A 57671-nucleotide genomic window follows, 5' to 3' on the forward strand; every position below is an offset into this window, starting at 1 on the left:
GACGAAGGGCGCATCGTCGAGGAAGGCACGCATCTGCAGCTGCTGCAGGCCGGCGGCATCTATGCGGCGCTGTGGGCGCACCAGAGTGGCGGGTTCCTCGGCGAGACGGCGGATGCCGAGGACACGGCGCAGTAACGGCCGCCGAGGCTTCGGGCATTAGCCATGCGCGCGACGATGTCGTCGATGCTCACGTCGGCGAACTCATCCGTCGAGATGTGGCGCCCGTCGCGCAGCACGGTCACGCGATCGACGATCTGCGCCATTTCATCGAGCCGGTGCGAGATGTACAGAATCGCGACGCCGTCGGCGCGCAGCTCCTCGATGAGGCGAAAGAGCTGCACGGTTTCCGACTCCGTCAGCGACGACGTGGGCTCGTCCATGATCAGCACGCGCGCGTCGTACGACAGCGCCTTCGCGATTTCGATCATCTGCTGCTGCGCGATGGACAGCACGCCGACCTTGGTCGTCGGCGCGACGTTCAGGCCGATCCGCGCGACGCAGCGCGCGGCGTCCGCATTGAGCCGCTTCGTGTCGACGAACGGCCCGCGTCGCGGCTCGCGCGCGAGATACTGGTTCTCCGCCACGCTCAGATGCGGCACGAGGTTGAGTTCCTGGTGGATGATCGCGATGCCGGCTGCCTGCGCTTCGGATGCCGAACGAAACCGCACCGGCACGCCGCGATAATGAACGACACCCTCGTCGGGCAGGTACTGATCACTGATGATCTTCATCAGCGTGGATTTGCCGGCGCCGTTTTCGCCGCAGACCGCATGCACCTCGCCGCGGCGCAGGTCGAGACGAATCCCGTCGAGCGCGAGCACGCCCGGGCAGCGCTTGCGAATCCCCTCCAGGCGCAGGATCTCCCGGTCCGCCTCGTCCTGTGCGGCCTGACCGGGCAGATTGCGAGGCATTGCCATTGCGTCTCCTTGGGCAGGGCCGACGTCGATTCCGCCTGGTCAGTCCAATTCAGAAGAAACCCGTCGATTCAACCATCATTGGTCAAGCCAATTTATATATTCTCATCCGATCTTACCAATGGTGAAAACCCGGACATCAGCACGGGCAGGCCGCTCCCCGAGGCGATACAGCGCGCGTGATAGACTTTGTGACGCGCGCTTGCGCTGAAAGCGCATTGACAAAGATCCATCGAATGAAATCGACAGAACCAAAGCGGCTTTACCAATCGGTCGCGGCCCAGATCGTCGCGTTGATTCGTCAGGGGGAATTCAGGGTCGGCGAGCGCCTGCCGCCCGAGCGCGAACTGGCGCTGACGCTCGGCGTATCGCGCCCGTCGCTTCGCGAGGCGTTGATCGCGCTCGAAATTGGTGGCCAGATCGAGATCCGGATGGGCTCCGGCGTCTATGTCCGCGATACGGCGGCCGACGATGTCGGCACGATGGTCACGCTGGGCGACAGTCCGTCGGAGCTGATGCAGGCGCGCGCGGCCATCGAAGGCAGCGTCGCCGCGCTGGCCGCGGCGCGGATGACGGCCGCGATGCTCGACCGGCTGCGCCGCACGGTTCAGCGCATGAAGCGGCTCGCGGAGGCCGGCAAATCGCCCATCGAAGCCGATCGGCAGTTCCATATGCTGATCGCGGAAGCCGCCGGTAATTCCGTGCTGACCCGCTTCGTCGGCGAGCTGTTCGACAGCCGCCACGACCCGATCGCGGCGGCCATGCGTGGGCACGCGGAGAATCCGCAGACCTGGACTGCCGCCGTGCAGGAGCACGAGGACGTGCTCCATGCGTTACAGGCCGGCGACCCGATCGCGGCGCAGACGGCCATCCGCGCACATCTTCGCGCGTCCGAAGCGCGTTGGCTCGACGGCGACCTGAAATCCGACCCGGATTGACCGGCACCGGGGTGCCCCGCGCGCCTTCGCACCCGGGTTGCAATGTCGCGCGGCACCGCGTGCAAACCCCATCTCAATATTAAATTGAATCCCTTATAATGGGATTCAGTGAATTCATTCTGCACTCTGTCGCGAATAATCATTCGGCATGTCCCGCATTCCGGATGTTTATTTCATTCTCCTTGCGATCGACCGCCGCCATCCGCGACGCAACGCTTGCAGGTGACGCGGCCAGCGGCAGGCGCTGGCCGACGCGTTCACTCGACGTTTTATTTCTGGATATGATCGTCGACACCGGCCGGGTGGCAACGATCCCGGCCGGCGTGCGCGGGCTTCGGCCAGCATCGAATTCGAGAAGAGACGCATTAGCCCTACCATGAACCTGCACGCTGAAACCCTGCGCTTCTCCGATGTGTTCCTCCACTCCCAGGCGATCGTGAACTGGTCGCAGCACTACGACCAGATCAGCCCAGGCACTGCCACGACCACGCTGCGCCAGGTCGCAGGCCAGCGCTTTCACGTCTTTCGCGAACGCATCAACCAGCGCGTCATGCAGCACGGGCTGGCACCGCGCAACCGCCTCTGTTTCGCGCTGCCCATCGCAAGCGCGGTAGCGCCGGTGGTCCAGGGGCGCACCGTCGAGCGCCCGAGCCTGTTGACCTTGCGCGGCGGCGAGGAGTTCGTCGCCCATCTTCCGTGCGACACCGAAGTGCTCGCCTTCACGATCGACCGCACGCTCACGGCCGATCGCGAGCTCGACGAACTCGCGAACCTGCCCGCGCGCATCCTGAAGCAGCCGGTGCTGCCGATCTCGCCGGCGCGCTACGGCAATGCGCTGGACGGCCTCGAGCGCGTGCTCTGCCAGGCGCTCGACAGCGGCTCGCTCACGGCTCGCGATGCATTCGACGAACGCGTGCTCGCGCACAGCGTCGTCGGCATCCTGCTCGACCTCGTGCAGTCCGACGAATCGGATGCCGGTGCGCTGCCGTCGGCCTCGACGCAGAGCTACATCGTTCGCCGCAGCCAGGAGATCGCGCTGGAAAGCGACGACGTACCGACCGTCATCGATCTCTGCCATCACCTTCGAATCAGCCGCCGCACGCTGCAATACAGCTTCCAGAACGTCGTCGGCACCACGCCGACGGCCTACCTCCGCTCGATCCGGCTGAACGCCGTCCGACGCTTCCTGATGACGACACCCGAGACGATGCGGATCGGCGATGCGGCGGCACAGTTCGGCTTTTGCCACTTCGGACGCTTCTCCTCCTACTACCAGCAACATTTCCACGAGCTACCGTCGCACACGCCCCGCCTGAGCTGAGGCCGCGCATATGCGGCGCGCCGCATCCGGGTAATCCCCTGCCGCCCGGTGCATGCGGATTGCCGATAGCGGACAACGTCCGGTATTTCCGCGCCGTAAATTTTGTCGTCGGCTTGCTCGCGCGCTCCGCGCGCCTCACCGGGCGGCCGTCGAAGCGCATACCTGTGTCGCCGGCGGACGGCAGCCTCCGCTGCCGGATCGTCAGGATCGGCCCGCGACGCAGGGACTTTGATCAGGCATGCCGCGGTCGATTCCTGACGGACGATCCGGTCAGCGGGACTACTCATGAACGAACTGTCATCCCGGTCCGAAGCAGGGCTCAGCAAAAACGCCGTCGGACTTTCCCACATCGTCTTCTTCGTCGTCGCCGCGGCCGCGCCGCTCACCGCGATGGTCGGTGCAACGCCCGCGGCCTTCTCGCTCGGCAACGGTCCCGGCGTGCCCGGCGTATTCGTGCTGGCGGGCGTCATGTACCTGATCTTCAGCATCGGCTACGCAGCGATGAGCCGGCACATCTCCAACGCGGGCGCCTTCTATGCGTATATCGCGAACGGGCTCGGACGTCCGGCCGGCGTGGGCGGCGCGTTCGTCGCGATCGTCGCGTACAACGCCGTGCAGATCGCGATCTATTGCATGTTCGGCTTCTTCCTGAACGACAGCATCCAGCGGCACTACGGCGTCGACGTGCCGTGGTGGGCGTTCGCACTCGCCTGCGTCGCCGCGGTCCACTTCTGCGGCGCGCGACGCATCGAGTTCAGCGGCCGGCTGCTCGGCATGCTGATGATCGGCGAGATCGCGATCGTGATGCTGCTCGATCTCGCGATCGTCGTGCACGGCGCGAGCGCCGGCGGCTTCAGCGCGAAACCGTTCAGCCCCGCGATGGTGTTTGCACCCGGGCTCGGCACCGCGCTCGTGTTCGTCCTCGGCTCGTACATGGGCTTCGAGGCAACGGCCATCTTCTCCGAGGAGGCCCGCGACCCGAAACGCACGATCCCGCGCGCCACGTACCTGGCCGTGATCCTCATCATGGTGTTCTATGCGCTGTCGTCGTGGGCAATCGTCGAGGCGTGGGGCGAAAGCCGGATCGCCGCGCAGGCGGCCCGCGATCCGGCCAATCTCTGGTTTGCCGTCAGCGGCCGGCTGCTCGGCGGCATCGCGACGGACGCCATGAACGTGCTGCTCGTCACGAGCCTCTTCGCGGCGATCCTGTCGTTCCACAATACGATCACGCGCTATTTCTACGCGATGGGCCGTGAACGTGTGCTGTGGCGCAAGCTCGGCCATACCTGCCCCGTGCATCGCTGCCCGGACGTCGCCGGGAAAGTGCAGACGCTGATCGCACTCGCGGCCATCGTCGGCTCCGCCGCCTTCCGCCTCGATCCGTTCGCGGTCGTGTTCTCGTGGATGAGCGCGCTGGCCACGATCGGCATCATCGCGGTGCAGATCCTCGTGGCGGCCTCGGTCATCGCGTTCTTCGCGCGCGACCATCGGGATGCCGGCCTCGTGCACCGCCTGATCGCGCCGCTCGTCAGCGTGATCGCACTCGGCGCATGCCTCGTGCTGGTCGTGCGCAACCTGTCCGTGCTGAGCGGATCGGATTCGACCTTCGTCGCGATGTTTCCGTATTTCCTGCTCGCCATCGGCGCGCTCGGTATCCGCGCCGCATTGCGATTGAAGCGCAGCGACCCCGACCTGTATCGCGAACTCGGACGCGCCACCCCGTAACCGCCTCCCGGCCGGTGCCGCGCGCGGCACCGGCATCGCCTCGCCCCGCCCCCTGACACTTTCCCGCTGCCGGCACGCGACGCATCGATGCATCGCGCCGGCACGGCCCCGCGCGGGTATTCCCTATCCCGGTCACGCGGCAACGATTGCCGATAGCGGACAAGGTCCGCCATTTGATCGACATACAGTGGACCCGACGTCGAAGCCGTGCCGTGGCAGCCCTCATCGCCTCGACCGGCGCGGCCCGACGGCCCGCCCCTGTGAAATACGGACACCATGATGAAAATTCAGAACCTGATCGGCGGCCGGCATTGCGATGCATCTGCCGGCCGTACCTTCGAAAAGCTGGCGCCGGCGACCGGCGACCACGTCGCCGCCGTGCCGGCGTCGACCGCCGAAGACGTCGATCGCGCCGTGCGCGCCGCACACGACGCGCTGCACGACGACGCATGGGCGCGCGCGGGCGGGTCGGCCCGGGCGCGCTGGCTGCTGCGGCTGGCCGACCTGATCGAGCGCGATCGCGACGCGCTGGCGGAATGCCTGGCCGTCGAACAAGGCCGCCCGCTTGCCGAGATGCGCATGATGGACATCCCGATGAGCATCGACACGCTGCGCTACTTCGCCGGCTGGGCCGACAAGCTCGAGGGCCGCACGATTCCGACCGACGGCTTCATGGGCCGCCCGACACTCAACTACACGCGGCGCGCGCCGGTCGGCGTCGCCGGGCAGATCATCCCGTGGAACGCGCCGCTCATGATCGCCGTGTGGAAACTCGCACCGGCGCTCGCGGCCGGCTGCCCGGTGGTCATCAAGCCGTCCGAGGACACGCCGCTCGCGCTGTCGCGGCTCGGCGAACTCGTCTGCGAAGCCGGCCTTCCCGCCGGTGTCGTCAACATCGTCCACGGCGTCGGTTCGGAAGTCGGCGCCGCGCTGGTCGCGCACCCGCTCGTGAGCAAGATCAGCTTCACCGGCAGCACCGAAGTCGGTCGTGCGATCGCAGGCGTCGCGGCCAGGACCTTCAAGCGCGTCACGCTCGAACTCGGCGGCAAGGCCGCGCAGATCGTCTTCGCGGATGCCGATCTCGACCGTGCGATCCCGTCGCTGATGGCCGGCATGTTCGCGAATCAGGGGCAGACGTGCGCGGCCGGCTCGCGCGTGCTCGCGCATCGTTCGATCGCGCGCGCACTCGAAGCGCGGCTCGCCGACGCCGCCCGCGCCATCCGCGTCGGCCCGCCGTCGGAGCCCGGCGTGCAGATGGGCGCGCTCATCAACCCGCGTCACCTCGCGCGCGTGCGCGCGCACGTCGAAGGCGCGCTCGCCGAAGGTGCGGTCATGCTCGCGGGCGACGAACAGGTGCCGCCGCGCGGCTGCTTCATGCGCCCGACGATTCTGGGCGGCGTGCATCCGGGCATGCGGATCGCCCGCGACGAAGTGTTCGGCCCGGTCGGCATGGTCATGCCGTTCGACAGCGAGGACGAGGCCATTCGCATCGCCAACGATACGCCGTTCGGCCTGTCCGCTTCGGTCTGGACGCAGGACGTCGGCACCGCGCACCGCGTCGCCGAGCGGCTCGACGTCGGCGCGGTCGCCATCAATGCCTGGAGCCCGATCGACGCGCGCCTGCCGTGGGGCGGCACCAAGCAGAGCGGGATCGGGCGCGACCTGTCGAAGGCCGCGCTCGACGCGTACCTCGAGGAAAAGATCATCAGCGCAGCCCTGTGATCCCGCGGCGCACGCGGCGCCGCAATGTGTTCAAGCACTTCGTGAGAGAAAGACCATGGACTATCAAAAGCGACAAAAGCGATTCTGGCACCCGATGAGCTCGGCAGCCGCCGGGCACACGACCCCCACCGTGATCATCGAGCGCGGCGACGGCAACTACGTGTACGACGTCGAGGGCCACCGCATGCTCGACGGCGTCGGCGGACTCTGGAACGTCAACGTCGGCCACAATCGACCGGAAGTGAAGGCCGCGATCGCTCGCCAGATGGACGAGCTGTCCTACTACCAGACCTTCGACGGCGTCGCCCATCCGCGCGTGTACGACCTGGCCGACCGCCTGTGCGCGATGTTCGCGCAGGAGGACATGCAGCGGGTGATGTTCGGCAGCGGCGGTTCCGACGCGGTCGAGACCGCGCTCAAGATGGCGCGCCAGTACTGGGTCGCCGCAGGCGAGCCGTCGCGCACGAAATTCCTGTCGCTGCGCAACGGTTATCACGGCGTGCACGTCGGCGGCACGTCGATCGGCGGCAACGGCGTCTACCATTACAATCACGGTCCGCTGCTGCCCGGCTGCGTGCTGCTCGACACGCCGTGGCTCTATCGCAACCCGTGGAACTGCGACGATCCGCAGCAACTCGTCGAGCATTGCATCCGGCAGCTCGAGGAAACGATCGCGTTCCATGGCCCGCAGACCATCGCCGCGTTCGTCGCGGAGCCGGTACAGGGCGCGGGCGGCCTGATCGTCCCGCCCGCCGACTACTGGGCGCGCGTGCGCGCCGTGTGCGACCGGAACGGCATCCTGCTGATCGCCGACGAGGTGGTCACCGGTTTCGGCCGCACCGGCAGCATGCTCGGCAGCCGCGGATGGGGCGTCGCGGCCGATATCCTGTGCGTCGCCAAAGGCATCTCCGCCGGCTACGTACCGCTCGGCGCGACGCTGTACAACGGGCGCATCGCGCAGGCGATCGAGCATGGCGCAGGCTTCTCGCACGTGATCATGCACGGCTATACGTACAGCGGGCATCCGCTCGCGTGCGCCGCGTCGCTCGCGGTGCTCGACATCGTCGAAGCGGAGGACCTGCCGGGCAATGCGGCACGGGTCGGCCGGCGCCTGCTCGAGCAACTGCTGCCGCTGAAGGCCGACTTCGAGACCGTCGGCGACGTTCGCGGCAAAGGGCTGATGCTGGCACTCGATCTCGTGACCGACAAGGCCAGCCGCACCCCGCTCGATCCGGGCAAGGGGTTCGCGGCGCGCGTGGCCGACGCCGCGCGCAGGCGCGGGGTCCTGGTCCGGGCGATCGCCAACAAGGTCGTGATGTCGCCGCCGTTGACGCTGCTGCAGGACGAGGCCGACTTCATCGCGCTGACGCTGCGCGAGGCGCTGCAGGAGTGCTGCGCGGATTCGCGATCGATCGCCTGACCGCACGGACCGCCGGGCGCACGGCTCTTTCGTCGAAGGGTCGTGCGCATCGCCCTCCGGCCCGGGTTCGATGAAGCGCGTCGCGGGACGTCGAAGTCGACGATCGGCGTCCCGCCCGGTGCAATTTCGCTTTCAAGGAAGACAAGTCAAATGGAAAACCAGGCCATTGCATTCACGGTCGAGAAATATCCGCTCGTGCTTCGGCTGCTGCACTGGGTCAGGGCGATCCTGATCGGCGCGCAGCTCTGGACCGGATGGACGATGGTCCGGCTCGACGACAACCTGCCGGCCAAGTTCGACTGGTACTACCCGACCCACAAGGAGTTCGGCGTGCTTACGCTGCTGGTGGTCGTGACGCAGCTGGCGATTCGCTCGATGAAGCCGTTGCCGCCGCTGCCGTCGAGCCTGCCGAAGCTGGACCGCACGCTCGCCAGGATCGGGCATTACCTGCTGTATGCGCTCGCGATCATCGTGCCGCTGATGGGCTATTCGATGTCGAGCACGTTTACGCAGAGCGACGGCGTGCCGTTCTTCTTCTTCCGCGTGCCCGAGCTGCTGCCGAAGAACGACCACTGGTTCGAGGCATTCCAGTGGCTGCACCGGACACTGGCCTACACGCTGCTCGCGCTCGTCGTGCTGCATGTTCTCGCCGCGCTGAAACACCGGTTCTTCGACCCGAACCGCGAAAACGACGTACTGCGGCGCATGCTGTAACGCCGCACCGACACGTTGCCGGGATCCCGGCAACGTCCAGCACCCGGGCCGCCCGATCGCGGCGCCCGGTCTCTTTCGATCCATATATTTCGTCTTACTAACTATAAGCGGGCCACCCCGGGCGTCCGGCGCACCGGCACGCCATCGGGAACGGTACCGCCTCGCCATACCGGCACTCACCTGGAGATCGACGATGAAGAAGATGATTGCGGTCGTTTCGACCGCCGGCGCCATGGGATTCGGCCTGACGGCACACGCGCAGAGTACCGTGACGCTCTATGGATTGATCGACGAAGGCGTCAATTTCACGAGCAACGCGGGCGGCAGCAAGGCCTACCAGATGGTCAGCGGGGACACCGTCGGCAGCAACTGGGGGCTGAAAGGCACGGAAGACCTCGGCGGCGGACTGAGGGCACTCTTCCAGCTCGAGAACGGTTTCAACGCGAGCACGGGGGCGCTCGGCGTGACGTCGCGGATGTTCGGCAGGCAGGCTTACGTCGGGCTCGATTCCGACCGGTTCGGCACGCTCACGTTCGGCCGCCAGTATGATCCCACGCTCGACATGTGGAGCCCGTTCACGGCCACCGGCAACTGGCTCGGTGACTTCGGCGCCCACCCGTACGACAACGACAATGCCGACTGGGACTACCGCATCCAGAACAGCGTCAAGTACGTGTCGCCCGCGTACGCCGGCTTCAAGGGCGAGGTGCTCTACGGCCTCGCGAACCAGGCGGGCGGCTTTGCCCGGAACCGGGTCTACAGTGCCGCGGTGCAGTACCAGATGGGCGCGTTCTCCGCGGCCATCGCGTACCTGAAGGCCAACAACGGCGGCGCGACCGCGGGCGGCGCGTTGTCGAGCGACGATACGGTCTTCAGCGGCCGCGCGCAGCAGAACATCGATGCCGGCGCGTCGTACAAGTTCAGCGACAAGCTGACGCTGTCCGCCGCGTATTCGCACGTCGACGTATACAACCCCGAGTCGAATCTCTACTTCGCGAACCAGCCGGCAGCCGGCTCGCAGAACGCGTGGAAATTCGACAACTTCGAGGTCAACGGCCAGTATTTCTTCCGGCCGGACGTCTGGCTCGGCGCTGCGTATACCTACACGCGCGCGCATGTCGCGACGGCGGCGGGCGATGCATCGCCGAACTGGCACCAGGTATCGATGATGCTCGACTACGACCTCAGCAAGCGGACCTCGACGTACATCCAGGGTGCGTACCAGCATGCGACCGGCAACACCGGCACCGACTTCGACTACGCACACGTGCTCGGCACCGCCGGGCAGTCGTCCGGCCGCAACCAGCTGGCCCTGCGCGTGGGGATGATGCATCGCTTCTGAACCCGGCGGGCGGCGAACGGGCGCGCGCGGCCGACGCGGCAGCCCGTGCCGCTCCGGGCTGTCAGAACTGATGCCGCACCCCGACGCGAACCGCGGTCTGCGTCGAGCCGGCCGCCGCGCCGCCGAGCGCGGCCTCGACCTGGGCGCCGTAAGCGCTATCGTGCCCCCGTGCGAACACCGCATACAGGCCGGTACGCTTCGACAGCGAATAATCGGCGCTCAGCGTGACCTGATTGGCCGAGCCGACGTCGCCGCCGCGCTGCTGGAACTGGAAACCGCCGCCCAGTTGCAACGACGGCGTGACCGCATAGGTCAGCCCGGCGTCGTAGGTCGTGGCACGTAGCAGCGCGGCGGCGCTGATCCGCACGTCCGACACCATGCCGAAGACGCGAAACCGGTCGAAGTTGTAGCCGGCCCCGCCCGAGAAGTTGCGAAGATTGCCGCCGGCGGTCACGTCATGCTGGCCGAAATAGGCAAGCGCGGCGCTGAACGCGCCCTGCGTGTAGGACAGCATCGCGCTCTGCACACTGCTGCGCGCGACCGTGCCGGGCACGTTGCCGAAGCCCCACATGCCGCCAAACGCGATACCGCCGAACGTCGGACTCACGTACTTCACCGCATTGTTCACCTGGACGCCCCACACGCGGTTGTCGAGCGCGCCGCCTGCCGATGCATTCACCGGCAACCCCCAGGCGAGCAGGCCGGCCGGCGTGTTCGCGCCAACCGCGAAGGCCGGCATGAGATCGCCGACGAAATCGAACTGGCGCCCGAGCGTCACGGTGCCCCAGTCGCCGCCCAGCCCGACGTATGCTTGCGAACTGAACGCGGAGCCCGGCACGGTCAGCGTACCGTCCGACGTCTGGAACTGGCTTTCGAGCCGGAACACGGCGAAGTTGGCACCGCCGAAATCCTCCCTGCCCGTCAGGCCCCACACGTCGTTGCGCGATACGCCCGCCTGCAACGCGAGCTGACGCCCGCCGCGCGGGGCGGACGCCACGTCGCTCGTATACGTGACGCCCGTGTCCAGCGTACCGTAGAGCGTCACGCTCGATTGTGCGAACGTCGGCGCAACGGCGCCGCAACCGCACAATGCCACCATCCGGAACAACGCTTTCATCTGCTTCTCCTCATCAAATTTTTCCGGTCAACGCGCCCATGAACCGACCGGCAAGGTAGCGGCGTTGATCCGGCATGACATCGTCGATTAAAATAGGAATACGTATCAATTTACGGAGACCGTCCCGTGCCGCAGGCTGGCCTGCTCCATGCACAATCGCTCACGCGGCTCCGGTTGCCGCCTGAGCGACTTAAGTTAGACTACGGCCCTGTCGCCACCGGTGCCGCATTCCATGCCGCAGCCCGGCAGCCCGAACCGAATTCGCCCTTCCCGTTCCATTGCCGCAAGCCGTCTGAATCCCGGGTCACGTCATGTCGAGCCTCACCAAAATGCTGTCCATCCTCGACGTCTTCTCTTCGTCCGCGACATCGATGACGGCCGAAGAGATCGCCGAACACATGGGTTTTTCGCGAACCACGTGTTACCGCTACGTGAAGGAACTGGCCTCCGTCGGCCTGCTCGTCGGCAGCAACGGCCGCTACACGCTGGGCCCGCGCATCATCCATCTCGACTACAACATGCGGCAGTCGGACCCGACGCTCACTGCCGCAAAACCCATCATCCAGAAGCTGGTTCAGGTCACCGGCGGCGATGCGCTCGTGTCGACGCTGTTCGACGAGCAGATCATCAACGTCATGCACGAAACCGGCGCGGAGAACCTGCAACTGGGCTTCGGCCGCGGCCGCATCATGCCGCTGTTCCTCGGTGCGTCGTCGAAAGTGATCGTGGCCGCGATGTCGCGCGCGCGCCTGAAACGCCTGCACGAACGGCACAACGCCGAGCTCGGCGCGTTCGCGGCCGACTGGACGCAGTTCTGGCGCGTCTGCCAGCAGATCGCCGACGCGGGATACTGGATCTCACGCGGCGAGCTCGACGAAGGGTTCGTCGGCATCGCCGCGCCGATTCGCACCGCCAGCAGCGGCGAAATCAACAGCAGCCTGTCGCTGGTCTTTCGCGCCGAGCACTTCGCGCTGTTCGACGAGCATGTGCTCGGCAAACTCCTGATCGACGCCACCGCACGGATCGGCGCAGCCACCTGAGCATTCGCACGGCATCGCGCGCGGCGCCACGCGTGATCGTCGAGGTGCGCGCCGTCAATTCATCTGCGTGATGAATTTGGTGACCAGGTAGCCGTCGAACGTCTCCGTTCCTCCCTCGCTCCCGAAACCGCTGTCCTTCACGCCGCCGAACGGGATCTCCGCGGGCCCCATCCCGAAGTGATTGATGTTGACCATGCCGGCTTCCAGCAAGCGGCCGATCCGGTGCGCGTTGCGCGCCGAATCCGTGAACGCATACGACGCGAGGCCGAACGGCAAGCGGTTGGCCTCGGCGAGCGCGTCGTCGAGCGCGTCGAACGGCACGATTCCCACGATCGGGCCGAACGGCTCTTCGTTCATCAGGCGCGTGTCGCGCGCCGGGCCCAGCACGACCGTTGGCGCGAAATAGTGCCCCGGCCCCGGCAGGACCGTCCCGCCCGCGGCAATATCCGCCCCTTTCGCCTTTGCGTCGGCAACGAAGGCGCCGATCTCGGACACGCGTCGCTCGTGGGCAAGCGGCCCCATCGTGGTTCCCTCTTCCAGTCCGTGGCCGACGCGAATCCTGCCAACCGCGTCGAGATACGTGGCGACGAATCGTTCGAACACCGGGCGTTGTACGAAAAACCGCGTCGGCGACACGCAGACCTGCCCGGCATTGCGAAACTTGTACGCCGCCAGCATCGTCGCGGCGCGCTCGATGTCCGCATCCGCGCAGACGAGCACCGGCGCGTGCCCGCCCAGTTCCATGGTCATGCGCTTCATGTGCGACGCGGCGAGCGCGGCCAGTTGCTTGCCGACCGGCACCGAACCGGTGAACGAAATCTTGCGCACCAGCGGCGACTCGATCAGTTGCGTCGACACGTCGCCCGGCACGCCCCAGACGATGTTCAGGCAGCCCGCGGGCAATCCGGCATCGTGAAAGATGCGGGCGAGCGCGACGATCGCGCTCGGCGATTCCTCGGGCCCTTTCAACACCAGCGTGCACCCTGACGCAAGCGCGGCCGCGATCTTGTGCATCGCCTGGCTGAACGGGAAATTCCACGGCGAGAACGCCGCGCACACGCCGATCGGTTCCCGCAATACCGTCTGCGCGACGTCGGGAGAACGCGACGGTACGACGCGGCCGTAGGTGCGACGCCCCTCCTCCGCATGCCATTCGAGCTGTTCGGCGGACGACATGACCTCGGCGATCGCCTCGCGAAGCGGCTTGCCCTGGTCCATCGTGATGTGGCGGCCGATGGTCGCGGCGCGCTCGCGCACGAGCGCAGCGGCGCGGCGCAGGATGTCCGAGCGCACGAGCGGCGACTCGCGCCGCCACGCCGCGAACGCGCGATGCGCGGCGTGCACCGCGGCGTCGATATCGTCCGGTGTCGCATGCGGCAGTTCGCCGAGCACGCGGCCGGTTCCCGGATCGAGCACAGGCTGCGTGCGCCGGCCGTCGGCCTGCAGGAACCGGCCATCGACATACAGATGGAGCGGAGCGTAATCGCGTTGCGCGTCAGGCGTCATGCGCGAAGTCAGCGGTGTATACGGAATCAAGACGGGTACCTCGGTAGAGACTGCACGATGGGCGCGGACGGCGCGACGATCGCATCACGCGGCCTGGCTCGGCGCACGCAACAGGCCGCCGATTTCCTGCCGGAGAATCTGGTTTTCCTGCCTGACGAGCAGATGCCGGACCTTGCCGCGAAACGTCCTGAACGCGGGATCGGCCATCAGCACGGCGCGACGCCGGGCGCGATCGTCCAGCGAATCGAATGCCCACAGATAGACGAGCTGGTTCAGCGGCCCGACTTCCGTCGCAAAACAGCCGACCATCGTGCCGAGCGCCTGCTCCTGCGCCGTGCGCCCGCACTCCGCGTACAGGCGCAGATATTCGGCGACGCCACCCGGCACCAGCGTATAGGTGCGTTGCTCAACAAACATGGGCTTCCTCCCGTTGTCGCGGCGCGAACGCCTGAAAGGCCGCGGTCACGCGGGCCATCCCCACCGCATCCGTCTGCGCCGCCACGTAGCGATCGGGGCGCACCACCACGAGCGGGCCGGCATGCCGGTCGAACCAGTCAGCCAGTGCGTTGTCGACGTCCTCGACGCACGTGCTGCCGTGAGCACTGGTCACCCGCCGCGCGCGGCCGGTGCCGCTGCGCGAACGGTTGACCTGAACGAATGTCGCGCCCAGCGCCGCCCAGTACGCGCGATCGTCGTCGCTCAGGCATGCCTGCGGATCGCACTGCCAGCCGACGATCGCGAACCACGGGCCCAGCACGTCGTCGAGCTTGCGGCGCATGCCGTCGGCCGTCTCGACGTCGGGCTGCGCGATCATCCTGCCGACCGCGGTGTCCGGCGCCCCCGGCAGCACGACGCCCCGCGTGTAGCTCGGCATCGGCTTGAAACGCATCTGCACGATGTAGTCCTTCAGGCCCGGCGCATACCGCACGAGCCCGAGGAAACGATCGCGCAGGAAGGCGACGAGCCGGTTGGTCGGCATCAGCATCGCGCCGAACGTGTCCGCCAGGTCGATCATCGCCTTCGCGTGATCGCGCCGCTCCGATTCGTAGGTGCGGATCACGTCGGGATGCAATGCGCCGTTGACCACGCCCGCCAGCTTCCACGCCAGATTGCCCACGTCGCGCAACCCCGCATTCAGGCCCTGCCCGACCCATGGCGGCGTCAGGTGCGCCGCATCGCCGACGAGCGCCACGCGGCCGACGACGAACCTTTCGGCCACGCGCGAATGGTGCGTGTAGGTCCGGGCGCGTACGATCTCGAGGCGGTCGACATCGTCGACGTACGGCGCGATCAGCGCGCGTATCGATTCCGGTTTCGCGATCGCCTCCTCGTCCTCGTGCGGGAACACGAGAAACTCCCAGCGCCGGAAATTGAACGGCAGATAGATACAGACGTTCGGGCGCCGCGGGTCGCAGTTCAGCGCCGTGCACGGCTGGTCGAGCCCGGCGTTCTTCACGTCGACCACGACCCACTTCATCGGATGGGTGGCGCCGGCCAGCTTGACGCCCAGCCACTCGCGCATCGGGCTGCGGCCGCCGTCGGCCGCCACCACGTAGTCAGCCTCGAGCGCGTAGTGCTGCCCGTCGGCACGGCGCACCTGCAGCGTGGCGCCTTCGTCGTCCTGGTCGATACCGACCACTTCGTCGCCGGTCCGCAGCGAGACGTGCGGATAGCGTGCCAGCCCGTCGCGCAGCGTTCGCTCGGCCAGTTGCTGCATGAAGATGTTGCGCCGCCACCAGCCGAACTCGCGCATCGACGGGCGGATGTCGGCGAAGCATTCGCCGTTCGCCTTGAACATGCGCAGCGGCACGTTCTGGATGATGTCGCGGCTCAGTTCGTCGGCGAGGCCCGCAGTCTGGAACAGCCGCAGCGCCTCGTCGTCGATGCCGACCGCGCGCGGAAACTCGACGATCTGCGGCGCCTTCTCGATGACCACCGTCGCGACGCCATAGAGGCCGAGCAGGTTCGCCATCGCCGCACCGTTCGGTCCCGCGCCGACGATCGCGACCGACGTCCGGTTCGCATGGTTCATTTTCATTCGTCAGACTCCCGCCCGCCACGCCGGATCGTCCAGACGATCGAGCCAGGTACGCAATGCATGATTGAACGCGGCCGGCTGATCGTCATGGACGTAATGCGTCGCACCGGGAATATCGATCCGCTCGATTCCCGCGTTGGCGGCCGTCATTTCGGCCGCCACGTCCGCGGACAGGAAATCTGAATCGCCGCCGCGCAACAACAGCGTCGGCACGTGCAGGTTGAGGATCGGCGGCCACAGATGGACGAGTTGCTCCGGCGTCGCGGCCAGCCGCGCCGCCGCAATCCCGTCGGCGTCGTGACGCCATACGATCCGCCCTTGCCCGGCCTCTTTCAGCGAGTGCGCGATGCGCGAATCGAGCGCGGTTTCCGTGATGTTCGGCCGCTGGCGTCGCCAGAATGCGCGCGCATCGCCCCACGACGCGAACGCGGCCGGCGTTTCCCTCAGCTCACGCTTGATGCGCGCCGAGCCCGGCGAACCGGCCGACGCGCCCGGGCCCATGTCCTCGATCACGAGACCGGCGAGCCGTTCCGGTTGCGCCGCTGCGTAGACGAACGCATTGGCCCCGCCCATCGAATGCCCGACCAGCACGAATCGTTGCAGGCCGAGCGCGCGCACCAATGCGTCGAGATCGCGCACGTAGGCCGCCGCGTAATAGTCCCGCCGCGGATCCCAGTCGCTCCGTCCGCGTCCGCGCTGATCGAGCGCGACGACCCGGTAGCGGTCGACCAGCGCATCGGCGACGGGCTCCCACGTATGCGCGTAACTGCGCAAGCCGTGCAGCATCACCACGGCCGGCGCATCGTCGCGCCCCCAGCTCACGTAGTGCAGCCGCAGCCCATCGCTGTCGACCCACCCATCCTTGACGGATGCCGTATTCATCATGTGCTCCCCGGCCCGCATCCGCTCAGACCAGACCGTCGCGACCGACGATCTCGCTCGCCTTCAGCCCGCCGAGCCGTGCATGCAGGCGGCCGCGCGTCGCGAATGCGAAGATCACCAGCACTTCGTCGTCGTTGGGCGCATCGGGGAACAGGCACGTCACCGTGTCGTAGTGCGAGCGCACATAGAGCGCATCCTTGTGCGCGAGCGGCACGTCGATCACCGTGTTGACCGGGCCGCGCTTGCCGCTCGACGGCACCCACGACTTCCCGCCGCCCAGCGCCGCACGGATCGGCTCCGCGAAGATCGACGTCAGGAACGCGTTGCCGTGTTCGTACTCGCCGGCCGAGCCGACCAGGCAAGCCTTGCCATAGCTCTCGATCGCGCGGCCCGCGGCCAGCGACTCGATGCGCCGCGCGAACTCCTTGCCGAGCGCGGGCGACGGGCGCACGAGGTCGTCGAGGTTTTCGCTGAAGCGCCCCGCATACGGGTTGTGAACGGCCGCGGCGATCACGATCTTGCGCAACGGCTCGCCATCCGCGAGCTGGCCGGATTCGTTCGCGAGCGAATCCTCGATCTGCGTGTACCACTTGCGGATATGAAAGCCTTCGAAATTGGCGATCTTGCTCATCAGGAATCCTCTATAAAATGTTCGGTTATGCGGAAATGAAGGACCGGCGCGTCAGTCGAACAGCGGCTCGAGCTGCACGGGATCGCTCGGTGCGTTGTACCGGTGCAGCACGCGCTTGCCCTCTTCGTCGTCCGTGACGGTTTCGCAGAAGAATTCGAGGCGGTTGCCGTCCGGATCCGGGAAATACACGCCGATCCCGACCTTGTGATCGGTGATCTTGACGATCGGCACGTTGCGGCGGATCAGCATGCCGTACAGGCGACGCAGCTCGGTCAGGCCGCCGGCGATCTCGAGCCCGTAGTGCTGCAGGCCGATCGTGCCGAGCTCCGCGTCGGACGCCGCGCGAATCAGCGCGATGTCATGGTGCTTCTGGCCGAAGGACATGAACACCCATTGCTCGCCGCGCGCGGTTTCCGTCATGCCAAGCACCTCGGCGTACCAGGTGCTCGAGCGCACCGGGTCACGCACGAACAGCGACAGGTGGGTGCGCTGGACGCACGGCGTCGGCAGCGGCAGCCCGCTCGCGTTCGCGTGCTCGGCGTGTCGCTGGATGTCGGACGGTGTCATCGTTCGCTCCGCTCAATGGGTGGACTGCGCGTGGGCGACGAGCGGCGCCTCGAACGGCGTCCACGCGACGGCCGTGATCTCGCTGAAATCGCGCCATGCCTTGGTCCAGTTCCGGCCGCCGTCGCGCGAGCAGAACAGGTGCCCGTACTTGGTGCCCGCATAGACGAGTTCCGGCCGGGCCGGATGGACGCCGAACGCCCAGAAGGTGGAATTCGGCGGCACCTGCAGATCCGTCTCGTGCCACGCGTAGCCGCGATCGGTCGAGCGATAGATGCGGCTTCGGGTGCCCGGCGTGCCGTCGCCGATCGCCATCAGCAGGTCGCCGTCCGGCTTCGGCAACTGCACGACCGTGCGTGTGTAGTACAACCCGTCGAAACGATCGCGCGACAGCTTGCCGTCCCAGGTCTGGCCATCGTCCTCGCTCACATGCACCGCGTTCACCGTCAGCAGCACCGTCGTCTTGGGCCGCTCCGCCGTGGCGGACAGCACGGCGATCGCATGAATGTCGCTGTTGCGGATCGCCGTGCCGGGGCCGTCCACGCGCGTCCAGCTCGCCCCGGCATCGCGGCTGCGCCACGCGCCGCCCTCCTCCACGCCATACCAGACGTTGCGGCCGTCGTCCGGATCCACGCAGATGGTCAGCAGCCGCGGGCGATTGACGCCCGCGCAAAACTCGGGGAACTCGGGCGCCGTTCTCTCCCACGTCAGGCCCGCGTCGCTCGACTTGTACAGCGCGGCGCGCGACGGGGCGCCGGTGCCCGCATAGAGCACCGCGGGATTCGACGGATCGATCGCGATGGACCAGACCGTCTGCCCGTTCAGCAGGTTCTCGGGCCGAAACCAGTGCGCGCCGCCATCCTCGCTGATGCATAGCCCGGCATCGGCGCCGGCATAGACGCGCGACGGCGTCGCGGAATCCACCGCGAGCGCGCGCACGATGCCGTCGAACTCGATCGGCTCGGTGAGCCCGAGGCGATGCCAGGTCTTGCCGTCGTCGTTCGAGCGCAGGATGCCTTGGCCGGCCGTGGCGACCAGTACGGTTGCGGTCATGAAATGCTCCTTGTGTCAGAGAAAAATGCCGCGTGTGAGCCCGCCGTCGCAGCCGATCGACTCGCCGGTGATCGAGCCGGATTTCGGCGACGCGAGAAACGCGACGATCCACCCCATTTCCTCGGGCTGCAGCACGCGCCGGATCGGCGTGACCTTGACATAGTTCGCCTCGACCTCCGCGGCCGTGAGCCCCTGCTTCTGCGCCTCTTTCTCGTAGAGTTCGTGGATGTGCGGCGTCTCGACAACGCCAGGGTGAATCGTGTTGACCGTAATGCCGAACGGGCCGAGCTGGTCGGACAGCGTCTTGGTCAGGTGCACGATCGCCACGTTGCGCATGCCGGACAGCTGCTTGCTGCCGCGGCCCGTCAGGCCGCCGATATTGACGATCCGGCCGAAGCCGTTGCGCCGCATGTAGGGTGCGGCCGCCTTCGCGCAACGCAGGTAGCCGACCACCTTGATGTCGATGTCCTGGAGCAGCCCCTGCGGGTCGGCGTTTTCCAGTTCCGCCCGCACCAGGCCGCCCGGATGCGCGGCGCCGTTCAGCAGGATGTCCAGCCGGCCGAAGCGCTCGACGCTCGCGGCCATCGCCGTTTCGACGGACGCCATGTCGGTCGTGTCCACCGTGACGGGCAGGATGGCACCCGCCGTGTCGCCCAGCGGCGCGAGTTCCGCGCGAATCTCGGCGGCGGCCGCTTCGAGGTGTGCCATGCGTCGCGCGGCGATCGTGACGTTGACGCCTTCGCGGGCCAGCTCGAGCGCGACGGCCTTGCCGATGCCCATGCTGCCGCCGGTGATGAACGCGGCTTTTCCGTGGAGTTGCAGATCCATAGCGATGAAAGGTGAGAGTCGGGATTGAAGGGGAATGCGGATTGCGCGATCAGGACAGGCACATTTCGATGAGCCTCGGCCCGTCGGCATGCGCGAGCGCGTCGTCGAGCGCCTGTATCAGCGCTTGCGCCGTGCTCGCACGCTCGGCCGGCACGCCGTAGCCGCGCGACAGCGCGAGCCAGTCGATCGGCGGATCGTCCAGCAGCGTCAGGCGGCTGGCGTGCGGCGTGTCGGCCGGCAAGCCGCTGCGCGCGAGTTCGGTCTGCAGGATGCCGTAGCGCCGGTTCGACGCGATCAGCATCACGATCGGCAAACGCTCGCGCGCCATCGTCCACAGCGCCTGGATCGTGTACTGCGCGCTGCCGTCGGACTGCAGCGCGAACACGCGGCGTTCCGGGCACGCGACGGCGGCGCCGAGCGCCACCGGCAAACCCTGGCCGATCGCGCCGCCCGTATTCGTGAGGATCGTGTGGCGACGTGCGCGTGCCGACGCGGTCACGAACGGATAGCCGCACGTGCCGCCCTCGATCGACACGATCGCGTCGTCGGGCAAGGCATTCGCCAGCACGCGGCCGACGGCCTGCGGGGTCAGCGGCCCCTCTTCCACTTGCCAGCGCTCGACTGGCACGCCGTCGGCGTTCCCTGGCGCGCCAATGCGGTCCGCCAACGCTTCGAGCGCGTCGTCGGCCGCGTCGCCCGGCGCGGCCAGCGTCACGATGTCCTCAGGCCGCGCGAGTTCACCCGGAATGCCTTCGTAGCCGAAGTAGGTGACGGGCGCGAGCGCGCCCGCCAGCACCACGCGCCGGCAGGCCAGCGCGGCCAGCGCCGGCTCGGGAAAGTAAGGCAGGCGGTCGATGTCCGGCAGGCCGCCGCCGCGCTCGGCGCGCGCCGGAAAGGTCTCGCTGAAGCAGGTCGCGCCGGTCGCCGCCGCGATGCGCGCCGCCGCGCGCTGCCCGCGGGCCGACAGCGCGCGACCGCCCATCAGCAGCACGGCGCGATGGCCGCTGAGCAGCAGATCCGCGACCCGCTCGACCTGCGCAGGATCGAACGACACCTCGGCCGGGCGAACGACGGCGGGCGACGCCGCCTCGCGCATCTGGGCCGACTGGAGATCGACCGGCAGCACGAGCGTCGCGACGCCGCGCTGCGCGCCCGTCGCGGCCGAGATCGCATCGGCCGTATCCGTCGCGAGATCCGTGTCGCGCGCGACGCTGCGGTACCACACCGACACGGGGCGGGCGAGCGACTCGATGTCCGACGTGAGCGGTGCGTCGTACTTCAGATGGTCGCGCGTGTGATCGCCGACGATGTTCAGGATCGGCGTGCGGGCGCGGCGCGCGTTGTGCAGGTTGGCGATGCCGTTTGCGTGCCCCGGCCCGAGATGCAGCAGCGTCATCGCCGGCTTGCCGGCCATGCGGCCATAGCCGTCCGCGGCGCCGGTGCAGACCCCCTCGAACAGGCCGAGGATCGAGCGCACCCCCGCCACGGTGTCGAGCGCGCCGACGAACGGCATCTCGGTGGTGCCGGGATTGGCAAAACAGACGTCGACGCCCGCATCACGCGCCGTCTCGAGCACGACGCTCGCTCCGCTTCGTGTTCCGGTATCGATCTCCAACTGTGGGATGTTCATGCGGCAGCTCGACGGTTTGAATGAGATGGCTTTTACTTTAATCCCGACATACGGGATTTGTCAAACAACAAAGACGCTGACACCGCCCCGGCGCGGTCCACGTTTACCCCATCAATTCCGGGCATTTACGGGAAAAACCACCAATCTCCAGTTCGCCACGCGTCATCCATGCTTAACCAGATTCCCGCCATTCGGAATTTGATGATCAGGACGGTCGAACAAGCGCCGGCGACCGCCGCGCCGTTGCCGGGCGCTTCGTATTGCACGCGGGCCATCAACTTACGATTGCAAATGCCTCTCATTTCCATTAAATTTCGGCGCGAATGTACTGTTTGGAACACAAATGCCGGCGCGAGACGGTCCGCCGTGCCCGAACGCCAACCACATCAAGGGACGGGGTATGAGCAGGAAGAACTGGGCGGCCGCACCGATGGCCATCGTCGTCGGCACGGCCGGCCTGAGCGCCGCCGATGCGCAGGAGTTGTCGCTGCCCGCCATCGAGGTCTCGGGGCAACGCGCGACCGCCCCGTTTCGCGCGCCCGAATCGACGAGCGCGACACGCACCGAGACAGACGTGATGGAGATCCCGTTCGCGGTCAGCAGCGTCGACGCGAAACTGGCCCAGACCGTCGCCGCGACGCGCGGCGAAGACCTGTACGACTGGGTCGCCGGCGTCGCGCGGCAGAACAACTTCGGCGGCCTCTGGGACAACTACGCGGTGCGCGGCTTCGCCGGTGACGGCAACACATCGGGCACCGACTACCTCGTCAACGGCTTCTCGTGGAATCGCGGGATCAGCGTCCCGCGCGACACCGCCAACCTCGAGCGCATGGAAGTGCTCAAGGGGCCCGCGTCCGCGCTGTACGGCCGCGGCGATCCGGGCGGGCTCATCAGCTACACGACGAAACAGCCGCAGTTCGCGCGCTCGAACACCGTCGGCGTGTCGGCCGGCAGCTACGGCGCGTTGCGCCAGACGCTCGATTCGACCGGGCCCGTCACGAAATCGCTCGCATACCGCTTCGTCGCGATGAACGAGAACAACGGCAGTTTCCGCGATACGGTGTCGAGCAAACGCTACCTGTTCGCCCCCTCGTTCACGTGGGACATCGGCGCGGACACGACGCTCCACTACGAGTTCGAGAGCGTGCGCCAGCGCGCGCCGCTCGATCGCGGCGTGGTGGCGGTCAACGGCCAGCTCGGCGCGATTCCGGCATCGCGCTTCCTCGGCGAGCCGCGCGACGGCGACTACGACGTGCGCAACACGGGCCACCAGTTCACGCTCGAGCATCGCATCGATGCCCGCTGGTCGATCAACGCCGGCTTCGCTCAGCGCGACACCGACCTGTCCGGACGCTCGTCCGAAGCGTTCGCGCTGCAGCCGGACGGCCGCACGCTGTGGCGCCGCTATCGGCAGGTCGCGTTTCACTCGAACGACCTGCAAGGCCGGCTCGAGACGACCGGCAAGTTCCGCACCGGCGGCATCGGCCACACGCTCGTGATGGGCGTCGATGCGTATCGCTTCAACTACGACCAGTTCGTTGCGCGCTCGACGCCGACCGCCGCCGCGCCGTACGCGATCGACATCTTCGCTCCGGTCTACGGCCAGCCGGCGCCCGCGCCGCGCACCGCGACCAACCTGCTCGAGCGCGACGACGGGCAAGGCCTCTACGCGCAGGACACGCTGGCGTTCGGGCCGCACTGGAAAGTCCTCGCCGGGCTGCGCTGGGATCGCTTCCACCAGTCGGTCGAGAATCGCCTGAAAGGCGTGACGACCAGCCAGCTGCAGACGGCGGTGAGCCCGCGCCTCGGCGTCGTGTACGAAATGAGCCCCGCGCTGTCGCTGTATGCGAACACGGCGTACTCGTTCCGGCCGAACAACGGCGCCGATGCCGACGGCCGCGCGTTCGACCCGGAGAAGGGGCATGGCTATGAAGCCGGCGCGAAATGGGCCGGCACGCGCTGGCTCGCCACCATCGCGGCGTTCCACGTCAACAAGCGCAACGTGCTGACCGCCGATCCGGCGAATGCCGGCTTTTCGCGCGCGGCCGGCGAAGTGCGTAGCCGCGGCGTCGAATTCGAATGGAACGGCGACCTGGGCCACGGCCTGCGCGGTATCGTCAACCTCGCGTACGTCGACGCCGAAATCACGCGCGATACGGTGCTGACGCCCGGCGCGCGGCTCGTCGACATACCGCGTCTGAGCGGCAGTGCGCTGCTGATGTACGAAACCGCGCTGCCGTTCGCGGACAAGGCCGGTGTCGGCACGGGCGTGATCTATGTCGGCCGCCGCGCCGGCAACACCGCGAACACGCAGGACGGCTTCGCGCTGCCCGCCTACGCGACCGTGCAGCTCAACGGCTACGTGCAGGTCGACAAGCACCTGCGTGCGTCAGTCGTCCTGAACAACCTGTTCAACCGCACGACCTACGTCAGCTCGTACAACAGCCTGTGGGTCACGCCGGGCGCGCCGCGCAGCCTGTTCGCGTCGCTGGCCTATTCGTTCTAGGTCGAATCGGTCGCCTGACGTGGGTCATGCGTCACGCGTCAGGCGACGAGCGCGAGCAGCAAGGCCGGCAACATCACGCATGCACCGACCGCGAGAAATTCCCCGAAGCCGATCCGCTACCCTTCGCGCCGGATCGCGGCGAGCCACAGAATCGTTGCGAGCGATCCGGTGACGGGCAGATTCGGGCCCAGGTCGACGCCGATGAGCATCGCGTCGATCACCGCGTGCGGGCTTTGCGCGGCACCGATCGTCGAACTCGCGATCAGTCCGGCGGGCAAGAACAGAAACGCCTGACTCCGGGCATCGTGTGTCAGGCGTCTTCGCCGCAGGTGCCCCTGGCGCACCTGCACGGTGCGCAGGCACTCGAGCACGAGTGCGGCGCCAGTGACCGAGCCCTCGCTGGCATACCGCTCGTGCGCGTCATGCGTTTCGAGGTGCTGCTCGGCCGCGACTCGCGGGACCTGGACGGCGTACTCGCGAACGAAGGCGCTCATTGCAGGCGGCCCGCCGCGTCGCGCGCGAGGCAGGCTGCTTCCCGAACCAATCAAACATGGCAGGTCGCAGTTGCGCCGCGATCCTGCATCCGGGCGCCGTCTACCGTCAAACGACGCGCCGTCGCGCGATGGCGCGCCTTGCAACTCCATTACACAACCATTCCTCATGGCGGAATTTTCACTATATTTCGTCTAAATATTTGGCCAAATTACTTACGCTAAATTCCAAATTACGGGATTTAATGGAAAACACCGAGAGCATGATGCCTCGTCGTCGACCTAAAATTTGCCGCAGGATCAAGCGTGATGGCAGCAAACCGTACGGGTTTGTGTGCGTCGGTCCAATAGACCATTTCCGTCGTGCCGGCGCCTGCCGTTGCGGTCGACGACTCTGACGGATGTGTGCCCCGAGATCCGCTCACTGTGCCAACTGGCGCGCGCACGGCAAGGATCGAGTCGTTATCCAGCCCCGACGAAGAGGAATGTCAATGTCCCTGTTTCGGTCCTCACGGCTCTACCAAAAGATCGCGCTGCGCATCTTGCCGTTCCTGTTTCTGTGTTACGTCCTGAACTTCGTCGACCGGGTGAACATCAGCTTCGCCAAGCTGCAGTTCCTGACGGATCTCGGTTTGAGCGAGACTGTCTTTGGTGTCGCGACGGGCGTGTTCTACGTGAGCTATGCCGCGTTCGAGCTGCCTAGCAATCTGTTGCTCGCACGCATTGGCGCGAAGCGGACGCTGCTGCGGATCATGGTGCTGTGGGGTTTGTGTACGGTTGCGCAGATGTTCGTGAGCGGCGCAGCGTCGCTTTACTTCGTGCGCTTCCTGCTGGGGGCGGCAGAGGCCGGATTTTTTCCAGGCTTGATGTTGTATCTCTCGTACTGGTTCCCCGATGCCGTGCGTGCGCGCGTCAACAGCATCCTTCTGCTCGCCGTGCCAATCGCCGGTATCACCGGCGGCCCGCTATCGGGCTGGATCATGAACCAGATGCAAGGCAGCTGGGGGCTCCGCGGATGGCAGTGGCTGTTCCTGCTCGAGGGCCTGCCGGCAATTGCACTTGGGGTACTCGCGCCATTCCTGTTGAGCGATCGTCCTGAAGGCGTGACCTGGCTTTCCAATACAGAACGAGAAATGCTCGCGCGCGATCTCCAGGCCACGCACGACAAGGCGGTGGTTCCAGCGGGCCGGGCAACGTTGCTTTCGATCCTGTTCGACAGGCGCGTGATCGGATTGACCGTCGTCTACTTCAGCGTTCATCTGGGCCTGAGCACCGTCACGTTCTGGACGCCCACCATCCTGAAGGCGGCCGGCGTCTCCAGTATTGCAACCATCGGCTCGCTGTCTGGCTTGATCTCCGCATTCACCATGGCTGGCAACGTGCTGATTGCGTACAGTTCCGATCGCTGCCTGGAGCGACGCTGGCATCTGGCCGGTTGCTTCCTTGCCACCGCGCTGTGCCTGTTGCTGCTACGGATCGCGGCAGGCGATATCCGTGCCACCGTCGTGCTGGTTGGCATTGCGCAGCTATCCATGTTCACGGTGCCGATCCTGTTCTGGACGATTCCGTCCGCGCAGCTCGACAAGCGTAGCGCGCCGGCCGGCATCGCAATGATCAGCGCGTTGGGATCGCTCGGCGGCGCGTTCGGCTCGGGACTGATGGGCATGCTCACAAGCCGCTATGGCACGCCGTATGTCGCCCTCTCGGTGGTGGCGAGCCTGCTGTTGATGGGGATGCTTCTCCTGGTACGCCTGGTACCCGCGCGCGCCGCCACGGTTTCGCCCAGTCATGCCACCTAGCGAAAGGTCTCGACGGTGGAGCCGCTGACCGGATTGTGATTCGCCGCCATGCGACATTCAGGCAACGTCGCAAGGGTATGCGCCAAAGGCCGGTTCATACCAGCCAGCAGCACTACGCCGCAAGCATGCTGGTCTGAACGCGAACATACGGCGGCTCAATGCCGCCGCATGCCGCCGAATCCGTGGCCGCCGCCGACGAAGGCCGGGCCACGATGAAAGCCCGCCCCCATCGGAACGCCGACTCGGCCGCGCATCCCCCCGTCGAAGTGACCGAAGTGACCGAAGTGACCGAAATGACCGAAGTGGTCGAAGTGATGGCGATGATGGAAGCGGTCGATGAAGACGAAACTCACGCCCGTGCCGACGAACACCGCCGGCCCCCAGTACCACGGGTCGGTGTACGGATAGGCGGTATCCGGATACCACACGATGCTGCCGTCCGGGCTTGACACCATCTGCCAGGTGCCGTCGCTCTGCCGGCACGCCCGCCCGACGATCTGCTGTTCCGTGCCGTCGATTTCCGCTTGCGCGACGACCGCACGGCAGCGAGCGCCGTCTTCCGACGAGTCGTCGTACGTTTGCGCCAGGACGCATACCGAACACCCGAGACAGACGATGCCCATCCCGAACCGAAACAAGTTGTACATGATCGGCTCCTGCATGATTGCCCCCGGCCACTCGACCCTTGGCGTCACGGACGGCGCCCGGCTTCGTATAGGGTCACCCGACCATTAAACGACAGGGCACGCCGGATTATTCCAGGGGTCGTGATGCGCAAGCGCGACGCGGCAACCGCGGGCGATCATGCTCGCGGCGGGCGCCGGACGATGCAGTAGACGCCCGCCGCGGTCACCCCGAAGACCAGATGGGCGAGCAGCGTGATCGCGCCGCGCACCGGAACGAACCACGGAAAGATCGCGGTGAACGCGTGCAGGTTGATGCCGTAGAGAACGAGTCCGAACACGCCGCCGGCGAGCAGCGCGGCGCCGGCCGACAGGTGGCGGACCACCATCGCCAGCACGGCCGCATAGGCGAGCGACAGCGCGGCATGCACCAGCGTCGCCACGCCCATGATCGCCGGATCGAACCCCGCGGACGGGCCGAGCACGGACTGCCCCATCACGATGGCGGCCGTGAGGCGTGCGTCGCGAAGCAGGTTGTGGATCGCATCCTCGCCGACGATCGGCCAGAGCAGCAGCTCGATGACGGTCGAGCTGACCGCCGCGCCGAACGCTGCCCAGAGAATCGGGACGGGACCGTTGTGTTTCAATTGCCCTCCGCGATGGCCGCGCGCCGTGCGGCCTTACAACGGACGTTCGCAGTCCGTCCAGTACGCGAACGGATCGCGATGCTTCGGATAGTGCTCGTCGAGCCATTTCAGCAACGTCGCGCGCGCATCGTCCATGTCGGCTTTCGACGACGACGTCGTCAGCTCGTGCACTTCGACGGACTTCTCCCGATCCATCACGTAGCAGTTCCAGTCGGGGCCGTCGAGATCCGGATCGTCGGACGCCTTCGACGACTTGCGCCAGCCGAACCCCTTGCGCGCATCGATGTAGTAGCGCGGATGCACTTTCAGATACGACATCTCGCCGCCCTGCAGGCTGCTTTCCGCACGCAGCACGTCGCGCTCGTCGACGATCTGCGTGACTTCCGGCAGCCGGCGCGAGCGCCAGCCGGACGGCAGCGTCGCCGTCGCCCGCACGGCGTCGTACGGGCCCCACGTCAGACCCCAGGCTTCGGCCATGCGCTTCATGAACGCATCCGCGCCCGGATAGCCGCGCAACTGGATTCTGGTCGACAGCGTGACTTCGACGCGGCCGTCGGCGCCGGCGGGGTCGCCTGCCGCCTCGAACGGATTGCCCGGGCGCGACGCGCGCTGCTGCGCGTCCGCGGGCGCCATGCCCGAAAACAGCTGGTCGAGCGCCGCACGCGCTTTCGACGACTTGTCAGGTCTATTCATTCCTCATTCCCTCTGCATTCGAACGGTTCAACACGTTCGATTCTCGTTTATCTATCGGATCCCGCGATTTTCCGCGGTCGCATTGTCGACGATCCGGTATCCCGGGTCGAGCGGCGGCAGCATCCGCGCCGCCTTCGTCGCGCCCCTCGACGCCGCTGCCGCCTATCCCAGCGCGGCCCGCATCCGCTCCATCAGCGCGAGCACCTCCGGACGATTCTCGCCCTTCGCATGCACGAAGTGATACCTGAGCAGCGAGTCGACCTCATGCCGGCTCACGCGGACGAGCGCGCTGCGCTTGAAATACGCATCCGCGAGCGGCATCCGCGCCAACGCCACGCCGAGCCCCGCTTCGGCCGCCGCGAGCACCAGGTTGTAGTCCTCGAAACGGCGATCCTGCGCGCGCGGCTTGAACGGAATGCCGAGCGCGTCGAACCAGGTACGCCAGCCGGTCACGTCGGAGTCGTGCAGGAGCGGCATCTCGAGCAGCGCGGCGTCACCGTTTCGACGGCGCAGCGCGGCCAGCTGCGTGGCCAGCCGCGGATGCGCGACCGGATAGAGCGTCTCCGGCATGAACGCGCGGGTCTCGAGCTGACGCCAGTTGCCGCGCCCGTACCGGATCGACAGATCCGCTTCGCCGGCGGCGATATCCACATTGCGAAGCTCGATGCCGAGTTCGATGCGCAACGCCGGCGCTTCGCTCTCCAGCGCATGCTGGCGCTCGAGCAGCCAGAGCTGCGCGAACGCCGGCACCACGCTCATTCTGACCAGTCGCGGCGTGCGCGGCGTGCGCCACTGATCGGCCGCGCCGTCGATGATGGCGAACGCATGTTCGATCCGGCCGACGAAGCGCTGGCCGTCCGGCGTCAACCGCACGCCGCGCGCATGACGTTCGAACAACGCCATGCCCAACCAGTTCTCGACGGCCGCCACGCGCCGGCTGATCGCGCCGTGCGTGACGCCGGAGACGTCGGCGGCCGCCAGAAACGAACCCTGACGCGCCACCGTGCAGACGGTCTCCAGGCTCGCCAGCGGCGGCCGCGGGCCGGGTGCCGACATGACGGCCGGCAGCGCGTCCGCCACACGCTGCCGAGTGTGCGCCGAGCCATCGGCCCGGCGTCGCACCGAGCTGTGAGCCATGGTCATATCCGCAGGTTGATCTGTGCGCTAGCTTAACATCTCGCCACGCCGCACCATTGCCGCATGAATACGCTTTCCTCCTCGTCGCGCGGCGCGCGACTGCCGCTCGTCGCGGCCGGCGCGGTGGCGTTCACGATCGTCTCGTGGGCCTCCGCCTTCCCGTTCATCCGGATCGGCCTGCACGGGCTGGCCCCGCTGCAACTCGCGGCCGCACGCTTCGCGACCGCGGCGGTGCTCGTGATCGCATGGCTCGCGTGGCGGCGGCCTCGAATGCCGGCCAAAGGCGACGCGTTGCGCTTTCTCGTCTGCGGCTTTCTCGGCATCGCACTCTACAACGCGCTGCTCAATACCGGCGAGCAAACCGTGTCGGCCGGCGCGGCGAGCTTCATCGTGAACACGCTGCCGATCTTCACGGCGCTGCTGGCCGCTGTGTTTCTGCGCGAACACTTCAATCGCTGGGGATGGCTCGGTTCGCTGGTCAGCCTGGCCGGCATCGCCGTGATCGCGCACGGCCAGCCGGGCGGCCTCGTCCTCGGCTCCGGAAGCACGCTGATCCTCGGCGCGGCACTGTGTTCGGCCAGCTATTTCGTGCTGCAGCGGCGGCTGATTCCCGTGTACGGCGCGCTGCCCTGCGCCGCGTATACGCTGCTGGCCGGTGCGCTGCTGCTCACGCCGTGGTTGCCCGGCGCGCTCGTGTCGCTCGGCGGCGGCGCGTCACACGACACGGCGCTCGCCGTCCTGGTGCTCGGCGTCTTTCCCGCCGCGCTGGGTTACGCAACCTGGACCTTCGCACTCGGCTACTTCGGCACGGCGCGCGCCGCCAATTTCCTCTACCTGACACCGGCGGTCGCGACCGTGCTGTCGATGGCGCTGACGGGCGAGCGGCCCGGCATCGAGACGCTGTGCGGCGGCCTGCTGGCGGTCGCAGGCGTGATCTTCGTGGCCTTGCGCGGACGGACGTAGGCTCTCGGCTTCGTCGAACGGCAGGACCGGTTCAAGCGAACTGGGAGCCGGCAGCAGTCCGGTCAAGCCTGGCCCCGTCATCTGCGAAGCGAAATACATGCGCTGCTCGTGTGAGTCGATACCAATTCGTCAACGCCATCAGGCTTGACCGTTAGTTGCATCAACCAGATGGCGGCCTCGGCGCGGCCTTGCGATGAGCGCGATTGCGCATTCCCGAGCAGCGCCAAAAAGTGTGCAGACAAATCGACCGAACAGTTCGTGATTGATTGCATCGCACTGTTCATGGCCATCGGTATCGGCCAAGCCGAATAATCGGAACATTCGATGGCGCGAGACGGCCACACCCTCGCACGGCAGGCCGACGAAACAGCCGCGCGATCGCCTCACATTTGCGCAGGATTGCGCAATTCGCAGAAGCGAGCGCACATGCGTTCGGATATATTCATACGGATTTCATTTGGTCAGACGAAATCGTCGGCTCGCCCGGGCACTGCGTGGCGCCGGCGTCGTTCATCGACATCGACTGCCCGGCGGCATGCAAACCCTCACGGGTCACGAAGACTCGTCCGGCACACCGACCGCCTCACAAGGGCGCGCGGACGACCGGACGGCAACAGAAACATCAATCAACGGAGATGGCAGATGGAACGAAGCACTGTCGGCATGCGCTGCAAACCCCTGATCACCGTCGCACTGGCAGCCGCCGCATTCGCGGCCGCGTCGGGCGCGATGGCCGACCAGGTCGTGAAGATCGGCAGCGTCGAACCGACGACGGGCGGCATTTCGCATCTCGGCAAGGACAACGAGAACGGTGCGCGCCTCGCGGTCGAGGAGATCAATGCGAAGGGCCTGACGATCGGCGGCAAGAAGATCACGCTGCAGCTCGACGCGCAGGATGACGCGGCCGACCCGCGCCAGGCCACGCAGGTCGCGCAGAAGCTCGTCGACGACAAGGTCGTCGCCGTCATCGGCCACCTGAACTCGGGCACATCGATCCCGGCGTCGAAGATCTACAGCGACGCGGGCATCGTGCAGATCTCGCCGTCGGCCACGAACCCGACCTATACGCAACAGGGCTTCAAGACGACCTACCGCGTGGTCGCGACCGACGCGCAGCAAGGTCCGGCACTCGCGAGCTATGCGCAGTCGAAGGGCGTGAAGAGCGTCGCGGTGATCGACGATTCGACCGCCTACGGGCAGGGTCTCGCGAACGAATTCGAGAAGAAGGCGAAGGCGCTCGGCCTGAAGGTGCTGTCGCACGACGCGACCAACGACAAGGCGGTCGACTTCCGCGCGATTCTCACGAAGGTCAAGGGCGAGAACCCCGACGCGATCATGTACGGCGGCATGGACGCCACCGGCGGCCCGCTCGCGAAGCAGGCGAAGCAGCTCGGCCTGCGCGCGAAGATCCTGTCCGGCGACGGCGTGTGCACCGACTCGCTCGCCGAGCTGGCCGGCCCGGCGGCCGACAACGTGCTGTGCTCGCAGGCCGGTGCGGCGCTCGAGAAGATGCCGGGCGGCGCGGCGTTCCTCGCGAAGTACCAGAAGCGCTTCAACCAGGGCATCAAGTTCGATGCACCGTTCGCATACGACGCGGTCTACATCGCGGTCGACGCGATGAAGCGCGCGAACTCGACGGACCCGGCGAAGATCCTCGCCGCGATGCCGTCGACGAAGTATGAAGGCGTGATCGGCACGACGACGTTCGACACGAAGGGCGACCTGACGCACGGGATCATCTCGATCTACGGCTACAAGACCGGCAAGAAGACCTTCCTCGACCAGGTGAAGATGTAACGCCCCGCGACGCCGGCACGACGGGAACGCCACCCGTCGGTGCCGGCGCCTCGCGGGCCAATTCAGGTTTTGCGGAGATGAAGCGACATGTGTGCAATGGCGTATGCGGAGTTTCAACAGGAGTTGAAGAAAGCGCAGTTGACGGCGCGCGAGTTCGCCCGCCTGATCCGGATGAACGAAAGTTCCATCACCAACTATTCGAGCAAGGGCACCGTCCCTTCCCACCTCGCGGTCATCGCGACCCTGATCGGCGCGCTCGCCGCGCACGAGATCGATTTCCGGCACGTGATCGGCAAGACGGGCATCGAGCCGAAACGGCCGCGCGGCGTCGGCGCGTTTCCGGCGGCGGGCAAGCCGCGTTCCCTGAAGCTGAAGCGCCGAAGCGGCGATTCATGAACGGCCGCGGCCGATCGGCCGCCGCACCATCCCGCATCGCGCGTCGCGCGAATCCGCCCGCATGACGCATGACGACGAGCCCGGCCTGACAGTAAGCCGCCCCGCCGCCGATGAACGTCACGCACTGGCGGCCGATCGCATCGGCATCCGGTACGCCGCCAGCAACCGCTCCCGCTTCTGCTCCGCTGCCGCCATGTTGCGCGCCTTCACGTGGCCGAAGCCGCGAATGTCGTCGGGAAGGTTCGCGAGTTGCAACGCGACCGGAAGACGCTCCGCGTCGAGCGTCGCGCAAAACTCGTCGACGAGCGCGATGTAGTCGGCAATCAACCGGCGCTCGTCGCGCCGTTCGGCCGTGTGCCCGAATACGTCGAACGGCGTGCCGCGCAGCCCCTTCAGTTTCGCCAGCACACGGAAGGCCGGCAGCACCCATGCGCCGAAGCGCTTCTTCCGCAGGTGCCCGTGTTCATCGCGCTTCACCAGCAGCGGCGGCGCCAGATAGAAGTTCAGCGTGTAGTCCCGCCCCGGGACGCCGTCGAACTGCTGACGCAGCTTCTCCAGATACGCGGGATCGGCATACAGGCGCGCGACTTCGTATTCGTCCTTGTACGCCATGAGCTTCGCCAGATTCGCGGCGACGGCGCGCGTCAGCGGCAGCCCCGACGCGCCGCCGATCCCCGCCTCCCTGGCCCGGATGCGGTCGACCACGTCGCGATAGCGCCGCGCATACGCGTCGTTCTGGTACGCGGTCAGCAACGCTTGCCGCGCGCCGATCAGCGTGTCGAGCGATTCGGGCATCTGCACCACGGTTCGCCGCGGCGCGGCAACGGGCTCGACGATCGGCTGGACCGCGGCAGCGCCATGATGCGCGATATAGCGCCCCAGCGTGAATGCGTGCTGATTCTTCTCGACCGACACGCCGTTGAGTTCGATCGCACGCAGCAGGCTCGTCCGTTCCAGCGGCAGCCAGCCCTTCTGCCACGCGAAGCCGAGCAGCAGCGGATTGCTGTAAATCGAATCGCCCAGCAGCGCAAGCGCGAGCGTGTTGGCGTCGATGAACGCGCACCCGTCGCCGATGCTCTCGCGCAGCTCGGCCTCGGTCTGCGTGCCCGGGAAAGTCCATTTCGGATTCTTGACGAACTCCGCGGTCGGGGTCGCGCCGCTGTTGATCGCGGCGACCGTCACGCCATGCCGGGTACGCGACAGCACGTCGTTCGATGCCGACACGATCGCGTCGCACCCGATGACGAGCCGCGCTTCGCCCGTGGCAATGCGCGTCGCGTGCAGCGCGTCGGGTGTCGCCGCGATCTGCACATGGCTGAGGACCGCGCCGCCCTTTTGCGCAAGACCGGCCATGTCGAGCACCGTGACGCCCTTGCGTTCGAGATGCGCGGCCATGCCGATCAGCCCGCCGATCGTCACGACGCCCGTGCCGCCGACGCCCGTCACGAGAATCCCGTACGCGCCCGCGAGCGCAGGCAACGTCGGCATCGGCAACGCATCGAAGTCGACGGTGTCCAAGCTGCCGCCGCGCGCCGCCGCTGGCTTGCGCAGCTGCGCGCCCTCGGCCATCACGAAGCTCGGACAAAAGCCCTTCACGCAGGAGAAATCCTTGTTGCACGACGACTGGTTGATCTTGCGTTTCGTGCCAAGCGGCGTATCGAGCGGTTCGACGGACAGGCAGTTCGACTGCACCGAACAGTCGCCGCAGCCTTCGCACACGGCGTCGTTGATGAACGCGCGGCGGGCAGGATCGGGGTAGGCGCCGCGCTTGCGGCGCCGCCGCTTTTCGGTCGCACAGGTCTGGTCGTAGATCAGCACCGTCGTCCCCGCGATGTCGCGCAGCACGCGCTGGATCGAATCCAGCCGGTCACGATGATGGACGTCGACGCCGGCGGGCAGCGCGACACCGGCGTCGTACTTCTCCGGCTCGTCCGTCACGATCACGATGCGCTTCGCGCCTTCCGCGCTCACCTGATGCGCGATCTGCGGCACGGTCAGCACGCCGTCGACCGGCTGACCACCCGTCATCGCGACCGCGTCGTTGTAGAGAATCTTGTACGTGATGTTCGCGTTCGACGCGATCGCCGCGCGAATCGCGAGGAGGCCCGAATGGAAGTAGGTGCCGTCGCCGAGATTCACGAACACATGCTTGTCGCCGGAAAAATGCATCTGGCCGAGCCATGCGACGCCTTCTCCCCCCATCTGGCTGAACGTTTCCGTCTTGCGGTCCATCCACATCGACATGTAGTGGCAGCCGATCCCCGCCAGCGCGCGCGAGCCTTCCGGCACGTTCGTCGACGTATTGTGCGGACAGCCCGAGCAGAACCACGGCTTGCGCTCGACCGACACGCGCGGCTTCGCCGCGTCGCGCTCCTTCGCATCGATGATCGCGACGCGCGCGAGCATGCGCGCGCGCACGTCGTCGGGCAGGTCCGCACGCGACAGACGCCGCGCAATCGCCTTCGCGATGAGTGCCGGCGACAACTCGTAGTGCGCGGGCAGCAGCCAGTCGCCACGCGGCACCGACCATTCGCCGCCTTCGTTGTCGCGTTCGTCGAATTTTCCGTAGATCTTCGGACGCACGTCCTCGCGCCAGTTGTACAGCTCTTCCTTCAGCGCGTATTCGAGAATCTGGCGCTTTTCCTCGACGACGAGGATCTCCTCCAGGCCCGTGGCGAATGCACGCGCGTCCTGTGCATCGAGCGGCCACACGCAGCCGACCTTGAGCACGCGCAGGCCGATCTTCGCGCAGGTTTCGTCGTCGAGGCCGAGGTCGCTCAGCGCCTGGCGCACGTCGAGATACGCCTTGCCCGCCGTGATGATGCCGATGCGCGGCGTCGGCGAATCGATCACGATGCGGTTCAGCCGGTTCGCGCGGACATAGGCGAGTGCCGCGTACCACTTCTCGTCGAGCAGCCGCGCCTCCTGCGCGAGCGGCGAATCGGGCCAGCGGATATTGAGGCCGCCGTCCGGCATCGTATAGTCGGTCGGCGTGACGATTTCCACGCGGTCCGGATCGAGGTCGATCGATGCCGTGGATTCGATTACGTCGGTCACGCACTTCATCGCCACCCACAGGCCCGAGTAGCGGCTCATCGCCCAGCCGTGCAGCCCGTAGTCCAGGTATTCCTGCACGTTGGCCGGATAGAGCACCGGAATGCCCGCCGCGATGAACGCGTGCTCCGACTGATGCGCGACCGACGACGACTTCGCCGCGTGGTCGTCGCCCGCGAGCACGAGCACGCCGCCGCGCGCATCGCTGCCGGCGGAGTTCGCGTGCTTGAACACGTCGCCGGTCCGGTCCACGCCCGGGCCCTTGCCGTACCACATGCCGAACACGCCGTCGCGCGTCGCGCCCGGCCACAGATTGATCTGCTGCGTGCCCCATACGGCCGTCGCGGCGAGATCCTCGTTTACCCCGGGCTGGAACACGATGTCGTTCGCCTGCAGGTGCCGTTTCGCTTTCCACAGCGATTGATCGAGCGCGCCGAGCGGCGAGCCGCGATAGCCGGAGACGAAGCCGGCCGTGTTCAACCCGGCCTTCAGGTCGCGCGCCTTCTGCAGCATCGGCAGACGCACCAGCGCCTGCGTGCCGCTGATGTAGACGCGGCCCTTTTCGAGCGTGTACTTGTCGTCGAGCGACACGGAAGCGGCGGGCGTGGCGGCCGTTTCGGCCGGCTGGAGCGACGCAACGGCGGGATCTGGCGCGTTCATGGCGGGACTGTCTCCGGGGTAAGCGTGATTTTTCAGCGCAGTATAGGAAGCCGAATTGGTATCGTAAAATCACAAATAGACAATCCTGGTATCCGAAAATCAGATGGCATTCGATCTCACGCTCCGGCAGTTGCGCTACTTCGCGGCGGCCGCCCGGACCGGCCAGTTCTCGATGGCGGCGGCGAACGAACACGTGTCACAATCGGCGATCACCAATGCGGTGCTGGCGCTGGAACACGGGCTCGGCACGCGGCTCTTCGAGCGGTTGCCGCAGGGTGTCGCGCTCACGCCCGACGGCCAGGACTTCTACAACCACGCACGCCGCGTGCTCGACGCCGCGCGCGATGCCGTGCACAAGCCGCCGTTCCGCTCGCACGACATGCGCGGCACCGTGCGCATCGCCGCGTCATACACGGTGCTCGGCTATTTCCTGCCGGAACTGCTCGCCCGCTTCCGCACGACCTATCCGTTCATCGAGTTCGACCTGCGCGACATGGAGCGGGCCGATAGCGAACGAGCGGTCCTCGACGGCGACGTCGACATCGGCGTGGTGCTGCTGTCGAACGTCGACAGGCTGAGCCGGTTCGGCAGCCAGGTCCTGATCCGCTCGCGGCGACAGCTGTGGGTCGCGCCGACGCATCCGCTCGCGCAGCTCGACGCGCCGTCGCTGAAGGACATCGCCGCGCATCCGTACATCCTGATCACGGTGGACGAGGGCGAGCAGTCGACGCTGCGCTACTGGAAAAAGAAAGGGATCGTGCCGAACATCGCGTTTCGCACCAGCTCGATGGAGGCGCTGCGCGGACTGGTGGCGCACGGCTTTGGGGTCACCGTGCTGTCCGACATGGTGTTCCGGCCGTGGTCGCTCGAAGGCAAGCGGATCGAAGCGCGGCCGATTCTGGACGCCGTCCCGCAAATGGACGCCGGCATGATCTGGGCAAAGGGCGCGCAGCTGAGCGCGCCGGCCGCCGCGCTGCAGCAGTTCCTGATTCACGCATGCGGCACGTGACCCGCATCGCGCGCAGCAGCACGCGACACCGGCCACCGCGCGCGCGGCGTGCCGCTCAGTGAGAAATACGCTCGAGCGACTGGCCGAGCGTTTTCGGGCCCATCAGCCCGATCGCAAGCATGACGAGCGCCATCGCACCGGCAATGCACACGAATACGCCCGTGACGCCGAATTCCTTCAGCGTGAACGCAATGACGAACGAGCTGAACACCGCCGACAGGCGGCTCCACGAATAGACGAAGCCGACGGCACGCGCGCGAATGGCTGTCGGATAAAGCTCCTGCTGGTACGCGTGATACGTAAACGAAATGATGTTGCCGGCCAGCGTCAGCAGCACGCCCAGCGTCACGATCGCCACTGCCGCTGACGCCTGGCTGAACAGCAACCCGCTCACGATATTGAGCGCAGCCATGCACACGATCACGTGCTTGCGTTCGAAGCGGTCGGCAATCCAGTAGCCGAACAGCGGCCCGAGCGGCGCGGCAAGCCCGATGATCGTCGTGTACAGCAGGCTCGACGTCACGGTGATCCCCTGCTTGACGAGCAGCGTCGGCACCCAGTTCGCGAAACCGTAGAAACCGACGGTCTGGAAGATGTGAAAGATGACCAGCATCAGCGTGCGCTTGCGGTACGGCGGCCTCAGCATGTCGGCGAATCCCGCGTTGCGCGGGACGGGGTCGGCCGGGCCGGGCTCGGGCAGCGGCCGCCCGTACTGCCGCGTGACTTGCGCCTCGAGGCGCGAGAGCACTTCATCGGCTTCCCGGATGCGGCCCTTGCCCGCGAGCCAGCGCGGGCTTTCCGGCAGATTGCGGCGGAAGTACCAGACGAACAGCGCACTGATCCCGCCGAGCAGCACGACCCAGCGCCAGCCGTCGACGCCGAACGGTGCCGCGGGCACCAGCAGATACGACAGGAACGCGACGACGGGCACGGCCGAGAAGCCGATCGCCTGGCAGATCGCGAACGCGCGGCCGCGCAGATGCTTCGGCGCGATTTCCGACATGTACGTGCCGATGGTGATCAGCTCGACACCGATGCCCATTCCCGACACGAAGCGCCAGAAGTTCAGGCCGCTCGCGGTGTCCTGGAACGCCATCGCCGTGTTGGCCGCGACGTACCACAGCAACGACCACGTGAAGATCGACCGGCGGCCGAAGCGGTCGGCGAGGAAGCCGCAGGCGGCCGTGCCGAGAAACAGTCCGCAGAACAGCGCGGCGATGAAGCTCGCCACGCCCGCCGTGCCGAACAGGCCGGCCGTCGTCGGCGTGAGAATGTGGCTCTTCACGAGACCGGGCGCGATGTAGCCGGTAAAGAGCAGATCGTAGAGCTCGAAAAAGAAGCCGAGGCTGAGCAGCAGGATCAGTTTCCAGACCGCACGCGTCGCCGGAAGCCTGTCGAGGCGTGCCGAAATCGCGCCCATGTCGGCCGCCGACGCGGCCGATGCGGTCGCTGCGGCTCCGGTGTGTTCGGCGACGCGCAGGTTCGATGCGCGCTCCAGAATGGCCATGTCTGTCTCCTTATCTCTTCATTGGAATGTGCGACCGCCGCGCGTGCGGCACCGCGCCGCTTACGGGTACTGCGCCTGCAATTCGGCAAAGGAAGCGATGCGGCCCGCCAGTGCGCTCGCGACGACGGTCGGCGGGCTCGCGAGCCATACCTGGCCCGGCCCCGACCGGCCCGGAAAATTCCGGTTGATCGCGCTGATCGTCACTTGCCCCGCAGCCGTCGACGCGCCCGGCCCGCAGTTCGCGCACGCGCCGCACGACGGTTGCAGCAGGATCGCGCCGACCCGTTCGAAGGTGTCGAGGTAGCCGCGCCGCGCGCAGTAGTCGCGGACGTCCGACGTGCCGAACTGCAGATAGAGATGGACGCCGACCGGTACGCGCAGCCCGCGCGCCGCCGCCCACGCCAGCACTTCGTGATAGTGGTCGAAGTCTTCGCGCTTGCCTGCCGTGCACGAGCCGCCATACGCGATATCGATACGCGGACGTTCCGGAAGATCGCGCAACGCGACGCCGTTGCCCGGATCGCCGGGTGCCGCGAGCATCGGCGTGATGCGCGCGCAGTCGATCTCGATCACGTCCGCATAGGGTGCGCCGGCGTCGCTGCACATCCACGGCTCGATCACGAAGTCGATGCCGCGTCGCGCCTTGAGGAAGCGCACCGTCTCCGCATCGGGTGCGACGATGCCCGTGAAGCCGCCGAGCTCGGCCGTCATGTTCGTGAGCGTCGTGCGCTCGTCGGTCGTCAGTCGCGCGATGGCGGTGCCGGCAAACTCGAACACCTTGCCGACCCCTGCGCCGGCGCGGATCTTCGGATCGGCAAGCAGACGCAGCACGAGATCCTTCGCCGTCACGCCGCGCGAAAGCGCCCCGTTGCACTCGATCCGCAGCGACGGCGGCACGGTCATCCGCACCGCGCCCGTGACGAACGCGTTCGCCATGTCCGTGGTCCCGACGCCGAACGCGATGCAACCGAGGGCGCCGCTGTGCGGCGTGTGCGAATCGGTGCCGACGACGACCTGGCCCGGCAACGCATGGCGCTCGGCCATCATCGCGTGCGAAATGCCTTCGGAGCCCTCGCCGATGCCGCCGTTGCCGGATTCGATTTCAGCGAGGTAGCCGTGATTCGTCAGCCCGTAGTCCTTCGCGAATTGCCGGTGCGCGTCCGACAGCTCGCGCACATCGGGAAGCAGCCCGTTGCGCACGTGCAGCGCGCTGCGATGCGCATACGACAGGTGATCCTCGAACGCGAGAATCGTCGCGGGTTCATGCAGCGACAGCGGCTTGCCGAATGCGGCATGCAGCATGTGCGTGGCCATCCCCGTGTAGTACTCGTGGATGAAGCGCCAGTCGGCGCGAACGAACACGCCCGCGCCGGGCGCACGCGAGGTTCCGGTTCCTTCCGTGCGCAACGCGTGGCGCTCGAGAATTTTCTGTGCGAGCGTGCGCGGCGCGGCATCCGCGGCATCCGCGCCATCCGTCGCATCGGCCGTCTCGCCGGCGAACTCGATCTCGCGCATGTGTTGCGCACCGTAGCGCAGCAGGCCGCCGCAGCGCAGGATCGACGCGGCCAGGCTGTCGCGCGACGCGACGAGTTCCTCGATGTCGATGGATTCGCCGCGCCGGATGCGTTCGATCAATCCGAAATCCGTCGACGTGAACAGTCCCAGGTTGTCCGCGTTCTGCCGGTAAATCCGCTCGAAGCTCTTCGCGATCACGAGCCGGATGCCCGCGCGGTATTCCGCGAGCGGACTGTGCTCGCGCGACGATCCCTTACCGTAGCGATTCCCCGCGACCGTCACGCGAAAGCCGCCGGCGAGCACGGCACCGGACCCGACCGGATTGCGGCCGCCGGTTCGAAAGCCGAGATACGGGAAGCGGCCAAGGCGCTCGTCGAAGCGCGTCAGCACGCTCATCGGCGTGATTTCATCGGTCGATATGTCGTCCCGCAGCGGCCCCGCCGCGGCCTCCGTCAGGTCGGTGCCGCCGAGCTGCCGTTCGACCCGCTCCGGATCGTCGCAAAGAAACAATATCCGGCCCGCCAGATCCACTGTCGCCATCTGATTTCTCCTTGAACGGAAATCTAGACGGCTGCGCTGCCGGAAACGAAGTGCTCGATCGGCAAGCGGGGCATCGCAGATCGCGATGTCCGCGTAAACCCGTGGCGTCAGACGGCCGCGAGCGCGTCGATCAACGCCTGGACGGCCTTCAGGCGCGACGATTTGCGGAGCGCGTGGACATGCAGCGCGCGTTCGCGCGCCCACGGCTCGTCGAGCGGCCGGCGCACGAAGCCGTTCGACCCGGCGAACGCCGACGCCGCGCTGGTCGGCACGATGCCGATGCCGAGCCCGGCTTCGACCATCCGGCATTGCGCGTCGAAACTGTTGACCGTCACCGACAGATTCAGCGGCATGCGCATCGCATCGGCGCGTTCCTTCAGGGTCTGGTCGAGCGAGCCGCCTGCCTGCAATGCAACGAGCGGAAAGCGGAGCACGTCGCCGAACGTCGGCGCGGGGAGCGCGGCGAGTTCATGATCGAGCGGCAGCACGACCATCAACGGATCGTCGGCGAAGTGCCACGACTCCAGCCCACCGGGGATCTTGCCGCACGCCGAGATGCCGACGTCGGCGCGGTCGTCCAGGCATGCGCGAACCACCTCGTCGCTGATCTTTTCGGTCAGCGCGATCTGCACCAGCGGGTAGCGTGCCTGAAATGCCTTCAGCCGCTCCGGCAGGAAGCCGACGATCGCCGACGCGTTCGCATGGAGACGCACGATGCCGGCGACCTGACCGCTCAGCGACTGGACCTCGCGCGCGAGCGACTGCAACTGGCCGTGAACCGACACCGCACGGGAAAACGCGTGACGACCGGCTTCGGTCAACTCGACACCGGACGGCGAGCGGATCAGCAACGGCGTGCCCATCGCCGCTTCGAGGTCGGCGATCCGCCGGCTGAGCGCCGACGGCGCGATATGGTTGCGGCTGGCGGCCCGGGCGATGGAACCTTCCTGAACGACGGAAATGAACAGTTCCAGGCTGTACGGATCGATACGCATGCGGCGGGATCCTTGGAGACGTGTGGCTTGCGGACCGGCAGGGCCGTCCGTCTCCAGCCATATTAGCAGCGGGGATGCGTCACGCTGTCCGGTGCGGCCACTGCAGGCGTTGCAGTGCCGATGCGCTCATCCGGCGGCGCCATCGCGAGCGCGACCTGCCCGCGCCGCGTCAATCCCCCGTCACCCCGCCGCACGCACGTGCTCGAGCAGCGCCTGCAGCGGATGACGCACCTGCCGCGCGGACATCCGCTTCACCTGGCTGCGGCACGAATACCCGGTCGCCAGCGCTTCGCCTTCCAGCTCCGGCGCGTCGACATGCGCGGCCCACGATTGCGCATAGATCGTCTTCGACGTCTGCAGGTTGCGCGCCTCGTGCCCGTAGGTCCCCGACATCCCGCAGCATCCGGTCGCCTGAACCGCCAGGCGCAGCCCGCGCCGCGCGAACACCTGCGCCCATTGCTTGCCGCTGTCCGGCGCGTTGGTCTTCTCGGTGCAATGTGGCAGCAGCCGGTACGCCGCCGATCCGTCGCCCACGCCCGCCCCGGCCTCCGGCATCGCATCCAGCAACCACTCCTGCGGCAGCGCGACCTTCGGCACGTCGGCGAGCCCCGTCACCTTCAGGTATTCCTGCCGATACGTGAGCGTCATCGCCGGATCGAGGCCGACGAGCGCGACACCCGAGCGCGCGAGCGCGGCCAGCTGCGTCGCGTTGCGAATCGCGGCCTTCCCGAACGCGCGAAGAAAGCCCTGCACGTGCAACGCCTTGCCGTTCGGCGCGAGCGGCGCCAGCCACACCTGGAAGCCGACGCGCGCGGCCAGCTCGATCAGCGTCGCCAGCTGCTCGGTGTCGAAATAGCGCGTGAACGTGTCCTGCACGATGACGACGCTGCGCGCGCGCTGCGCGTCGCTCAGCGCGGCGAGCGCCTGCGGATCGGCCGGCCGCACGTGCCACTGCCGGATCACGGCCGCGAGATCGAAGCGGCTCAAGAGCGGGCTGTCGACCATCCCGACGTGCCGCTCGAGCAGCGTGCGCACCCAGCCGGCGCGCATCAGCCCGTTGTACAGTGCCGGCACGCGCGCCATCCACGGCATCGTGAATTCGAGCGAGCCGATCAGGTAGTCGCGCACCGGCCGCAGGTAGCGCTGGTGATACAGCTCGAGAAAGCGTGAGCGGAACTCGGGCACGTTGACCTTGACCGGGCACTGCCCCGCGCACGATTTGCACGCGAGGCAGCCGGCCATCGCGTCGTATACCTCGTGCGAGAAATCCGCTTCACCGTTGCGTGCCGCGCGGCTGTTGCGCCAGCGGGCCGCGAGACCGCGCAGAAACGGCTGCCGCGCACGCGCCGCCGCGACGACGTCGACGCCGGCCTGCCCTTGCAGACGCAACCATTCGCGCATCAGCGACGCGCGCCCCTTCGGCGACTGCACGCGCTCGCGCGTCGCCTTCCACGACGGGCACATCGCGTCGTCCGGATCGAAGTTGTAGCACGCGCCGTTGCCGTTGCAGTGCATCGCCGTGCCGTAGCTCTGCCAGACGCGCTCGTCGATCTGCCGGTCATGGTCGCCGCGCGTGGGCACCTCGTCGATCTTCAGCAGCCGCAGCGTGTTGTCCGGCGGCGTCGCGATCTTGCCCGGGTTGAACTGGTTGTGCGGATCGAACGCGGCCTTCAGCTGCTGCAGCGACGGATACAGCTCGCCGAAGAACGCCGGCGCATATTCCGAGCGAACGCCCTTGCCGTGCTCGCCCCATAACAGGCCACCATGCCGCTGCGTGAGTTCAGCCACCGCGTCCGACACCGGCCGCACCAGCGCGGCCTGCTTCGGGTCCTTCATGTCGAGCGCCGGACGCACGTGCAGCACGCCCGCGTCGACGTGGCCGAACATCCCGTACTGCAGCCCGTGGCCGTCCAGCAGCGCGCGGAATTCGGCGATGTATGCAGCCAGGTTCTCGGGCGGCACCGCGGTGTCCTCGACGAACGGCTGCGGGCGCGCCTCGCCCTGCACGTTGCCGAGCAGGCCGACCGCGCGCTTGCGCATCGCATAGACGCGCTTCACCGCATCGTCGCCGGTCGCGAGCGTGTGGCCCAGCCGCTCGACGCTCGTGTCGGTGCGAAGATGGTCGACGAACGCGCGCACGCGCACATCGACGTCCTGCGCATCGTCGCCGCTGAATTCGATCAGGTTGATGCCGAGCGTCGGACGCGCGTCGTCCTGCGGGAAATACTCGGCCACGCTGCTCCACACGAAATCCTTCATCGCGAGCATCAGCACCTTCGAGTCGACCGTCTCGATCGACAGCGGCTTGAGCTCGAGCAGCGCGCGCGCATCGCGCAGCGCGTCCATGAAGCCGGCGTAGCGCACGTTGACGAGCACCGAATACTTCGGGATCGGCAGCACGTTCAGCTTCGCTTCGACGATGAAGCCGAGCGAGCCTTCGGCGCCGCACAGCACGCTGTTCAGGTTGAAGCGGCCGTCCGGTTCGCGCAGGTGCGCGAGATCGTAGCCGGTCAGGCAGCGATTGAGCTTCGGAAACTTCGCGTCGATCAGCGCGGCCTTTTCGTCGCTGATGCGGCGGGCGGTGCGATAGACCTTGCCGACCCGGTCCCGCCGCGCGCAGCGGCGCGCCAGTTCGTCGTCCGCGAGCGCGTCGCTGTGCAGTTGCTCGCCGCCCATCAGCACGAAGTCGAGCGCGAGCACGTGGTCGCGCGTCTTGCCGTACGTGCAGCTGCCCTGCCCGCTCGCATCGGTGTTGATCATCCCGCCGACCGTCGCGCGGTTCGACGTCGACAGTTCCGGCGCGAAAAAGAGGCCATGCGGCTTCAGCGCGGCATTGAGCTGGTCCTTGACGACGCCTGCCTGCACGCGCACCCAGCGCTCGTCGGCGTTGATTTCCAGGATCCGGTTCATGTTGCGCGACAGGTCCACGACCACGCCGTCGGTCAGCGACTGCCCGTTGGTGCCGGTGCCGCCGCCGCGCGCCGCCACCGCGACGTCGCGGTGCGCGGGTTCGGCCAGCAGCCGCGCGACGAGCCGCACGTCGTCCGCCTGCGCGGGACAGATCACCGCCTGCGGCAGACGCTGGTAGATCGAGTTGTCGGTGGCCTGCACGGTCCGGTTCGCATGGTCCGCGCGGATTTCGCCGGCGAATCCGGCGGCCCGAAGGGCGGCGAGAAAGTCGCGGTAACGGCCCTCGGGCGGGCTGGCGGGACGGGGCAACGGAGCGATCGGCATGGGATGAAAGCGCGAGGTGGGGGGAGCCGGTGCGCTGCCTCGGTCAGAAACATGAGTTTTGAGCAAGATTCCACGCGACCCGGAAATCCAGTATCTTGCGAATCAGCACGAGAAACAAACGAATTCTCCCCCGGCAAAACTTGCATAAAACTCATGAATTACCGCCGCCTCACCCCGTCCATGTCGCTGCTGCTGGTGTTCGAGGCCGCCGCGCGGCACGAAAGCTACACGCGTGCGGCCGACGAGCTGTCGCTGAGCCAGAGCGCGATCAGCCGGCAGGTTCAGACGCTCGAGGATCAGCTCGGCGTGCCGCTGTTCCGGCGTGAGGGCCGTTCCGTGAAGCTGACGGAAGTCGGGCGGCGCTACTTCGTCGAGCTGAGCGGCGCGCTCGGGCGCATCCGCGGCGCGACGCTGCAGGCGATGTCGCACCAGGCCGGCGCCGGCACGCTGCGGCTCGCGACCTTGCCGACCTTCGGCTCGAAATGGCTGCTGCCGCACCTGCACGACTTCTATGCCGCGCATCCGGGCGTGACCGTGCACCTGCATTCGCGCATCGGCGGCATCGACTTCCATACCGACGATCTCGATGCGGCCATCACCGTCGGCACGGGCGACTGGCCCGGCCTGCACGCGCATCGGCTGTACAACGAGTTCCTGATCGCGATCGCGCGCCCCGACGCGGCCGGGCGCCGCAAGGCCGCCCCGCGCGCGCCGGCATGGGCGGTCGGGCAGACGCTGCTGGGCGTGACGAGCAATCAGCAAGCCTGGGCGGAATGGTTCTCGCATTTCGGGCTCGATCATCGCGAGATGCGGATCGGCCCGAGCTTCGAGCTGACGTCGCACCTGATCCAGGCCGTGCGGGCCGGAATGGGGATCGGCCTCGTGCCGAAGGTGCTGGTGGAAGACGAGCTGAGCCGCAACGAGCTCGTGTCGATCGGCGACGCGATCACCAGCCGGCGCAGCTACTACCTCGTGTATCCGCCGGAAAACGACACGCTGCCGTCGCTAGTGGCGTTTCGGGAATGGCTGCTGAAATCGTGCTGACGTTCGGGCGGACGGACAGCGCGATCACGCACGCCATTCATCGAGAATCTGTTCGGCGAGGTAGTCGCATGGCGGGCGGGCCGACTGCGCGCTGCGCGCCAGCACGACCTCGATCTCGCCCAACGGCGGCAACCCTTCGTTCGGCGACAGCTGCACGAGGTGCGCGGGGATGCTGCAGCGCGCGAGCGGCGCCACCGCGAGGCCGGCCTCGACCACGCTGAGCAGCCCGAGGAAACTCGGGCTTTCATACGACATCCGGAACGGAATCTTCTGCCGCTTCAGCGCCTTGATCGCGTGATCGCGCGCCATGCTGCCGTGCGCGAACAACGCGACCGGCAGCGGCCGCTCTTCCCACACGTTGCGCTTCGCCGATCCGGTCCACACGATCGGCTCGAGCCGCACCCGTTCGCCGGTCACGCCCTTGATGCGCGTGAGGCACGCGAGGTCGACGGTGTTGTCCTTCAGCATCGGCACGAGCGCGCTGCTCGGCTGGCCGATCACGCGCACTTCGACGCGCGGATGCATCGCGGCGAACTTGCCGAGCACCTGCGGCAGCAGCGATGAGATGTAGTCGTCCGGCACGCCGATCGTCACGCGGCCGCGAATCTCCGGGCGCACGACCGACGCCCACGCCTCGTCGCGCATCGCCAGCATCCGGCGGCCGTATTCGGCGAGCATGCGGCCGTCGTCGGTGGCCGTGACGTTGCGCGTGTCGCGGATGAACAGCGGCTTGCCGAACGCATCCTCCAGCGCCTTGATCTGCATGCTCACCGCCGACGGTGACCGATGCACCGCTTGCGCGCCCTGCGCGAACGAGCCGGACTCCGTCACGGCCACCACCATCGCCAGCACATCGAGATCGAGCTTTTTCATGGCATTCAGAAAATCTGATCAATCGGTTCAGTTTATCCCGTTTTACTGTCTTCCTCCACGGTCGGACAATGGATGCCGTTGACGTTCATTGCGGGAAGCAACCATGCACACCTCCGGCTCGCTCTACGGATTCCTGGTCATCGGCGGCATGCTCGCGGTCACGCCGGGGCCGAACATGGTCTACGTGATGTCGCGCTCGATCGCGCAGGGGCGCGCCGCCGGGCTGATTTCGCTGGCGGGCGTGATGCTGGGTTACCTGTTCTACATGTTCGCCGCCGCGTTCGGGATCACGACGCTGTTCCTGCGCGTGCCGTACGCGGGTACCGTGCTCGGCGTGGTGGGCGCCGCGTATCTGCTCTACCTCGCGTGGCAGGCCGTCCGGCCCGGCGGCCGTTCGCCGTTCGAGGTGCAGGCGCTGCCGAACGCGCAGCCGCTGCGGCTGCTCGCGATGGGCGCGACCACCAGCGTGCTGAATCCGAAGCTCGCGATGCTGTTCGTGTCGCTGCTGCCGCAGTTCATCGATTACCGGCAAGGCAGCGTGTTCGGCCAGTCGCTGTTTCTCGGTTCATTGCTGATCGCGGCGTTCGCGTCGGCCAACGGGCTGGTCGCGATCTGCTCGAGCGGCATCGCGAAACTCCTGCGCGGACGTCCGGCGCTGCTGCTTGCGCAGCGCTGGGCGATGGGGGCGGTGCTCGGCGGCCTCGGCGTGCAGATGCTCGTCGAGGCGTCGAGAATGGCAGGGGTCGCGTGATGCGTACGGCAGGTCGTGTTTCGGGTGAAGCACCGGCCCGCACGCGCCGCCCGTCGTGAAGCAGCGATCGTTGACGGCCGGCGATACGCATCGCCGGCCATGACGTTCACACGATCGCGCGGTCCCTGGCGACCGCAACCGGCCGCGGCACACCCGTGCGCATCACGCGGCAACCGCCTGACGCTGCGCTTCGAGCTCGCGCACGAGCGGCAGCACGCGCTGGCCGAAGTACTCGACTTCCTCGATGAAATGCAGGAACCCGGCGAGCACGAGATCGACGCCGATCGCCTTCAATGCGACGATCCGCTCGGCGATCTGCTGTGGCGTGCCGATCAGGTTCGTGCGGAAGCCGTCGTTGTACTGCACGAGATCCTCGAACGTCGATTTTGCCCAGTTGCCCTCGCCTTCCGGCGACGCGCGGCCGGCTTCCTTCACCGCATCGCCGAACGCATGCACGGCTTCGACGTGCGCGTGCCGGATGATGTCGTCGAGCACGGCCCGCGCCTCTTCCTCGGTGTCGCGCGCGATCACGAACGCGTTGACGCCAATCCGCACACGATGGTGGTTCGCGGCGGCCTTCGCGCGGATGTCGTCGATCTGCGCCTTCAGGTTCTCCGGCGTGTTGCCGTTCGTGAAGTACCAGTCCGACACACTGGCTGCGTTGTCGCGCGCCGCGCGCGAGCTGCCGCCCTGGAAGATCTCCGGATGCGGCTTCTGCACGGGTTTCGGGCTCAGCGTGTAATCGTTGAAGCGGTAGAAGTCGCCCTTGAACGTGAAGTTGTCCTGCGTCCAGATGCCCTTCAGCGCCTGGATGAATTCCTTCGAGCGCCGATAGCGTTCGTCATGCTCGAGCCACGGCTCGCCGATCGCGGTGAACTCGCCCTTGAACCAGCCGCTGACCACGTTGATCGCGATGCGTCCGTTCGAAATATGGTCGATCGTCGCGAGCTGCTTGGCGACCACGGCCGGATGCCATGGCCCCGGCAGGATCGCGGCGAGCACCTTGAGCTTCGTCGTCGCGTGCAGCAGCGCCTGGCTGAACGAGACCGATTCGTGCTGGTATTCGGCGCCGTAGCCGGCCGTGAAGCGGATCTGGCTCAGCGCGTAGTCGAAGCCGGCCGCCTCGGCCGTGCGCGCGAGCGTCTGGTTGTATTCGAGGCTCCAGTCGGTACGCTGCTCGATCGTGCTGACGACGAGGCCGCCGCTGACGTTCGGCACCCAGTACGCGAATTTGACGCCGTCGGCCGAAGGTTCGTGAATGCTCATGAAAGGTCCTGATCGAAGGGGAAAACGAAAGACGGGCTACGCAGCCACGGCGGCCGGCGCACGCGGCTGCAACTGCGGCACCGCACGGTCGACCGCGAGTGCGATGCGTGCGCGCAGCGCGGGGTTCGCGATCTCGTAGCGATCGAAATCGCTTTCGGCCGCGTACACGCCGATCGGCAACGTGCGCGCCTGGAAGAAGCTGAACAGCGGCCGCAGTTGATGGTCGATCACGAGCGCGTGGCGCTCGCTGCCGCCGGTGGCCGCCAGCAGCACCGGCACATCGACCAGCGACTCGTGATGCACGAGGTCGAACAGGTGCTTGAAGAGGCCCGTGTACGACGCGCGATACACGGGGCTCGCGACCACCAGCGCATCGGCCGTCTCGATCGCGCGGATCAGCGCGTCGAGATCGGGCGGGACCTGCGCGCGCTTCAGCGCGCCGGCCAGCCGGTTGCCGATCTCGCCGAGTTCGATCAGCCGCGTGTCGATCGGCAAGGCGTCGCCGAGCGCGGCGACGATCGCGTTGGTCAGCGCCAGCGTGCGTGACGGCCGTTGCAGGCCGCCCGATAGGGCGACGACGTTGAGGATGTTGCTCATGCCATGCGATCCGGTTGTCGAGCCGCGCGTTATCGCGCCGATACGGTGTCGGGTTCGCAAGGAGCGTGCCATGGTCGACGGATGTGCGATCGTTCGATCATCTGCATCACGAAGTTTGCCTCGATCCCCTGCCGTGCACGGCTTCCGCGGCCAAATGGCCAGCCGTGGCAAGCGTTCCGGGAATCGCATCACATCGATATTCCACAGTGAGATGAACCGGCGGAAGCAGCGTTGCTGATGCACTGCTGCTCAATCAGCAGTGTCGCGCGCGCCGTTCGCCCGATCGCGGCGGTGACGCACCGTCGCATCGATCGCGACGACGTCGAATCCGCTGTCGCAACAGCGCACGTCCCCGCAACTGCATCCTGCGCAGCAATCCCGCTTTCGTTATCAGAAATCGATGTTTCCCGTGCGGCGCAAAACACGGAACACTCTGCTGACCAGGCAGCAACCGGACCACGGCGGGACCACGGCGCCCGTCGGCGCGGGTCCGGTCCGTTCGATCGACTCACGCCGTCACCGCCATGACCACTCTTCTTGCAGCGCCGCGTCCGGTCAATCTTCGTGTCGTCACCACGCAGCCGGACGAATCGCTCGCGCGGTCGCGCGGCGCGCCGCTTTCCGCACGCTCCATATACTCCGCGCACCACGCACCGGGCCGCGCCCGTGCGCACGTGTTCGTCGATCCGCGTTCGCTCGCGCTGCTCGAACGCGTGCGGCTCGTCGCGCCGAGCGATGCGAACGTGCTGATCGTCGGCGAGACCGGCACCGGCAAGGAGTTGATCGCGCGCCACGTGCACGACGTCAGCCGTCGCGGCGACGGGCCGTTCGTTGCCGTGAACTGCGGCGCGCTATCCGACACGCTCGTCGACAGCGAACTGTTCGGTCATGAGAAAGGGGCATTCACGGGTGCGGTCGGCGCGAAGCCCGGCTGGTTCGAGGCCGCGAACGGCGGCACACTGTTTCTCGACGAGATCGGCGACCTGCCGCTGTCGATGCAGGTCAAGCTGCTGCGCGTGCTGCAGGAGCGCGAGGTCGTGCGGGTCGGCTCGCGCACCGGCATCCCGGTCGACGTGCGCGTGGTGGCCGCGACCAACGTCGACCTGCGGCAGGCGGTGGCGGCCGGACGGTTTCGCGGCGACCTGTTCTACCGGCTCAACGTCGTGCGGCTCGACGTGCCGACGTTGCGCGAACGGCCCGGCGACATCCTGCCGCTCGCGCGCCACTTCCTCGACGCATACCGCAGCCGCCTCGGCCACGGGCCGCGCGGTATCGATCCGCGCGCGGCGCGCCGGCTCGAAGCGCATTCGTGGCCCGGCAATATCCGCGAACTGGAGAACGTGATGCATCACGCGCTGCTGGTGAGCCGCCACGATGCGCTGCTGGACACCGACCTTGACCTGTCGTCGTCAGGCGTTTCGGTCACGGCCGTGGGCGCACGAGAAGCGCGTAGCTGCGCGCCCGCCCAGGAAGCGCTCGAACTGGCGCTGTGCGCGCTGTTCGACGAGGCGCACGAGCACCTGTTCGAGCACATCGAGGACACCGTGATGCGCGTCGCCTTCGACTTCAGTCACCGCAACCAGATCCAGGCCGCGCGACTGCTCGGCATCAGCCGCAATGTGCTGCGTGCGCGGCTGATTCGCGCGAAGGCGATCGCGGCGGTCAAGTAGGCGCAAGCGCGCGGCGGCGCGCTTCTGCGATGCGGACAGCGGTCGGGCCGGCTCACCGCGATTCGTTGGCGGTGGCGCCGGTGAAACCGCTGCGAAGCGCGCCACGGCCGGCGCGAACGGCAAGCAGCGAGCCTGCTCGCCGCATCGTGCGCAACTACTTCCCGACGCCGCCCGGCACGCCGCCGAGCAGCGACGTCACCGGCGCCAGCGGATTCGCCGCGAAACCGGCGCTCGATCCCGCGCCGCCCGCTGCACGCCCGAGCGTGCCGGTGACCGTCGATACGAGACTCGTCACCGGTGCCAGCGGACTTGCCGCACCGGCGCCGGTCGAGCCGCCGAGCGCGCCGGTCACCGAACCGAGCGGTGTCGATCCGAGTCCCGGCAGCAAGCCGCCGAGCGGCCCCGCCCCGCTCGTCGTGCCGCTCGTCGTGCCGCTCGTCGCGCCGTTCGTCGGCCCGTTCTGCACGGTCGTGACCGAAGCACCGGCGAGACTCACGATGAGCCCGGGAATCGGCGCGATGCCGTTCGGGCCGTTGTAGTCGACGAGCCCGCCCGCGTTCGTCACGGTGTTACCGACCGCACCGGCGAGCCCGCCTGCCGCGCCGACGATCTCACTCGCCGGGCCGACGGCCGGCTGCGCCGGGATCCCCAGCCGCCAGCCTGCCGTCGACACCGCGCCGCCGACCTGACCGAGCAGGCCGGCCACCGGTTGCCCGAGCCCCGTCGTCGCGCCGACCTGCTGCGTGGCCTGGCCGGCCGCGATGACGAGCGGCGTGACGGCCGAGCCGAGCGGTTGCGTGACCTGTTGCACGGCGCCCGACGCCAGCGTCGCGCCGATCGTGTTGCCCGCCGTGCCGAGGCCGCCCGCCACGGTATCGAGCACCGCGTCGACGGGTGTCGTCACGGGCGCGAGTGGTGCCAGCGGCCCTGAACCGAGCGCGCGCATCGTCTGCGCGAGGCCCGCTATCGGATTGCCCGTGGTGGCGACGACTTCGCCGAGCCCGGCGACCGTCGTGCCGACCGGGTCGGCAGTCGAGCCGATCCGCCCGAGGCCGTCACTCAACGCATTGCTCGCCGCGCGGGAGATCGTGCTGACGCTCGCAATGGTGTCGCCGGCGCTGCGCGTCACGTTGTTGCCGAGTACCGGCAATGACGTGCCGGCGACGGTGTTGCCGACGGCGATGGCGAGCTGACCCGTCGTGCTGATGACCCCGTTCGTGCCCGGTGCGCCGCTGGTCCCCCAGCCGCCATCGGTCACGTTACCGGGCCGATTGTCGGTGACGGTCGCGCCGCTGGTGCTGGCGGCCGCGCTCGACGGCGCGGCGACGTCGTTGCCGCCACAGGCGGTCAGTACGCCGACAGCGGCCAGCACCGCGGCGGACGTGAGCATGCGGGTTCGATACATGGTGGTCTCCTCGCGGTCCGGGCGATGGAATGTTCGAATATGGACCGGGGGAACAATTAGCATTTTCCATGCCATTGGCGCTGGCGAACGGGCGTCGCGGCCGCCAGGCCAGTATCCGCACCGGGTGCGCGCCGAGCGCCCGCGATCACGACCGACGCGTTCCGGGCCCATGAGCGGCGCAGTTTTCGTTACATTCGTGCTACGAATGCTTCGATGTTACGTAACGCTGACCGTGCGGCGCGCCGTTTCCGGTCGCGCCGCCTACGATCCACAGTACGTCGCCCGGCCGGCACCGCATGCTTGCCGCCGGCCGCCGTCCCACCGTCAGGAAACCGCCGCCATGAAAAAGCTCGTGAACCACCCGTCCGATGTCGTGCGCGAAATGCTCGAAGGCATCGCGCGGCAGTCGCCGCATCTCGCGATCCTCGGCGACGAGCACGTGCTCGTCCGCCAGCCGCTGCCCGAGCCGTCGCAGCGCCCCGTCGCGATCCTGTCCGGCGGCGGCAGCGGCCACGAGCCCGCACACGGTGGCTATGTCGGCGAAGGGATGCTGAGCGCGGCCGTCTGCGGCGAAGTGTTCACGTCGCCGTCGACCGACGCCGTGCTCGCCGCGATCCGCGCGAGCGCCGGCCCGAACGGTGCGCTGCTCGTCGTGAAGAACTACACCGGCGACCGCCTCAACTTCGGGCTGGCCGCCGAACTCGCGCGCGCCGAGGGCATTCCGGTCGAGACGGTGATCGTCGCCGACGACGTGTCGCTGCGCGGCCGCGTCGAGCGCGGGCAGCGGCGCGGGATCGCTGGCACCGTGCTGATCCACAAGCTGGCCGGCGCGGCCGCCGCACGCGGGCTGCCGCTTGCCCGCGTCGCGGGCATCGCGCGCGATGCGGCGGCCGAGCTCGGCACGATGGGCGTCGCGCTCGACGGCTGCACGATCCCCGGCGCCGACAAGTCCGGGTTCAGCCTCGCCGATCACGAGATCGAGCTCGGCCTCGGCATCCACGGCGAGAAAGGTGTCGAACGCACCGCGCCAATGCCGGCCGACGCGCTGGTCGAGACGCTGCTGTCGAGCATCGTCGCCGACCTCGTGCTCGATCGCGGCGAACGCGTCGCGCTGTTCGTCAACGGTCTCGGCGCGACGCCGGACATGGAGCTCGCGATCGTGCTGCGCGCCGCTTACGACAACCTGAGCCGGCGCGGCATCATCGTCGCGCGCGCCTGGGCCGGCACGTTCCTGTCCGCGCTGAACATGCCCGGCTGCTCGATCTCGCTGCTGCGGCTGAACGACGAACGCACCGCCCTGCTCGACGCGCCGGCGCAGGCGCGCGCATGGCCCGGCGGCGGTGCGGTCAACACGCAGATTCGCGTGGCCGCGGCAGCCGCGCACAATGAGCCGCTGCCGCCGCTCGACGCGGCCGGCCGCGCGTGGGCCGCGCGGCTGCAGCCAGCACTGCAGGCGGTCGCGCAAGCGTTGATCGACAACGAAGCGACACTGACGGAGCTCGACACGGCCGCCGGCGACGGCGATCTCGGCGCGAGCATGCACCGCGCCGCGCAGGCGATCCTCGCGTTGCCGCAAGCCGCATACGGCACGCCGGCCGGTACGCTCGCGGCGCTGGGCGCCGCGCTGCGCCGCGCGATCGCGGGCAGCTCGGGACCGTTTTATGCGACCGCGCTGCTGCGCGCGTCGCGACGCCTCGGCGAGGCTGCCGATATCGCCGAGCCGTCGGCGCGCGACTGGGCCGCGGCTTTCCGCAGCGCGGTGGACGCGATCGGCGAACTGGGCGGCGCACGCGCCGGCGACCGGACGATGCTCGACGCACTGGTGCCGGCCGCCGATGCGTTCGACCACGCGCTCGATCATGAGCGCGACCCTGCAGGCGCATGGGCGGCCGCCGCGGAAGCCGCGGAACACGGCGCGCGGCAAACGGCCGGCATGACGCCGCGCGCGGGACGGGCGAGCTATCTCGGCGAACGCGCGATCGGCACGCCGGACGGCGGCGCGGTGGCGGTCGCGTACTGGCTGCGTGCGTTGCTGCCGCACGTGCGGTAAACGCAAGCCCGGACGATCACGGACGGCCGGGCCTGACGTCGCATCGCGCCAATGCCGGCGTCGGACGCGTTGCGCTCAGACGCCCTCGACCAGCACCGCGCGATAGCGCGCGCCCTTGAACCGGTGCTGGACGACCGCCTGGTACTCGGGGCCGTGATACCACGCATGCGCGGCTTCCTTCGACGGAAACTCGACGATCACGACCCCTTCCGGAGCTTCTCCTTCCAGCGTTTCCTGCGGCCCGTACGCGGCGAGCACCTTCACCGGATGACCGGCGAGCGTCGCGCCGACCTTGCTCTGGTAGAGGTCGAGTTCGTGCGGGTCCTGCGTGCTTTCCCGCGTGAAAATCATATAGGTTGCCAAGATGCATGCTCCCGGTGATTGCATGAAGGAAGTGGACGCACGCGGTGCCGTCGGCATCGTGCGTGTCCTCGTGGAACGCGTGAAAAGGTTCGACTGCCGTACGCGCTCCGGTCGAATCGGTCAGCCGGTCACATGATAGCCAGCGCCCTGTCCGTTGCACTCGAATACAGGGGTTGCGGCGTCGCGTGACAATCCATTTCGGCACGATGCGCGCGCATGCGCGACCGGAACCGGGGAGCGAATGCCGCCCTGCCGCGACGGCCGATGCGACACGGGAAAACCCCGATCGCCACATCGTCCCATGACATCCGGCATCGCTAATTGGCGGGGCTAAACACCTGGTGCAATCGCGTGCGAACCCAGTACAGTGCGGAACGCATGACGCGCTACATTCATTCGGCGTGGCCGGTACGCAGCCGTCCGGAACCGGAGTCGTGTCGTGCCTGCAGCGCCCCGACACCCCGGGCACGGATCGTGCTGACCGCCAACGGCGATCGCGATCGCCCGGGTCGACCGGTATGGTCTGATCCGATCCGCCGGATCGCCTGCGATGCCTCACGACCCGCCGCGCGCTTTCGAGCTTACAGCGTGACCGGCCCCGGCCCGCAGCCAGAATCGCTCGTTGCAGGTTGGCGCGGCGGCGAGCCGCATGACACCCGGGTGACAAAAACGATAGTTTGCTATCGAATGTTTTTGCCCCTATCATCCCGCCCATGACCAATCTGCACGACCTTCGCCTCGCCGTCAGCAGCCTGCTGGTGCTCACCGCGCGCAAGTGGCGCCGCACGAGCGACACCGTGCTGACCGCGTACAACGTGTCCGAAGCCTGCGCGACGCCGCTGCTGATCGCCGGCCGCCTCGGCGAAGGCGTGCGCCAGGGCACGCTCGCCGAACACGTCGGCATCGAGGGGCCGTCGCTCGTGCGACTGCTCGACCAGCTGTGCGCGGCCGGCCTCGCACGCCGCGACGAGGATCCGCACGACCGCCGCGCGAAAACGATTTCGCTGACGTCGGCCGGCCGCGCGGTCACCGCGAAGATGGAAGAAGACCTGCGCGTCCTGCGCGCCCAGGTGCTCAAGGGCGTCACGCGCGCCGATCTCGAAGCGACGCTGCGCGTCCTGAACGCATTCAACGCGGCCGATGCGCGTCATCCGGCGTCGCGTCCGTCCCACCCCGCCGATTCCGCGTCATGACCTATCCGAGCCTTCGCGACTGGCTGTTCTCGGGCAAGACGTTCGCCGCGTCGATGCTGGCGCTGTACCTCGGCCTGTATTTCCAGCTGCCGCGCCCTTACTGGGCGATGGCGAGCGTCTACATCGTGTCGAACCCGTTCGTCGGCGCGACGCGCTCGAAGGCGCTGTATCGCGCGCTCGGCACCGCGCTCGGCGCGGCCGCCGCGATCCTGTTCGTGCCGCCGTTCGTCGAGACGCCGCTCCTGTTCAGCCTCATCGTCGCGACGTGGTGCGGCACGCTGCTGTACCTCGCGATCTCCGACCGCACCGCGCGCAGCTATGTGTTCATGCTCGCCGGCTACACGATGCCGCTGGTCGCGCTGCCGACCGTCACCGATCCGTCGACGATCTTCGACGTCGCGATCGCACGGACCGAGGAAATCGTGCTCGGCATCGTGTGCGCGAGCGTGGTCGGCAGCGCCGTGTTCCCGAACCGGCTCGCGCCGACGCTGATCGAGCGCACCGACGCATGGTTCAAGGACGCCGCGTTCTACGGCCGCGAGACGCTGTCCGGGCACCTCGCGGGCAAGGCGCTGTCCGCGTGCCGGCAGCGCCTCGCCGCGACCATCACCGGCCTCGAGTTCCTGCTGAGCCAGCTGAGCTACGACCACGCGCACCCGCGCGTGCTCGCCCGCGCGCAGGCGCTCGCAGGCCGGATGCAGCTGTTCCTGCCGTTGATGTCGTCGCTCGCCGATCCGCTGATCGCACTGATGCGCGACCTGCACGTGCGCCCTCCCGCGCTCGACGCGCTGCTCGCCGACGCCGCGAAGTGGTTCGACGCGCCGCTGCCGGCCGTGAAGGCCGGCAGCGACGGCGAGATGGCCGACGACCCGGTCGCCGACCACCTGCGCGAGCGCATCGCGTCACTGCAGCCGCCCGACAGCGCGCTGACGAGCTGGGACGGCGCGCTGCTGTCGAACGCACTGTGGCGGCTGCACCAGGTCATCGACATCTGGCAGGACTGCCGCTCGCTGCGCGCGCTGATCGCGAACGAATCTGGCGTCTGGCAGCCGCGTTACCGGCACTGGCGGCTCGGCGGCACCGAGCGCTTCTTCGATCGCGGGATGATGCTGTTCTCGACGCTGACCGTGGCCGGCGCGATCGTGTTCGCGTGCTGGCTGTGGATCCAGTCCGGCTGGCACGACGGCGCCGGCGCCGTCACGCTCGTCGCCGTCGCGTGCAGCTTCTTCGCGGCGCTCGACGAGCCGGCGCCGCTGGTGTTCAAGTTTTTCCTGGCCACCACCGCGAGCGTCGTGTTCGCGGGCCTGTACCTGTTCGTCGTGCTGCCGCACGTGCACGACTTCGCGATGCTCGTGCTGATGTTCGCGGGGCCGTTCATCCTGATCGGCACGCTGCTGCCGCGCCCGCAGTTCAACATGGTGACGATGCTCGTCGCGGTGAACACCGCAACCTTCGTCAGCATCCAGAGCGCGTACGAGGCCGACTTCTTCGTGTTCCTGAACAGCAAC

At 67.5% G+C, this 57671-nt stretch carries 46 protein-coding genes and 2 pseudogenes (2 of these 48 running past the window's edge); 21 read left to right on the forward strand and 27 right to left on the reverse strand.

Annotated features, from left to right (window positions below; translation table 11 throughout):
* Window positions 1-135: the final stretch of an ABC transporter ATP-binding protein gene (locus DIE21_RS07360; RefSeq protein ID WP_124497056.1), read on the forward strand. Its footprint begins 1719 nt before the window's first position; only the last 135 of its 1854 coding nucleotides appear in the window; its start codon lies off the left edge, out of view; the stop codon is at window positions 133-135.
* On the opposite strand, the pseudogene DIE21_RS07365 reads toward DIE21_RS07360, so the two are convergent.
* Window positions 132-917, reverse strand: a pseudogene (locus DIE21_RS07365) (ATP-binding cassette domain-containing protein); the annotation flags it as partial. The gene DIE21_RS07360 and the pseudogene DIE21_RS07365 sit on opposite strands and share 4 nt — an antisense overlap.
* 233 nt (window positions 918-1150) lie before the next feature.
* On the opposite strand from DIE21_RS07365, the gene DIE21_RS07370 reads away from it, so the two are divergent.
* Window positions 1151-1852, forward strand: coding sequence for a FadR/GntR family transcriptional regulator (locus DIE21_RS07370; protein WP_124497142.1), 702 nt, complete (start codon window positions 1151-1153; stop codon window positions 1850-1852).
* 139 nt (window positions 1853-1991) lie between these two features.
* On the opposite strand, the gene DIE21_RS37655 is transcribed toward DIE21_RS07370, so the two are convergent.
* Complete coding sequence (locus DIE21_RS37655) at window positions 1992-2411, reverse strand: hypothetical protein (protein WP_260432336.1); 420 nt, start codon at window positions 2409-2411, stop codon at window positions 1992-1994.
* On the opposite strand from DIE21_RS37655, the gene DIE21_RS07375 reads away from it, so the two are divergent.
* From DIE21_RS07375 to DIE21_RS07400, 6 genes are all read left to right on the forward strand, one after another.
* Window positions 2403-3173: a helix-turn-helix domain-containing protein gene (locus DIE21_RS07375; protein WP_260432337.1), complete on the forward strand. Its 771-nt coding sequence runs from the start codon at window positions 2403-2405 to the stop codon at window positions 3171-3173. The two genes, DIE21_RS37655 and DIE21_RS07375, sit on opposite strands and share 9 nt — an antisense overlap.
* A 285-nt stretch (window positions 3174-3458) precedes the next feature.
* Window positions 3459-4898 (forward strand): APC family permease, encoded by a 1440-nt coding sequence (locus DIE21_RS07380; protein ID WP_124497058.1) that lies wholly within the window; start codon window positions 3459-3461, stop codon window positions 4896-4898.
* A 276-nt stretch (window positions 4899-5174) separates the two neighbouring features.
* Window positions 5175-6620: an aldehyde dehydrogenase gene (locus DIE21_RS07385; RefSeq protein WP_124497059.1), complete on the forward strand. Its 1446-nt coding sequence runs from the start codon at window positions 5175-5177 to the stop codon at window positions 6618-6620.
* Window positions 6621-6675: 55 nt separating this feature from the next.
* On the forward strand, window positions 6676-8040 hold the full coding sequence (locus DIE21_RS07390; RefSeq protein WP_124497060.1) for an aspartate aminotransferase family protein: 1365 nt from the start codon (window positions 6676-6678) through the stop codon (window positions 8038-8040).
* Between the two features lie 150 nt (window positions 8041-8190).
* Complete coding sequence (locus DIE21_RS07395) at window positions 8191-8754, forward strand: cytochrome b (RefSeq protein WP_124497061.1); 564 nt, start codon at window positions 8191-8193, stop codon at window positions 8752-8754.
* Between the two features lie 193 nt (window positions 8755-8947).
* Window positions 8948-10096 (forward strand): porin, encoded by a 1149-nt coding sequence (locus DIE21_RS07400; RefSeq protein WP_124497062.1) that lies wholly within the window; start codon window positions 8948-8950, stop codon window positions 10094-10096.
* Between the two features lie 61 nt (window positions 10097-10157).
* Here DIE21_RS07400 and DIE21_RS07405 read toward each other — a convergent pair whose 3' ends face one another.
* Window positions 10158-11213 carry a porin gene (locus tag DIE21_RS07405; RefSeq protein WP_124497063.1) on the reverse strand — a complete coding sequence of 352 codons (1056 nt, stop codon included), beginning with the start codon at window positions 11211-11213 and terminating at the stop codon, window positions 10158-10160.
* A gap of 311 nt (window positions 11214-11524) precedes the next feature.
* On the opposite strand from DIE21_RS07405, the gene DIE21_RS07410 reads away from it, so the two are divergent.
* Window positions 11525-12253: an IclR family transcriptional regulator gene (locus DIE21_RS07410; RefSeq protein ID WP_124497064.1), complete on the forward strand. Its 729-nt coding sequence runs from the start codon at window positions 11525-11527 to the stop codon at window positions 12251-12253.
* Between the two features lie 54 nt (window positions 12254-12307).
* Here DIE21_RS07410 and DIE21_RS07415 read toward each other — a convergent pair whose 3' ends face one another.
* The 9 genes from DIE21_RS07415 to DIE21_RS07455 form a co-directional block, all read right to left on the reverse strand.
* On the reverse strand, window positions 12308-13759 hold the full coding sequence (locus DIE21_RS07415) for an NAD-dependent succinate-semialdehyde dehydrogenase (protein WP_185642735.1): 1452 nt from the start codon (window positions 13757-13759) through the stop codon (window positions 12308-12310).
* Between the two features lie 84 nt (window positions 13760-13843).
* Entirely contained in the window at window positions 13844-14176 is a 333-nt protein-coding gene (locus DIE21_RS07420; protein ID WP_124497066.1) for an NIPSNAP family protein, read from the reverse strand.
* On the reverse strand, window positions 14166-15797 hold the full coding sequence (locus DIE21_RS07425; RefSeq protein ID WP_124497067.1) for a bifunctional 3-(3-hydroxy-phenyl)propionate/3-hydroxycinnamic acid hydroxylase: 1632 nt from the start codon (window positions 15795-15797) through the stop codon (window positions 14166-14168). Before DIE21_RS07425 ends, DIE21_RS07420 begins: the two co-directional genes overlap by 11 nt.
* A 3-nt stretch (window positions 15798-15800) precedes the next feature.
* A complete protein-coding gene (locus DIE21_RS07430) occupies window positions 15801-16679 on the reverse strand; it encodes an alpha/beta fold hydrolase (protein WP_185642736.1) in 879 nt (292 codons plus the stop codon).
* A 25-nt stretch (window positions 16680-16704) separates the two neighbouring features.
* The gene (locus DIE21_RS07435) at window positions 16705-17310 is read right to left on the reverse strand and encodes an amino acid synthesis family protein (RefSeq protein ID WP_124497069.1); all 606 of its coding nucleotides are present in this window, start codon (window positions 17308-17310) and stop codon (window positions 16705-16707) included.
* Between the two features lie 51 nt (window positions 17311-17361).
* Window positions 17362-17877 carry a VOC family protein gene (locus DIE21_RS07440; RefSeq protein ID WP_124497070.1) on the reverse strand — a complete coding sequence of 172 codons (516 nt, stop codon included), beginning with the start codon at window positions 17875-17877 and terminating at the stop codon, window positions 17362-17364.
* A 12-nt stretch (window positions 17878-17889) separates the two neighbouring features.
* Window positions 17890-18927: a VPS10 domain-containing protein gene (locus DIE21_RS07445; RefSeq protein WP_124497071.1), complete on the reverse strand. Its 1038-nt coding sequence runs from the start codon at window positions 18925-18927 to the stop codon at window positions 17890-17892.
* 15 nt (window positions 18928-18942) lie between these two features.
* The gene (locus tag DIE21_RS07450; RefSeq protein ID WP_124497072.1) at window positions 18943-19755 is read right to left on the reverse strand and encodes an SDR family NAD(P)-dependent oxidoreductase; all 813 of its coding nucleotides are present in this window, start codon (window positions 19753-19755) and stop codon (window positions 18943-18945) included.
* 49 nt (window positions 19756-19804) lie between these two features.
* Entirely contained in the window at window positions 19805-21385 is a 1581-nt protein-coding gene (locus tag DIE21_RS07455; protein WP_124497073.1) for an acetolactate synthase large subunit, read from the reverse strand.
* A 400-nt stretch (window positions 21386-21785) separates the two neighbouring features.
* Here DIE21_RS07455 and DIE21_RS07460 point away from each other — a divergent pair, with 400 nt between their 5' ends.
* Window positions 21786-23891, forward strand: a complete 2106-nt coding sequence (locus tag DIE21_RS07460) for a TonB-dependent siderophore receptor (protein ID WP_124497074.1) — start codon at window positions 21786-21788, stop codon at window positions 23889-23891.
* 38 nt (window positions 23892-23929) lie between these two features.
* Here DIE21_RS07460 and DIE21_RS07465 read toward each other — a convergent pair.
* Window positions 23930-24169: pseudogene (locus DIE21_RS07465) on the reverse strand (ArsB/NhaD family transporter); the annotation flags it as partial.
* A 704-nt stretch (window positions 24170-24873) separates the two neighbouring features.
* On the opposite strand from DIE21_RS07465, the gene DIE21_RS07470 reads away from it, so the two are divergent.
* Window positions 24874-26181, forward strand: a complete 1308-nt coding sequence (locus tag DIE21_RS07470) for an MFS transporter (RefSeq protein ID WP_124497075.1) — start codon at window positions 24874-24876, stop codon at window positions 26179-26181.
* 155 nt (window positions 26182-26336) lie between these two features.
* On the opposite strand, the gene DIE21_RS07475 is transcribed toward DIE21_RS07470, so the two are convergent.
* The 4 genes from DIE21_RS07475 to DIE21_RS07490 form a co-directional block, all read right to left on the reverse strand.
* Window positions 26337-26828 carry a hypothetical protein gene (locus DIE21_RS07475; RefSeq protein ID WP_124497076.1) on the reverse strand — a complete coding sequence of 164 codons (492 nt, stop codon included), beginning with the start codon at window positions 26826-26828 and terminating at the stop codon, window positions 26337-26339.
* Window positions 26829-26983: 155 nt separating this feature from the next.
* Window positions 26984-27451: a sodium:proline symporter gene (locus DIE21_RS07480; RefSeq protein ID WP_124497077.1), complete on the reverse strand. Its 468-nt coding sequence runs from the start codon at window positions 27449-27451 to the stop codon at window positions 26984-26986.
* 33 nt (window positions 27452-27484) lie between these two features.
* The gene (locus tag DIE21_RS07485) at window positions 27485-28144 is read right to left on the reverse strand and encodes a nitroreductase (RefSeq protein WP_124497078.1); all 660 of its coding nucleotides are present in this window, start codon (window positions 28142-28144) and stop codon (window positions 27485-27487) included.
* Window positions 28145-28306: 162 nt separating this feature from the next.
* Window positions 28307-29287, reverse strand: coding sequence for a LysR substrate-binding domain-containing protein (locus tag DIE21_RS07490; protein ID WP_124497079.1), 981 nt, complete (start codon window positions 29285-29287; stop codon window positions 28307-28309).
* Between the two features lie 57 nt (window positions 29288-29344).
* Between DIE21_RS07490 and DIE21_RS07495 the strand changes: the two genes are divergently transcribed.
* The 3 genes from DIE21_RS07495 to DIE21_RS07505 all read left to right on the forward strand — a co-directional run bounded on the left by DIE21_RS07495 (window position 29345) and on the right by DIE21_RS07505 (window position 32437).
* Window positions 29345-30244, forward strand: coding sequence for a DMT family transporter (locus DIE21_RS07495; RefSeq protein WP_124497080.1), 900 nt, complete (start codon window positions 29345-29347; stop codon window positions 30242-30244).
* 642 nt (window positions 30245-30886) lie between these two features.
* Window positions 30887-32041 (forward strand): branched-chain amino acid ABC transporter substrate-binding protein, encoded by a 1155-nt coding sequence (locus DIE21_RS07500; protein ID WP_124497081.1) that lies wholly within the window; start codon window positions 30887-30889, stop codon window positions 32039-32041.
* Window positions 32042-32128: 87 nt separating this feature from the next.
* Window positions 32129-32437, forward strand: a complete 309-nt coding sequence (locus DIE21_RS07505; RefSeq protein ID WP_124497082.1) for an XRE family transcriptional regulator — start codon at window positions 32129-32131, stop codon at window positions 32435-32437.
* Window positions 32438-32554: 117 nt separating this feature from the next.
* Here the strand turns inward: DIE21_RS07505 and DIE21_RS07510 are convergent, their stop codons facing one another.
* Window positions 32555-36151, reverse strand: a complete 3597-nt coding sequence (locus DIE21_RS07510; protein WP_124497083.1) for an indolepyruvate ferredoxin oxidoreductase family protein — start codon at window positions 36149-36151, stop codon at window positions 32555-32557.
* 103 nt (window positions 36152-36254) lie between these two features.
* Here DIE21_RS07510 and DIE21_RS07515 point away from each other — a divergent pair, with 103 nt between their 5' ends.
* Window positions 36255-37160 carry a LysR family transcriptional regulator gene (locus DIE21_RS07515; protein WP_124497084.1) on the forward strand — a complete coding sequence of 302 codons (906 nt, stop codon included), beginning with the start codon at window positions 36255-36257 and terminating at the stop codon, window positions 37158-37160.
* A gap of 55 nt (window positions 37161-37215) precedes the next feature.
* On the opposite strand, the gene DIE21_RS07520 is transcribed toward DIE21_RS07515, so the two are convergent.
* The 4 genes from DIE21_RS07520 to DIE21_RS07535 form a co-directional block, all read right to left on the reverse strand.
* The gene (locus tag DIE21_RS07520; protein WP_124497085.1) at window positions 37216-38667 is read right to left on the reverse strand and encodes an MFS transporter; all 1452 of its coding nucleotides are present in this window, start codon (window positions 38665-38667) and stop codon (window positions 37216-37218) included.
* A 60-nt stretch (window positions 38668-38727) separates the two neighbouring features.
* Window positions 38728-40722, reverse strand: coding sequence for an aconitase family protein (locus DIE21_RS07525; protein ID WP_124497086.1), 1995 nt, complete (start codon window positions 40720-40722; stop codon window positions 38728-38730).
* A gap of 107 nt (window positions 40723-40829) precedes the next feature.
* Complete coding sequence (locus DIE21_RS07530) at window positions 40830-41717, reverse strand: LysR family transcriptional regulator (RefSeq protein WP_124497087.1); 888 nt, start codon at window positions 41715-41717, stop codon at window positions 40830-40832.
* Window positions 41718-41897: 180 nt separating this feature from the next.
* Entirely contained in the window at window positions 41898-44951 is a 3054-nt protein-coding gene (locus DIE21_RS07535; protein ID WP_124497088.1) for an FAD-binding and (Fe-S)-binding domain-containing protein, read from the reverse strand.
* A 153-nt stretch (window positions 44952-45104) separates the two neighbouring features.
* On the opposite strand from DIE21_RS07535, the gene DIE21_RS07540 reads away from it, so the two are divergent.
* Entirely contained in the window at window positions 45105-45995 is an 891-nt protein-coding gene (locus DIE21_RS07540; RefSeq protein WP_124497089.1) for a LysR substrate-binding domain-containing protein, read from the forward strand.
* Window positions 45996-46019: 24 nt separating this feature from the next.
* On the opposite strand, the gene DIE21_RS07545 is transcribed toward DIE21_RS07540, so the two are convergent.
* Window positions 46020-46868 (reverse strand): LysR substrate-binding domain-containing protein, encoded by an 849-nt coding sequence (locus tag DIE21_RS07545; RefSeq protein ID WP_124497090.1) that lies wholly within the window; start codon window positions 46866-46868, stop codon window positions 46020-46022.
* Between the two features lie 103 nt (window positions 46869-46971).
* Here DIE21_RS07545 and DIE21_RS07550 point away from each other — a divergent pair, with 103 nt between their 5' ends.
* Window positions 46972-47619 (forward strand): LysE family translocator, encoded by a 648-nt coding sequence (locus DIE21_RS07550; RefSeq protein ID WP_124497091.1) that lies wholly within the window; start codon window positions 46972-46974, stop codon window positions 47617-47619.
* A gap of 162 nt (window positions 47620-47781) precedes the next feature.
* Here the strand turns inward: DIE21_RS07550 and sfnG are convergent, their stop codons facing one another.
* Together sfnG and msuE are read right to left on the reverse strand one after the other, a co-directional pair.
* The gene (gene sfnG / locus DIE21_RS07555; protein WP_124497092.1) at window positions 47782-48885 is read right to left on the reverse strand and encodes a dimethylsulfone monooxygenase SfnG; all 1104 of its coding nucleotides are present in this window, start codon (window positions 48883-48885) and stop codon (window positions 47782-47784) included.
* Window positions 48886-48921: 36 nt separating this feature from the next.
* Complete coding sequence (msuE, locus tag DIE21_RS07560) at window positions 48922-49482, reverse strand: FMN reductase (protein ID WP_124497093.1); 561 nt, start codon at window positions 49480-49482, stop codon at window positions 48922-48924.
* Window positions 49483-50006: 524 nt separating this feature from the next.
* Between msuE and DIE21_RS07570 the strand changes: the two genes are divergently transcribed.
* A complete protein-coding gene (locus tag DIE21_RS07570; protein ID WP_124497095.1) occupies window positions 50007-51152 on the forward strand; it encodes a sigma-54-dependent Fis family transcriptional regulator in 1146 nt (381 codons plus the stop codon).
* Between the two features lie 154 nt (window positions 51153-51306).
* Here DIE21_RS07570 and DIE21_RS07575 read toward each other — a convergent pair whose 3' ends face one another.
* The gene (locus DIE21_RS07575; protein WP_124497096.1) at window positions 51307-52557 is read right to left on the reverse strand and encodes a collagen-like triple helix repeat-containing protein; all 1251 of its coding nucleotides are present in this window, start codon (window positions 52555-52557) and stop codon (window positions 51307-51309) included.
* A 340-nt stretch (window positions 52558-52897) separates the two neighbouring features.
* Here DIE21_RS07575 and DIE21_RS07580 point away from each other — a divergent pair, with 340 nt between their 5' ends.
* The gene (locus DIE21_RS07580) at window positions 52898-54607 is read left to right on the forward strand and encodes a dihydroxyacetone kinase family protein (protein WP_124497097.1); all 1710 of its coding nucleotides are present in this window, start codon (window positions 52898-52900) and stop codon (window positions 54605-54607) included.
* A gap of 75 nt (window positions 54608-54682) precedes the next feature.
* On the opposite strand, the gene DIE21_RS07585 is transcribed toward DIE21_RS07580, so the two are convergent.
* Window positions 54683-54970, reverse strand: a complete 288-nt coding sequence (locus tag DIE21_RS07585) for a DUF1330 domain-containing protein (protein WP_124497098.1) — start codon at window positions 54968-54970, stop codon at window positions 54683-54685.
* A 713-nt stretch (window positions 54971-55683) separates the two neighbouring features.
* Here DIE21_RS07585 and DIE21_RS07590 point away from each other — a divergent pair.
* Together DIE21_RS07590 and DIE21_RS07595 are read left to right on the forward strand one after the other, a co-directional pair.
* Window positions 55684-56163, forward strand: coding sequence for a MarR family winged helix-turn-helix transcriptional regulator (locus DIE21_RS07590; RefSeq protein ID WP_124497099.1), 480 nt, complete (start codon window positions 55684-55686; stop codon window positions 56161-56163).
* Window positions 56160-57671, forward strand: the 5' portion of a protein-coding gene (locus DIE21_RS07595) for an FUSC family protein (RefSeq protein WP_124497100.1). The gene runs 639 nt beyond the window's last position; only the first 1512 of its 2151 coding nucleotides appear in the window; it begins with the start codon at window positions 56160-56162; the stop codon falls past the right edge of the window. The genes DIE21_RS07590 and DIE21_RS07595 overlap by 4 nt, the downstream gene beginning before the upstream one ends.

The sequence above is a fragment of the Burkholderia sp. Bp9140 genome (assembly GCF_003853425.1).
GTDB lineage: Bacteria > Pseudomonadota > Gammaproteobacteria > Burkholderiales > Burkholderiaceae > Burkholderia.

Bases quoted from the DNA above. Each gene is read 5' to 3' on its own strand.
- DIE21_RS07540 (WP_124497089.1), top strand. From the start codon at position 45,105: ATGAATTACCGCCGCCTCACCCCGTCCATGTCGCTGCTGCTGGTGTTC.
- DIE21_RS07440 (WP_124497070.1), bottom strand. From the start codon at position 17,877: ATGACACCGTCCGACATCCAGCGACACGCCGAGCACGCGAACGCGAGC.
- msuE (WP_124497093.1), bottom strand. From the start codon at position 49,482: ATGAGCAACATCCTCAACGTCGTCGCCCTATCGGGCGGCCTGCAACGG.
- DIE21_RS07410 (WP_124497064.1), top strand. From the start codon at position 11,525: ATGTCGAGCCTCACCAAAATGCTGTCCATCCTCGACGTCTTCTCTTCG.
- DIE21_RS07425 (WP_124497067.1), bottom strand. From the start codon at position 15,797: ATGAAAATGAACCATGCGAACCGGACGTCGGTCGCGATCGTCGGCGCG.
- DIE21_RS07415 (WP_185642735.1), bottom strand. From the start codon at position 13,759: ATGACGCCTGACGCGCAACGCGATTACGCTCCGCTCCATCTGTATGTC.
- DIE21_RS07485 (WP_124497078.1), bottom strand. From the start codon at position 28,144: ATGAATAGACCTGACAAGTCGTCGAAAGCGCGTGCGGCGCTCGACCAG.
- DIE21_RS07525 (WP_124497086.1), bottom strand. From the start codon at position 40,722: ATGGCGACAGTGGATCTGGCGGGCCGGATATTGTTTCTTTGCGACGAT.
- DIE21_RS07510 (WP_124497083.1), bottom strand. From the start codon at position 36,151: ATGAACGCGCCAGATCCCGCCGTTGCGTCGCTCCAGCCGGCCGAAACG.
- DIE21_RS07445 (WP_124497071.1), bottom strand. From the start codon at position 18,927: ATGACCGCAACCGTACTGGTCGCCACGGCCGGCCAAGGCATCCTGCGC.
- DIE21_RS07455 (WP_124497073.1), bottom strand. From the start codon at position 21,385: ATGAACATCCCACAGTTGGAGATCGATACCGGAACACGAAGCGGAGCG.
- DIE21_RS07535 (WP_124497088.1), bottom strand. From the start codon at position 44,951: ATGCCGATCGCTCCGTTGCCCCGTCCCGCCAGCCCGCCCGAGGGCCGT.
- DIE21_RS07450 (WP_124497072.1), bottom strand. From the start codon at position 19,755: ATGGATCTGCAACTCCACGGAAAAGCCGCGTTCATCACCGGCGGCAGC.
- DIE21_RS07490 (WP_124497079.1), bottom strand. From the start codon at position 29,287: ATGACCATGGCTCACAGCTCGGTGCGACGCCGGGCCGATGGCTCGGCG.
- DIE21_RS07475 (WP_124497076.1), bottom strand. From the start codon at position 26,828: ATGTACAACTTGTTTCGGTTCGGGATGGGCATCGTCTGTCTCGGGTGT.
- sfnG (WP_124497092.1), bottom strand. From the start codon at position 48,885: ATGAGCATTCACGAACCTTCGGCCGACGGCGTCAAATTCGCGTACTGG.
- DIE21_RS07545 (WP_124497090.1), bottom strand. From the start codon at position 46,868: ATGAAAAAGCTCGATCTCGATGTGCTGGCGATGGTGGTGGCCGTGACG.
- DIE21_RS07395 (WP_124497061.1), top strand. From the start codon at position 8,191: ATGGAAAACCAGGCCATTGCATTCACGGTCGAGAAATATCCGCTCGTG.
- DIE21_RS07500 (WP_124497081.1), top strand. From the start codon at position 30,887: ATGGAACGAAGCACTGTCGGCATGCGCTGCAAACCCCTGATCACCGTC.
- DIE21_RS07375 (WP_260432337.1), top strand. From the start codon at position 2,403: ATGCAGCACGGGCTGGCACCGCGCAACCGCCTCTGTTTCGCGCTGCCC.
- DIE21_RS07590 (WP_124497099.1), top strand. From the start codon at position 55,684: ATGACCAATCTGCACGACCTTCGCCTCGCCGTCAGCAGCCTGCTGGTG.
- DIE21_RS07385 (WP_124497059.1), top strand. From the start codon at position 5,175: ATGATGAAAATTCAGAACCTGATCGGCGGCCGGCATTGCGATGCATCT.
- DIE21_RS07520 (WP_124497085.1), bottom strand. From the start codon at position 38,667: ATGGCCATTCTGGAGCGCGCATCGAACCTGCGCGTCGCCGAACACACC.
- DIE21_RS07515 (WP_124497084.1), top strand. From the start codon at position 36,255: ATGGCATTCGATCTCACGCTCCGGCAGTTGCGCTACTTCGCGGCGGCC.
- DIE21_RS07495 (WP_124497080.1), top strand. From the start codon at position 29,345: ATGAATACGCTTTCCTCCTCGTCGCGCGGCGCGCGACTGCCGCTCGTC.
- DIE21_RS07380 (WP_124497058.1), top strand. From the start codon at position 3,459: ATGAACGAACTGTCATCCCGGTCCGAAGCAGGGCTCAGCAAAAACGCC.
- DIE21_RS07390 (WP_124497060.1), top strand. From the start codon at position 6,676: ATGGACTATCAAAAGCGACAAAAGCGATTCTGGCACCCGATGAGCTCG.
- DIE21_RS07420 (WP_124497066.1), bottom strand. From the start codon at position 14,176: ATGTTTGTTGAGCAACGCACCTATACGCTGGTGCCGGGTGGCGTCGCC.
- DIE21_RS07505 (WP_124497082.1), top strand. From the start codon at position 32,129: ATGTGTGCAATGGCGTATGCGGAGTTTCAACAGGAGTTGAAGAAAGCG.
- DIE21_RS07470 (WP_124497075.1), top strand. From the start codon at position 24,874: ATGTCCCTGTTTCGGTCCTCACGGCTCTACCAAAAGATCGCGCTGCGC.
- DIE21_RS07430 (WP_185642736.1), bottom strand. From the start codon at position 16,679: ATGAATACGGCATCCGTCAAGGATGGGTGGGTCGACAGCGATGGGCTG.
- DIE21_RS07575 (WP_124497096.1), bottom strand. From the start codon at position 52,557: ATGTATCGAACCCGCATGCTCACGTCCGCCGCGGTGCTGGCCGCTGTC.
- DIE21_RS07530 (WP_124497087.1), bottom strand. From the start codon at position 41,717: ATGCGTATCGATCCGTACAGCCTGGAACTGTTCATTTCCGTCGTTCAG.
- DIE21_RS07460 (WP_124497074.1), top strand. From the start codon at position 21,786: ATGAGCAGGAAGAACTGGGCGGCCGCACCGATGGCCATCGTCGTCGGC.
- DIE21_RS07400 (WP_124497062.1), top strand. From the start codon at position 8,948: ATGAAGAAGATGATTGCGGTCGTTTCGACCGCCGGCGCCATGGGATTC.
- DIE21_RS07580 (WP_124497097.1), top strand. From the start codon at position 52,898: ATGAAAAAGCTCGTGAACCACCCGTCCGATGTCGTGCGCGAAATGCTC.
- DIE21_RS07405 (WP_124497063.1), bottom strand. From the start codon at position 11,213: ATGAAAGCGTTGTTCCGGATGGTGGCATTGTGCGGTTGCGGCGCCGTT.
- DIE21_RS07370 (WP_124497142.1), top strand. From the start codon at position 1,151: ATGAAATCGACAGAACCAAAGCGGCTTTACCAATCGGTCGCGGCCCAG.
- DIE21_RS07570 (WP_124497095.1), top strand. From the start codon at position 50,007: ATGACCACTCTTCTTGCAGCGCCGCGTCCGGTCAATCTTCGTGTCGTC.
- DIE21_RS07550 (WP_124497091.1), top strand. From the start codon at position 46,972: ATGCACACCTCCGGCTCGCTCTACGGATTCCTGGTCATCGGCGGCATG.
- DIE21_RS07435 (WP_124497069.1), bottom strand. From the start codon at position 17,310: ATGAGCAAGATCGCCAATTTCGAAGGCTTTCATATCCGCAAGTGGTAC.